Source organism: Sulfitobacter sp. F26169L (assembly GCF_026410285.1).
In the GTDB taxonomy this organism is placed as follows: Bacteria; Pseudomonadota; Alphaproteobacteria; order Rhodobacterales; family Rhodobacteraceae; genus Sulfitobacter.
In genome coordinates, this window is the sequence record NZ_JAPMLP010000001.1 from 170,842 (window position 1) to 227,819 (window position 56,978).

At 58.0% G+C, this 56,978-nt stretch carries 55 protein-coding genes and 1 riboswitch (2 of these 56 only partly in view); of the genes, 32 read left to right on the plus strand and 23 right to left on the minus strand.

The genetic code is table 11. From position 1 onward, the window contains the following. The 9 genes from OS189_RS00815 to OS189_RS00855 all read right to left on the minus strand — a co-directional run. Positions 1–160 carry the start of a glutamine synthetase family protein gene (locus tag OS189_RS00815; RefSeq protein WP_267165381.1) on the minus strand. 1,175 nt of this gene lie to the left of the window's left edge, so 160 of the gene's 1,335 nt are visible here — the first part of the coding sequence; its start codon is at positions 158–160; its stop codon lies off the left edge, out of view. Between the two features lie 98 nt (positions 161–258). Next, on the minus strand, positions 259–1,065 hold the full coding sequence (locus OS189_RS00820) for an ABC transporter permease (protein WP_267165382.1): 807 nt from the start codon (positions 1,063–1,065) through the stop codon (positions 259–261). Next, positions 1,062–1,943: an ABC transporter permease gene (locus OS189_RS00825; protein WP_267166039.1), complete on the minus strand. Its 882-nt coding sequence runs from the start codon at positions 1,941–1,943 to the stop codon at positions 1,062–1,064. Before OS189_RS00825 ends, OS189_RS00820 begins: the two co-directional genes overlap by 4 nt. Before the next feature lie 99 nt (positions 1,944–2,042). After that, the gene (locus OS189_RS00830; protein ID WP_267165383.1) at positions 2,043–2,771 is read right to left on the minus strand and encodes a transporter substrate-binding domain-containing protein; all 729 of its coding nucleotides are present in this window, start codon (positions 2,769–2,771) and stop codon (positions 2,043–2,045) included. Between the two features lie 31 nt (positions 2,772–2,802). After that, complete coding sequence (locus OS189_RS00835; RefSeq protein ID WP_267165384.1) at positions 2,803–3,579, minus strand: ABC transporter ATP-binding protein; 777 nt, start codon at positions 3,577–3,579, stop codon at positions 2,803–2,805. Positions 3,580–3,686: 107 nt separating this feature from the next. Further along, positions 3,687–4,121, minus strand: a complete 435-nt coding sequence (locus OS189_RS00840) for a tellurite resistance TerB family protein (protein WP_267165385.1) — start codon at positions 4,119–4,121, stop codon at positions 3,687–3,689. Positions 4,122–4,150: 29 nt separating this feature from the next. Beyond that, positions 4,151–4,588: a tellurite resistance TerB family protein gene (locus tag OS189_RS00845; protein ID WP_267165386.1), complete on the minus strand. Its 438-nt coding sequence runs from the start codon at positions 4,586–4,588 to the stop codon at positions 4,151–4,153. Between the two features lie 42 nt (positions 4,589–4,630). Then, positions 4,631–4,927, minus strand: a complete 297-nt coding sequence (locus tag OS189_RS00850; protein ID WP_267165387.1) for a DUF1330 domain-containing protein — start codon at positions 4,925–4,927, stop codon at positions 4,631–4,633. Between the two features lie 25 nt (positions 4,928–4,952). Further along, the gene (locus OS189_RS00855; protein WP_267165388.1) at positions 4,953–5,732 is read right to left on the minus strand and encodes a 23S rRNA (adenine(2030)-N(6))-methyltransferase RlmJ; all 780 of its coding nucleotides are present in this window, start codon (positions 5,730–5,732) and stop codon (positions 4,953–4,955) included. Positions 5,733–5,929: 197 nt separating this feature from the next. Between OS189_RS00855 and OS189_RS00860 the strand changes: the two genes are divergently transcribed. Then, positions 5,930–6,421 (plus strand): NUDIX hydrolase, encoded by a 492-nt coding sequence (locus tag OS189_RS00860; RefSeq protein WP_267165389.1) that lies wholly within the window; start codon positions 5,930–5,932, stop codon positions 6,419–6,421. 51 nt (positions 6,422–6,472) lie between these two features. Next, entirely contained in the window at positions 6,473–7,957 is a 1,485-nt protein-coding gene (locus OS189_RS00865) for an inorganic phosphate transporter (protein WP_267165390.1), read from the plus strand. Between the two features lie 39 nt (positions 7,958–7,996). Here the strand turns inward: OS189_RS00865 and pyrG are convergent, their stop codons facing one another. The 3 genes from pyrG to OS189_RS00880 form a co-directional block, all read right to left on the minus strand. After that, positions 7,997–9,646 carry a CTP synthase gene (gene pyrG / locus OS189_RS00870; protein WP_267165391.1) on the minus strand — a complete coding sequence of 550 codons (1,650 nt, stop codon included), beginning with the start codon at positions 9,644–9,646 and terminating at the stop codon, positions 7,997–7,999. A gap of 193 nt (positions 9,647–9,839) precedes the next feature. Next, positions 9,840–10,205, minus strand: coding sequence for a preprotein translocase subunit SecG (gene secG / locus OS189_RS00875; protein ID WP_267165392.1), 366 nt, complete (start codon positions 10,203–10,205; stop codon positions 9,840–9,842). 214 nt (positions 10,206–10,419) lie between these two features. Continuing rightward, a complete protein-coding gene (locus OS189_RS00880; protein WP_267165393.1) occupies positions 10,420–10,815 on the minus strand; it encodes a DUF6524 family protein in 396 nt (131 codons plus the stop codon). A 165-nt stretch (positions 10,816–10,980) separates the two neighbouring features. On the opposite strand from OS189_RS00880, the gene OS189_RS00885 reads away from it, so the two are divergent. From OS189_RS00885 to OS189_RS00895, 3 genes are all read left to right on the plus strand, one after another. Next, the gene (locus OS189_RS00885) at positions 10,981–12,273 is read left to right on the plus strand and encodes an adenylosuccinate synthase (RefSeq protein ID WP_267165394.1); all 1,293 of its coding nucleotides are present in this window, start codon (positions 10,981–10,983) and stop codon (positions 12,271–12,273) included. 74 nt (positions 12,274–12,347) lie between these two features. After that, on the plus strand, positions 12,348–12,581 hold the full coding sequence (locus OS189_RS00890; protein ID WP_267165395.1) for a DUF2842 domain-containing protein: 234 nt from the start codon (positions 12,348–12,350) through the stop codon (positions 12,579–12,581). After that, on the plus strand, positions 12,578–12,943 hold the full coding sequence (locus tag OS189_RS00895) for a glyoxalase superfamily protein (protein WP_267165396.1): 366 nt from the start codon (positions 12,578–12,580) through the stop codon (positions 12,941–12,943). The genes OS189_RS00890 and OS189_RS00895 overlap by 4 nt, the downstream gene beginning before the upstream one ends. A 49-nt stretch (positions 12,944–12,992) precedes the next feature. Here OS189_RS00895 and OS189_RS00900 read toward each other — a convergent pair whose 3' ends face one another. Next, positions 12,993–15,284: a hypothetical protein gene (locus tag OS189_RS00900; protein ID WP_267165397.1), complete on the minus strand. Its 2,292-nt coding sequence runs from the start codon at positions 15,282–15,284 to the stop codon at positions 12,993–12,995. A 138-nt stretch (positions 15,285–15,422) separates the two neighbouring features. Between OS189_RS00900 and OS189_RS00905 the strand changes: the two genes are divergently transcribed. Further along, positions 15,423–16,112: a thiamine diphosphokinase gene (locus OS189_RS00905; RefSeq protein WP_267165398.1), complete on the plus strand. Its 690-nt coding sequence runs from the start codon at positions 15,423–15,425 to the stop codon at positions 16,110–16,112. On the opposite strand, the gene OS189_RS00910 is transcribed toward OS189_RS00905, so the two are convergent. Together OS189_RS00910 and OS189_RS00915 are read right to left on the minus strand one after the other, a co-directional pair. Then, on the minus strand, positions 16,051–16,971 hold the full coding sequence (locus OS189_RS00910) for a DMT family transporter (protein WP_267165399.1): 921 nt from the start codon (positions 16,969–16,971) through the stop codon (positions 16,051–16,053). The two genes, OS189_RS00905 and OS189_RS00910, sit on opposite strands and share 62 nt — an antisense overlap. A 108-nt stretch (positions 16,972–17,079) precedes the next feature. Continuing rightward, entirely contained in the window at positions 17,080–18,453 is a 1,374-nt protein-coding gene (locus OS189_RS00915; protein WP_267165400.1) for an L-serine ammonia-lyase, read from the minus strand. 169 nt (positions 18,454–18,622) lie between these two features. On the opposite strand from OS189_RS00915, the gene OS189_RS00920 reads away from it, so the two are divergent. The 6 genes from OS189_RS00920 to OS189_RS00945 all read left to right on the plus strand — a co-directional run bounded on the left by OS189_RS00920 (position 18,623) and on the right by OS189_RS00945 (position 25,703). Next, positions 18,623–19,390: an SDR family NAD(P)-dependent oxidoreductase gene (locus tag OS189_RS00920; protein WP_267165401.1), complete on the plus strand. Its 768-nt coding sequence runs from the start codon at positions 18,623–18,625 to the stop codon at positions 19,388–19,390. Positions 19,391–19,524: 134 nt separating this feature from the next. Next, positions 19,525–20,313: a ribose-5-phosphate isomerase RpiA gene (gene rpiA / locus OS189_RS00925; protein WP_267165402.1), complete on the plus strand. Its 789-nt coding sequence runs from the start codon at positions 19,525–19,527 to the stop codon at positions 20,311–20,313. Positions 20,314–20,324: 11 nt separating this feature from the next. Then, entirely contained in the window at positions 20,325–21,686 is a 1,362-nt protein-coding gene (gene gorA, locus OS189_RS00930) for a glutathione-disulfide reductase (protein WP_267165403.1), read from the plus strand. A 167-nt stretch (positions 21,687–21,853) separates the two neighbouring features. Continuing rightward, positions 21,854–23,068, plus strand: a complete 1,215-nt coding sequence (gene hflK, locus OS189_RS00935) for an FtsH protease activity modulator HflK (RefSeq protein ID WP_267165404.1) — start codon at positions 21,854–21,856, stop codon at positions 23,066–23,068. Further along, on the plus strand, positions 23,068–23,967 hold the full coding sequence (hflC, locus tag OS189_RS00940; protein WP_267165405.1) for a protease modulator HflC: 900 nt from the start codon (positions 23,068–23,070) through the stop codon (positions 23,965–23,967). The genes hflK and hflC overlap by 1 nt, the downstream gene beginning before the upstream one ends. Before the next feature lie 248 nt (positions 23,968–24,215). Then, entirely contained in the window at positions 24,216–25,703 is a 1,488-nt protein-coding gene (locus OS189_RS00945) for a DegQ family serine endoprotease (protein ID WP_267165406.1), read from the plus strand. 65 nt (positions 25,704–25,768) lie between these two features. Here OS189_RS00945 and OS189_RS00950 read toward each other — a convergent pair whose 3' ends face one another. Beyond that, positions 25,769–26,308: a peptidoglycan-binding domain-containing protein gene (locus OS189_RS00950; protein WP_267165407.1), complete on the minus strand. Its 540-nt coding sequence runs from the start codon at positions 26,306–26,308 to the stop codon at positions 25,769–25,771. Between the two features lie 187 nt (positions 26,309–26,495). Here OS189_RS00950 and OS189_RS00955 point away from each other — a divergent pair, with 187 nt between their 5' ends. Genes OS189_RS00955 through OS189_RS00965 form a run of 3 tightly spaced genes read left to right on the plus strand, consistent with a single transcriptional unit; the run spans position 26,496 to position 28,008 of the window. Next, positions 26,496–26,819: a 2Fe-2S iron-sulfur cluster-binding protein gene (locus tag OS189_RS00955; protein WP_267165408.1), complete on the plus strand. Its 324-nt coding sequence runs from the start codon at positions 26,496–26,498 to the stop codon at positions 26,817–26,819. After that, complete coding sequence (locus OS189_RS00960; RefSeq protein WP_267165409.1) at positions 26,819–27,613, plus strand: FG-GAP repeat domain-containing protein; 795 nt, start codon at positions 26,819–26,821, stop codon at positions 27,611–27,613. Before OS189_RS00955 ends, OS189_RS00960 begins: the two co-directional genes overlap by 1 nt. Next, complete coding sequence (locus tag OS189_RS00965; RefSeq protein WP_267165410.1) at positions 27,604–28,008, plus strand: hypothetical protein; 405 nt, start codon at positions 27,604–27,606, stop codon at positions 28,006–28,008. The genes OS189_RS00960 and OS189_RS00965 overlap by 10 nt, the downstream gene beginning before the upstream one ends. A gap of 19 nt (positions 28,009–28,027) precedes the next feature. On the opposite strand, the gene purD is transcribed toward OS189_RS00965, so the two are convergent. Further along, positions 28,028–29,290, minus strand: coding sequence for a phosphoribosylamine--glycine ligase (gene purD, locus OS189_RS00970; protein ID WP_267165411.1), 1,263 nt, complete (start codon positions 29,288–29,290; stop codon positions 28,028–28,030). Positions 29,291–29,361: 71 nt separating this feature from the next. Here purD and xseA point away from each other — a divergent pair, with 71 nt between their 5' ends. Beyond that, a complete protein-coding gene (gene xseA, locus OS189_RS00975) occupies positions 29,362–30,918 on the plus strand; it encodes an exodeoxyribonuclease VII large subunit (RefSeq protein WP_267165412.1) in 1,557 nt (518 codons plus the stop codon). A 94-nt stretch (positions 30,919–31,012) separates the two neighbouring features. Here the strand turns inward: xseA and OS189_RS00980 are convergent, their stop codons facing one another. Beyond that, positions 31,013–31,408: a hypothetical protein gene (locus OS189_RS00980; RefSeq protein WP_267165413.1), complete on the minus strand. Its 396-nt coding sequence runs from the start codon at positions 31,406–31,408 to the stop codon at positions 31,013–31,015. Positions 31,409–31,578: 170 nt separating this feature from the next. Here OS189_RS00980 and OS189_RS00985 point away from each other — a divergent pair, with 170 nt between their 5' ends. Further along, positions 31,579–33,279, plus strand: coding sequence for an NAD(P)H-dependent oxidoreductase subunit E (locus OS189_RS00985; protein ID WP_267165414.1), 1,701 nt, complete (start codon positions 31,579–31,581; stop codon positions 33,277–33,279). Positions 33,280–33,327: 48 nt separating this feature from the next. Here OS189_RS00985 and OS189_RS00990 read toward each other — a convergent pair whose 3' ends face one another. Continuing rightward, positions 33,328–34,218, minus strand: a complete 891-nt coding sequence (locus OS189_RS00990) for a lytic transglycosylase domain-containing protein (RefSeq protein WP_267165415.1) — start codon at positions 34,216–34,218, stop codon at positions 33,328–33,330. Positions 34,219–34,323: 105 nt separating this feature from the next. Between OS189_RS00990 and ftsY the strand changes: the two genes are divergently transcribed. From ftsY to folE2, 5 genes are all read left to right on the plus strand, one after another. Further along, positions 34,324–35,736, plus strand: coding sequence for a signal recognition particle-docking protein FtsY (gene ftsY, locus OS189_RS00995; protein WP_267165416.1), 1,413 nt, complete (start codon positions 34,324–34,326; stop codon positions 35,734–35,736). 11 nt (positions 35,737–35,747) lie between these two features. Continuing rightward, positions 35,748–36,650 carry an EamA family transporter gene (locus OS189_RS01000; RefSeq protein WP_267165417.1) on the plus strand — a complete coding sequence of 301 codons (903 nt, stop codon included), beginning with the start codon at positions 35,748–35,750 and terminating at the stop codon, positions 36,648–36,650. A 2-nt stretch (positions 36,651–36,652) separates the two neighbouring features. Next, a complete protein-coding gene (locus OS189_RS01005; RefSeq protein WP_267165418.1) occupies positions 36,653–37,264 on the plus strand; it encodes an inner membrane-spanning protein YciB in 612 nt (203 codons plus the stop codon). A gap of 62 nt (positions 37,265–37,326) precedes the next feature. Beyond that, positions 37,327–37,403, plus strand: a riboswitch (SAM riboswitch). 99 nt (positions 37,404–37,502) lie between these two features. Beyond that, positions 37,503–38,687, plus strand: coding sequence for an O-succinylhomoserine sulfhydrylase (metZ, locus tag OS189_RS01010; protein ID WP_267165419.1), 1,185 nt, complete (start codon positions 37,503–37,505; stop codon positions 38,685–38,687). A gap of 99 nt (positions 38,688–38,786) precedes the next feature. Further along, entirely contained in the window at positions 38,787–39,881 is a 1,095-nt protein-coding gene (folE2, locus tag OS189_RS01015; protein WP_267165420.1) for a GTP cyclohydrolase FolE2, read from the plus strand. Here folE2 and OS189_RS01020 read toward each other — a convergent pair. Further along, on the minus strand, positions 39,856–40,134 hold the full coding sequence (locus OS189_RS01020) for a hypothetical protein (RefSeq protein WP_267165421.1): 279 nt from the start codon (positions 40,132–40,134) through the stop codon (positions 39,856–39,858). The two genes, folE2 and OS189_RS01020, sit on opposite strands and share 26 nt — an antisense overlap. 486 nt (positions 40,135–40,620) lie before the next feature. Between OS189_RS01020 and OS189_RS01025 the strand changes: the two genes are divergently transcribed. The 3 genes from OS189_RS01025 (at position 40,621) to OS189_RS01035 (ending at position 44,078) form a co-directional block, all read left to right on the plus strand. Then, positions 40,621–40,899 (plus strand): hypothetical protein, encoded by a 279-nt coding sequence (locus OS189_RS01025; protein WP_267165422.1) that lies wholly within the window; start codon positions 40,621–40,623, stop codon positions 40,897–40,899. Between the two features lie 138 nt (positions 40,900–41,037). Continuing rightward, the gene (locus OS189_RS01030) at positions 41,038–42,483 is read left to right on the plus strand and encodes a TrkH family potassium uptake protein (protein WP_267166040.1); all 1,446 of its coding nucleotides are present in this window, start codon (positions 41,038–41,040) and stop codon (positions 42,481–42,483) included. Next, positions 42,483–44,078: a 5-guanidino-2-oxopentanoate decarboxylase gene (locus OS189_RS01035; RefSeq protein WP_267165423.1), complete on the plus strand. Its 1,596-nt coding sequence runs from the start codon at positions 42,483–42,485 to the stop codon at positions 44,076–44,078. The genes OS189_RS01030 and OS189_RS01035 overlap by 1 nt, the downstream gene beginning before the upstream one ends. A 46-nt stretch (positions 44,079–44,124) precedes the next feature. Here the strand turns inward: OS189_RS01035 and OS189_RS01040 are convergent, their stop codons facing one another. Further along, the gene (locus OS189_RS01040) at positions 44,125–45,942 is read right to left on the minus strand and encodes a serine protease (protein ID WP_267165424.1); all 1,818 of its coding nucleotides are present in this window, start codon (positions 45,940–45,942) and stop codon (positions 44,125–44,127) included. Between the two features lie 189 nt (positions 45,943–46,131). Between OS189_RS01040 and OS189_RS01045 the strand changes: the two genes are divergently transcribed. The 7 genes from OS189_RS01045 (at position 46,132) to folP (ending at position 55,293) form a co-directional block, all read left to right on the plus strand. Further along, positions 46,132–47,061, plus strand: a complete 930-nt coding sequence (locus OS189_RS01045) for a glycine--tRNA ligase subunit alpha (RefSeq protein ID WP_267165425.1) — start codon at positions 46,132–46,134, stop codon at positions 47,059–47,061. Then, on the plus strand, positions 47,058–47,588 hold the full coding sequence (locus OS189_RS01050; RefSeq protein WP_267165426.1) for a DUF6446 family protein: 531 nt from the start codon (positions 47,058–47,060) through the stop codon (positions 47,586–47,588). Before OS189_RS01045 ends, OS189_RS01050 begins: the two co-directional genes overlap by 4 nt. A gap of 30 nt (positions 47,589–47,618) precedes the next feature. After that, positions 47,619–49,847 (plus strand): glycine--tRNA ligase subunit beta, encoded by a 2,229-nt coding sequence (glyS, locus tag OS189_RS01055; protein WP_267165427.1) that lies wholly within the window; start codon positions 47,619–47,621, stop codon positions 49,845–49,847. 64 nt (positions 49,848–49,911) lie between these two features. Beyond that, a complete protein-coding gene (locus OS189_RS01060) occupies positions 49,912–52,479 on the plus strand; it encodes a putative PEP-binding protein (protein ID WP_267166041.1) in 2,568 nt (855 codons plus the stop codon). Positions 52,480–52,607: 128 nt separating this feature from the next. After that, positions 52,608–53,261: a cell wall hydrolase gene (locus OS189_RS01065; protein WP_323380208.1), complete on the plus strand. Its 654-nt coding sequence runs from the start codon at positions 52,608–52,610 to the stop codon at positions 53,259–53,261. Positions 53,262–53,352: 91 nt separating this feature from the next. Further along, positions 53,353–54,276, plus strand: coding sequence for a dihydroneopterin aldolase (locus OS189_RS01070; protein WP_267165428.1), 924 nt, complete (start codon positions 53,353–53,355; stop codon positions 54,274–54,276). After that, complete coding sequence (gene folP, locus OS189_RS01075; protein ID WP_267165429.1) at positions 54,277–55,293, plus strand: dihydropteroate synthase; 1,017 nt, start codon at positions 54,277–54,279, stop codon at positions 55,291–55,293. It abuts the gene before it with no gap. On the opposite strand, the gene OS189_RS01080 is transcribed toward folP, so the two are convergent. Both OS189_RS01080 and ilvC read right to left on the minus strand, forming a co-directional pair. Beyond that, the gene (locus OS189_RS01080; RefSeq protein WP_267165430.1) at positions 55,283–56,203 is read right to left on the minus strand and encodes a DMT family transporter; all 921 of its coding nucleotides are present in this window, start codon (positions 56,201–56,203) and stop codon (positions 55,283–55,285) included. The two genes, folP and OS189_RS01080, sit on opposite strands and share 11 nt — an antisense overlap. Positions 56,204–56,354: 151 nt before the next feature. Further along, positions 56,355–56,978, minus strand: partial view of a ketol-acid reductoisomerase gene (gene ilvC, locus OS189_RS01085; protein ID WP_267165431.1) — the 3' portion only. It continues 399 nt past the right edge of the window; the window shows 624 of its 1,023 coding nt (coding positions 400–1,023); its start codon lies beyond the right edge, outside the window; the stop codon is at positions 56,355–56,357.

The window sequence follows — 56,978 nt, forward strand, 5'->3', positions numbered from 1 at the left end:
TGTCCAGATTGAGAACAGAGAACGGAAAGCGCGTACCGTCTTGCGTGATTTTGTCGGCAAAACGTGTGGGGATACGTTTGCCGCGCGGAACACCGTTCAGATCGGCGGCCGCCACTCTGATGGTGCGAACGGAGGGATTTTTACGAAGCCAGTTGTGCATAAGTCACCAATTTGGTGCGCTGGCACATATCGGTTCACACCACGTGTGCCGCCGAAAGCCTGCGGCCAGCGCCGCGGGATTTGATCAAATTATTTCTACTACCGTATGAGATTGAGGCGCAAGCGCATTTTTTGTCTGACCTCTTGTGGCAGGTGGCGGTTCAGCCTGCGATTAACAAGACCGTAGGCCGCAATCACTGCCAATGTCAGCAAAATAAAATACCCCGCAAGGATAGGGTAGGGGATGAAGGGATTGAAAGTCTTGTCTGCAAAGTAGCTGGCGTAATAGAGCGCATCGCCGCGTTGCTGCCATGCTGGAAAACTGGAGATATAAACCAGCGTAGTTGCATGGAACAGAAAGATTGCCTCATTAGTATAGGCGGGCCACGCAAGACGCATCATGGTAGGCCAGATCACCCGTTTGAAACGGCTCCAGCCGCTGAGGCCATAGGCATCCGCCGCCTCTACATCGCCTTTCGGTATGGATTGAAGTGCGCCATAGAAAATCTCGGCGGAGTAGGCCGAGGTGTTGCAGATCAGAACGAGCAATGCACCCAGCCAAGCGGCGGTAAACGGGTTAAAGAAATCAAACTGGGATTTCAGGCTGAGGAAGACGAAGTAGGCAAAGAAGAACTGGATAAACAAAGGTGAGCCGCGGAAGATGAATATGAACCATTCCGAGGGTTTGCGTATCAAAGCACGGCTGCTTGCCTTGCCCATGGCAAGGGCAGTGGCGCAAAAAAAGCCGATGATCAGGGCAGTCAGGCCGAAATAGATATTCCAGATCATTCCTGAACCGATCAGCGTGAATTGCTCGCACAATGTAAAGTTCTCGCGCGGAAGCAGACGTTCGCCAATGCCGATTGCGCGCAAGCCATAGTCCTGAATTGTCTGCAGACAGCTCACGCCATTTTCCTTTGTGCTTCACCGCCGGTTGTGGCCTGACCACGCGTCAGACGCCGCATCATCCGCGCAAGTGCAAGTTCGGAGACATAGGTGAAGCCGAGGTAGAATACCAACAGCGCCATAAAATACCACATCCGCCAGTCGGGGTGGGGGTAATCCGTAAATCGGGGCGTTTTGGATCCGCCCAACTCGCGCGCCCAATAGACAATATCTTCGACGCCGAGCAGGAACAGCAGCGGGGTTGCCTTGATCAGGACCATCCACAGATTGCCCAGTCCCGGAAGGGCATACACCCACATCTGCGGGACCAGTACGCGCCAGAAGGTCTGGCGCTGGGACATGCCGTAGGCTTGGGCTGTTTCGATCTGTGCATGGGGGACGGCGCGCATGGCGCCAAATAAAACATTGGCGGCAAATGCGCCGAATACAATCGCAAAGGTGATAACCGCCAGACCGAAGCCGTATGTTTCATGTACCCATTGCGGAGAGTTTCCGAGTGGCATTTTGGCAGCCTGACAGACGATGAAATCATTGCCCTGACGGATCGGCATATCCCAATCAGGACAGAGGGCCTTGTGGCGTAGGTATTCGATGCCTTGGTCCAGCGCGATGACGAAAAACAGGAAGAATGCGATATCGGGCACGCCGCGCACAAGGGCGATATAGGTCTTGCCGAGCCAGCGCAGCGGAGCGATCCGCGAGCGCGCGGCAGAAGCACCACCAAACCCGAACGCGAGCGCAACAGGCGCTGTAATGGCGAGCAATGTCAAAACAGTAAGCACCGACCAATAGAGGTTCATGTGCTTTCCCGTTGTCAGGTAGCAGCTGAGCCATTTCAGGCCCTCGATCTGTGAGGGGTCGGCGCAATAACTGAAGATGGGATCGCTCGCTTGGGGGAAGGGGGGTGGGTGTTAGATTGTCGGGACGTGTTTACTGCAAAATCGAAGGGAGGCACGGCGCCCCCCTTCGAGTCGTTATTAGAACTTTGCCGCAGTTGGCAGGTACTTTTCGATCATCGCGTTCAGCGAGCCGTCCGCTTTCATGGACTGGATGGCTTTGTTGAATGTTTCGCGCAGATCGCCGTCGCTTTCGCGGATGCCAAGACCGATGCCGCCGCCGAGCAGAATGTCCTCGCCCATCAGAGAAAGGTCGGCTTCGGCTTCTGCGATTGGCTCAAGGAAGGCCTTGTCGGCCAGAACCGCATCGGCTTCGCCGTTTTTGACAGCAGCTACAGTTTCTTCTGGCGTTGCAAATTCAACCAGTGTCGCACCATCCATCGAGGCAACGTGGCTGGCCTGAATTGTGCCGGTCTGTGCGGCGATGATTGCGCCGGACAGATCGACGCCCTCCATGGCGAGGAAGGAGGACGGATCGGGCTGGGTGTAGGGATCGGAGAAATCGATCACTTCGTCACGCTCGTCCGTGATGGACATGCCGGCGATGATCACATCGTAGTTGCCCGACACGAGGTTGGGGATAATGCTATCCCACTCGTTTGTGACCCATTCGCACTTCAGTTCTGCACGCAGGCAGAGCTCGTCACCGACTTCGCGTTCGAAACCGGCGACCTCGCCGTTGTCGTCAAGGAAATTGTAGGGGGGGTAGCCGCCTTCGGTACCCAGACGGATTGTTTTGGCGTGGCTGTCGGCCATCGCCATTCCGGCAGTGAGTGCAAGGGCGCTGACGCCGAGGATTAGGTTTTTCATGTGGTTTCTCCCAAGGTTTACCATTTAAGGTTTATGTGGCGTGGGTTGCAGACAGGAACCCACGCAGTCGTTCCGATTTTGGCGCGCCGAACAGGGTTTCGGGCACGCCTTTTTCTTCGATCAGGCCCTGATGCAGGAATACGACAGTGTCCGACACATCGGCGGCCAGTTTCATATCATGGGTGACGATCATCATCGTGCGCCCTTCGGTGGCAAGATCTTTGATGACCTTGATTACTTCCTGTTCCAGTTCGGGATCAAGCGCCGATGTCGGCTCGTCGAAAAGCAGCGCTTCCGGCTCCATACACAGGGCGCGCGCAATTGCGGCCCGCTGTTGCTGGCCGCCGGACAGCTGCGCAGGGTACACATCACATTTGTCACCAATGCCGACCTTGTCCAGATAGGCGCGCGCAGCGCTTTCCACTTCTGCGCGGTCGCGGCCCAGCACGGTCAGCGGCGCTTCCATTACATTTTGCAGGATGCTCATGTGCGCCCAGAGGTTGAACTGCTGGAACACCATGGACAGGTTGGTGCGGATGCGCAGCACCTGTTTGGCATCCGACGGGCGGCGCGCATGGCCGCTTCCGCGCCAGCTGACCGGTTCACCTTTGAACAAAACCTCGCCCTGTTGACTATTTTCGAGCAGGTTTGCACAGCGCAGCAGCGTCGATTTACCCGAGCCGGACGACCCGATGAGCGAGATCACGTGACCTTTCGGCGCGGCGATGCTGACGCCCTTCAACACTTCCAAAGCGCCGTAAGCTTTGTGCAGGTCGCGGATTTCAATAACAGGGATTTCTGACGTCACGTGTTGGCCATTTTTGCAGTTGCGAAGAACATATGATGCGAGAATCGGATCATATGCAACGTTGAATAGGCAAACAGACGGTTTGCTTCCTTTGCGTTAGCTTGGAGTCAGCCCTCGACGCGCTTGCGGGCTTGTGCGCTGTCCATATCTGTCACGCCCAGCAGATTGGCCACCAAACGCAATAGCGCGTCCTCTTCCTTGGCGCGCGCGCCGTCTGCCAGCACGACTTCCCACAACGCTTCTACCACGGCAAGGCGGTCATCGTAGGCAACAGTATCTTTGATAGAACGGGTGAAACGCACCGTGTCCGGTGCCTCGGCTTCCAGTGTCTCGGCGTCTGCAAGCAGGGCATCACGGGCAGCGTCATCCAGCGCATAGCGGTTGCTGATGATGCTCTGGATACGGCTGCGTTCGGCCGGGCTATACTCGTTATCCGAGCGCGCGACCCGTACCAAAAGGGCGGTGAGGGCCAGACGTGCATCGGTGTCGGGCAGCGGGGCGGGGGCCGGATCGGTCAGCCGTTTTAGAAAATCTGCAAACATGAGGTTCTACCTAGGGGACGGGGGCGCGTTTACAACTTGCCTAATGCGTTTTTTCGTGCGGCGGCGATGTCCGCATCGCTGAGGCCGAGCGCGGTTTCAATGGCAAGCAGCTGCATTTCTTCGTCGGCATCGCGGCGACCATCTGCCATGGCGACTGCCCACATCGCATCTGCCAGCGCTTTGCGTTCGGCGTAATCCACCTCGTCACGCAGAATCTTGGTGAACTCCGGTGTTCCAGGTGCATGACGTTCCAACGCCTCGCATTCAGCGCGCAATTTGGCGGCGTCCAGCGGCTTCAGATCAAATGTCGCTGACAGGACGCGATCGATCTGCGCCACTTCGGCGGCGAGATACTGGCGGTTGGCAAGTGCCACGCGCACCAAAAGCGCGCCAAGCGCAAGCTGCGCATTGGGCTGGGGAAGTGGTTCGGGTGTGCGCACGCGGCGCGGAAAAAGAAGTTCTAGCATAGGTGTAATATTATCCCCGATCAGAGATTTTGCCAACGGGCTTCAGGCGTCGTAGCCTTCGACGATGATCAGGCTACCATCAGCCACTGTCATGCGGATGTCTTTGGCGTTCTGGTATCCGGCGCTCTCGTAGCATGCCACCGCTTCGGCGTAGCTTGGAAATTCGATCACAACCGTTCGAGCGTGGGCTGTGCCTTCGCGCACCTGTTGGGTGCCGCCGCGCACAAGAAATTTTGCACCATATTCCGCAAAGGGTTTGGCATTTGCCGCGCGATATTTTTCATACACTTGCGCATCGCGAACATCCATATTCCCGATCCAGTAACCTTTTTTCGACATTTCCGGTTTCTCCCTTCTGATGTTGTCAGAGCAGCTTGGCATAGCGCGCGCCAAGGCGTCTGGCCTCCTCCGCCAATCCGTAAGGCGGGTTTAACACGAACATGCCGGAGCCTACCATACCGTGTCCCGGGCGGGCAGGCGCAAACCGGACCTCGTGGCGCAGCGCGTCTTTGTGCTGCGCACTCAGCGCCTCCAGCATTGGTCCGTGCGCGCCGCTTTTCAGGATCGGATACCACAGCGCGATAATACCGACATTCCATGCGCGGTGCAGCTTGGCGATGTGGCGAAATATATCATCATAGTCGGATTTGATCTCGTAGCTGGGATCGATCAGTAACAGTCCGCGCCGCGGCGTCGGCGGGCACAGCGCAAAGGCCATCTCGAACCCGTCGCGCAGATGGCATTTCGCCCCTGTCGGTGACATCGCCAACTCAAGCGCGGCATGTTCTGCGGGGTGAAGCTCGGCAAGGTGGATTTTATCTGAGGGGCGCAGCAGATGGGATGCGATTAGCGGTGATCCGGGGTAGGCGTTGGGGCCATCCTCGGCGCTGACGCGCTCCAAAACCTGCGTATAGGGGTGTTCAGGCCCGAACCAGCCGCGCGTACGGGCAATGCCAGCTGCAGCCTCTCCTGTCTTGCGCGCTTCTTCCGCGTCCAGATCATACAGCGCACGGCCTGCATGTGTCTCAAGGTAGGTAAGCGGCTTATCCTTGCGTGTAAGATAGGCGAGCATCCACGACAGCAGGCTGTGCTTGTGAACGTCTGCAAGGTTTCCCGCATGATAGATGTGTTGGTAACTGAGCATAGCAGCGGTGTAGCGGATAGCGCCACATGCGCAATGTCAAATCAGCGCTGTCGCGGTTCAATTGGCAGCTTGAACTATGCGCAATCGACACTTTCACCGGCGCAGCCCTGCCGCTTGAATTAAGGAAATTTGAACTTATCAATAAGATAGGTCATATTAGATAACATAAGAACAAAATAATCGAGTGGTTTTCCAAAATGAATGTCGCACTTCATGCGGTCTGGGACGCGTTCCTGCGCCCGCTGCTACAGCGTCCCAAGAAATTGCAGGTTGCTGCCCTGTGTCGTCGCGGAAGCGGGGCGGAGCGTGAATATCTGCTTATTACAAGCCGCGATACCGGTCGCTGGATCATTCCTAAAGGCTGGCCGATCCGTGGCCTTAATTCGAACGAAACTGCGCTTCAGGAGGCGTGGGAAGAGGCCGGCGTAAAGAACAGTTGTGCCTCCAGCGCACCGGTCGGACGTTATACCTACAACAAGCGGCGCGCCTCCGGACTGGAAGTTCCTGTGGAAACGCTGGTCTATTCTGTCGATGTGCGCGATCTGGCCGCCGAATTTCCCGAAGCGGGAGAGCGTAAACGCAAATGGGTCAAGGCGAGCGATGCTGCCAAAATGGTGAACGAGCCGGAACTAAAGACAATTTTTCACAACTGCGCAAAAAATGCGGGCGGTGCCGATTTGCCAGGTTGATTTCTGGCAAAACACAGCGATAAGTCTTCGCCCAACGGGGGACTGTATCACATGACAGAACAACAAGGCGATCCACGCCATCTAGAAACGCTGGATCGCGATCTAGCGCGTTATTCCACTCTTGAACTCGCTACCAGCTACGTGTCTCGGCCTATGGTCGGGCCGGGGATCGGGCTGGTATTCATCCTGATGGCGGGTCTGGCAGCAATGCTGTTCTTCGGGCAAACCAGCAATTCTTTGATTGTAGTTATCGCGGCCTGTCTGGGTGCGTATATGGCGCTAAATATTGGCGCCAATGATGTAGCCAATAACATGGGGCCTGCGGTCGGTGCGAACGCACTGTCGATGGGGGGGGCCATCGCCATCGCCGTGGTGTTTGAAAGCGCGGGCGCACTGCTTGCGGGGGGGGATGTTGTATCCACCATCGCGAAAGGCATCATCGCGCCCGAAAGTATCGGCACCAGTTCGATCTTTATCTGGGCAATGATGGCGGCCCTGTTGTCGGCAGCGTTATGGGTCAACCTTGCCACGTGGGTGGGCGCACCGGTTTCGACCACACACTCCGTGGTTGGTGGCGTTATGGGCGCGGGAATTGCAGCAGCGGGGTTTGCAGCAGTCAACTGGCCCACAATGGCAGGCATTGCGGCAAGCTGGGTGATTTCGCCGCTGCTGGGCGGTTTGATTGCCGCAATGTTTTTGTGGCTGATCAAGTCCCGTATCATCTACCGCGATGACAAAATTGCAGCCGCACGTGTCTGGGTGCCTATTCTCGTAGGGATTATGGCGGGCACATTCTCGGCCTATCTGGCGCTGAAAGGGCTAAAGAAGGTTATCAAGATTGATATGCCAACGGCATTGTTGATCGGCGCAGCACTGGGGGCGCTGGTCTGGGTCGTGATGATACCTGTGATCCGCAAGCAATCCGAAGGTTTGGAAAACCGAAACAAGTCACTGAAAGTGCTGTTCGGTATTCCGCTTGTTGTCTCAGCGGCATTGCTCAGCTTTGCACACGGCGCAAATGACGTTGCAAATGCGGTTGCACCACTGGCGGCTATTGTTCAGGCGTCGCAGTCTGACAATTTTTCAGACGCGGTTAGCATCCCTTTTTGGGTGATGGTGATCGGTGCGTTCGGGATATCTTTCGGCCTGTTTTTGTTCGGACCAAAACTGATCCGTATGGTGGGCGGCCAGATTACCAAGTTAAATCCGATGCGGGCTTATTGTGTAGCGCTGTCTGCGGCGCTTACCGTTATTATCGCCAGTTGGCTGGGTCTGCCCGTCAGTTCGACACATATCGCGGTGGGTGGCGTGTTTGGTGTGGGGTTCTTCCGTGAATGGGATGCAGAACGCCGGATCAACAAGCAACGCCTCGAAATGCCCGATCGCCCTGTTTACGCCCCGGAGGAGCGGCGCCGACGTAAGCTGGTACGCCGTTCGCATTTCCTGACAATTCTGGCGGCGTGGGTGATCACGGTGCCTGCCGCGGCGCTTTTGTCCGGGACAATCTTTGTGCTGATCAATCTGGCAGTCGGTTAACGATAAACCGGTGCGGCGCCCCTTTTCAGGGGTGCCGCATCATACCAGACGCGACATATCCTTGGCTGCTTTTACGAATCCTTCAAACAGCGGATGCGGTTTGAACGGTTTTGATTTCAATTCGGGATGGAACTGCACCCCGATAAACCACGGATGATCCGCCCACTCGACGATTTCGGGCAGCTTGCCATCGGGTGACATGCCTGAAAACACCAGACCGACTTCTTCCAGCTTATCACGGTAGGCAATATCGACTTCGTAGCGATGGCGATGGCGCTCGTCGATCTTGGTAGTGCCGTAAATCTCGGCAACTTTCGAGCCTTCCTTCAACGTGGCGTTATATGCGCCCAGGCGCATCGTGCCACCCTTGTCGTCGCCAATCTTGCGCTCGACCTTGTGATTGCCCTGCACCCATTCCTTGAGGTGATAAACAACAGGTTCAAACCGCTTCTTTCCGGCGGATTCGTGGTCAAACTCTTCCGATCCGGCAGTGGCAAGTCCGGCCACATTGCGCGCCGCCTCGATCACAGCCATTTGCATGCCCAGACAGATGCCGAGGTACGGGACCTTGTGTTCGCGCGCATATTGCGCTGCCTTGATTTTGCCTTCGGTGCCGCGTTCGCCGAACCCGCCCGGAACAAGTATCGCGTGATAGCCTTCCAATTGCCGAGCTACATCGTCGGATTTGTCAAAAATCTCTGCATCGACCCATTCAACCTTCACGCGCACACGGTTGGCCATGCCGCCATGTGTCAACGCTTCGGCGATGGATTTATAGGCATCGCCCAACTGGGTGTATTTGCCCACAATGGCAACCTTCACTTCGCCTTCGGGGTTATGGATGCGGTCATAAACGTCGTGCCAGACAGTCAGATCGGGGCGCGGCGCGGGGGAGATATCGAACGCATCCAGAACCGCCTGATCCAATCCTTGGGCATGGTACGCCAGAGGTGCCTCGTAAATTGATTTCAGATCATAGGCCGCGACAACCGCTTCTTTACGCACATTACAGAACAGGGCGATCTTTTCCCGCTCTTTTTCGGGGATCGGATGTTCGGAGCGGCAGACAAGGATATCAGGCGCGATGCCGATGCTCTGCAATTCCTTGACCGAGTGTTGTGTGGGCTTTGTTTTCAACTCGCCACTGGCGGCAAGATAGGGCAACAGCGTCAGATGCATAAAGATGCACTGGCCGCGCGGCTTGTCGTGGCTGAACTGACGGATCGCCTCGAAAAACGGCAGGCCTTCGATATCGCCGACAGTACCGCCGATCTCGCACAGCATAAAATCGACTTCGTCTTCGTCAACGGCAAGGAAATCCTTGATCTCGTTTGTGACATGCGGAATCACCTGAATGGTTTTGCCCAGATAATCGCCGCGCCGCTCTTTCTCCAGCACGGTGGAATAGATGCGCCCCGACGAAACGGAATCGGTCTTGCGCGCAGAGACGCCGGTAAAACGTTCGTAATGGCCCAGATCCAGATCGGTTTCGGCGCCGTCATCGGTGACAAACACCTCGCCATGTTCAAACGGGCTCATCGTGCCGGGATCGACGTTGAGATAGGGATCAAGCTTGCGCAGCCGAACAGAGTATCCGCGTGCCTGTAGCAATGCGCCCAAAGCTGCCGATGCAAGCCCCTTGCCCAGAGAAGATACAACACCGCCGGTGATGAAAATATAGCGTGCCATTTGAAGATTCTCCCGTGCGCGTGTCAGCGTTTTTTAATCAATCAGGGCCTGTTTGAAGGCCCCCGAAAGCGGCGCAAAACCTGCACCATCACGGGGTTTCCTTCTAACAGGATTCGGATAGCCAAGGCAAGGCGATGGCCGCAACATGATGTTGCGTAAAGTCACGATGCCTCAACTTGTTGAGTTTCGTAGCTTAATCGACAGTTGGCACCAGTGGCGCGTTGTCACCTTCAGCAGGCGGCAGCAGATCGTTGACGTCAGGTGTGGTGACCCCGTCATTCTGATTCAACGCTGGCGGCGACGCCGACAGACGATCCAGTACCGAAACACCGGCAGATTTTTGCGCCGATACAATTGTAAGAGTGATGGAAGTCACCACAAACGCAGCACCCAATATCCATGTGACCTTGCTCATCGCAGTTGCTGGCGGGCGACCGGAGTTTGCACCACCGCCACCAATGCCAAGACCGCCCCCTTCGGAGCGTTGCAGCAGCACAACGCCGATCAGACCAAGCGCAAGAAGGAGGTGGACGATCAGGATGACGTTTTCATTTATCATGGGGTGCAGACTGCTCTTTTAAGGGTCGGTTTCAGGGTATCTAGGCATATTTGACTATGGGGGCAAGGGAGGATGCGCGCGCCGGTCATGCGCAGGGTCGCAGACAGGCTGATAATTGCAAGGCGGGACCTGTATAACATCCGTCACGTGATCACGTCGGACGGCGTTGTTGAGACCTAAGTGGCCTCAATACACCCCGCCCACCGTCCCGTGTTCAGGCATCGACATCATCCACGTCGGCTTGGCCGGACAGGCTGCGCCGCACGATGCTCCAGCTGAGGCCGATTGCCAGAACAAAACTAAGCACGGCGAGGCCAAGCCAAACATTCATGCTGGGGTCTTTTAGACGTAACACACCGAGATCATAGAGGACCCAGATACCCGCACCAACCACAGCCAGCACCAGAACCATTCCCAGACCGCCGATGCTGCGTAAAGTGGCGCGCAAATAGATGATATAGCCGATCAACAGGAGCAGGCCGGTAAGTACGGCAATAGATACATTCATTCCACCGTAGCTGCGGACCCACTGAACATAATTGTACTCTGTCGGGTTGAACGTGGTAGCGAGCAATAAAAATGCGAAGACCCAACGCAGCAAAAAGCCCATAATGTGTCGTCCTTTGCCTAATCCGGCTGCAATATCGATGGGCTGAAAAGAAAAGTCTATGCCTACAGCGCAGTTTCCGGTTCCCAGCACCCGCGCGGGCAGCTATACGGACGCGGGTTTGGATTGCGCATACGGCGTGTCTGCCACTGCTTTGGAAGGAATATCATGGCCAATGTTGTTGTCGTAGGTGCCCAGTGGGGCGACGAAGGTAAGGGCAAGATCGTAGACTGGTTGTCTGAACGTGCTGATGTGATCGCACGTTTTCAGGGCGGCCATAACGCGGGCCATACACTGGTCATTGATGGCGAGGTGTTTAAACTGTCGCTGTTGCCTTCGGGCATTGTGCGTGGTGGCAAGCTGTCAGTCATCGGCAACGGCGTCGTTCTGGACCCCTGGCACCTGAAGAAAGAAATTGAAGGCCTGCGCGGGCAGGGGGTAACGATCACGCCCGAAACGCTGATGATCGCGGAAAACACGCCGCTGATCCTGCCAATTCATGGCGAGTTGGACCGCGCGCGCGAAGAACAGACATCGGTTGCCAAAATCGGCACCACGGGGCGCGGTATCGGCCCTGCGTACGAGGACAAGGTGGGCCGCCGCTCGGTTCGGGTGGCTGATCTGGCCGATGACGCCACGCTGGAATTGCGTGTTGACCGCGCGCTGGTACACCATGACGCGCTGCGCCGAGGTCTTGGACTGGAACCTGTGGACCGTGCCCGACTGCTGGCCGATCTGCGCGAGATCGCGCCTTCGGTTCTGGAATACGCCGCGCCGGTTTGGAAGATCTTAAACGAAAAGCGCCGCGCGGGGAAGCGTATCCTGTTTGAAGGGGCGCAGGGCGCGTTGCTGGACATCGATTTCGGAACATATCCGTTTGTAACGTCATCCAACGTCATTGCAGGGCAGGCGGCAACGGGTACCGGCATCGGCCCCGGATCAATTGATTTTGTTCTGGGTATCGTCAAGGCCTATACCACCCGCGTTGGCGAAGGGCCGTTTCCGGCCGAGCTGAACGATGCGGACGGCCAGCGTCTGGGTGAGCGGGGCCATGAATTTGGCACTGTCACCGGTCGCAAGCGCCGCTGTGGCTGGTTCGATGCCGTGCTGGTGCGCCAGACATGCGCGACATCGGGTGTGAACGGTATTTCGTTTACCAAGCTTGACGTGCTGGACGGATTCGAGACGCTAAAAATCTGCGTGGCCTATGAATTGGATGGCAAGCGGCTGGACTATTTGCCCACCGCCGCAGACCAGCAAGCGCGCTGTACGCCGATCTACGAAGAGATGCCGGGCTGGTCGCAATCAACCGAAGGGGCGCGGTCTTGGGCTGATCTACCTGCGGAAGCGATCAAATACGTGCGCCGTGTCGAGGAACTGATCGAATGTCCGGTTGCATTGTTGTCTACGTCACCCGAGCGTGAGGACACCATTCTGGTTACCGACCCCTTCGCGGATTAAGTGTCACAGTTGAAAACGCGGCGGCGCGGGCCAGTTTCCAGTCTGCACCGCCCCTGAACCGGAAGGAAACTGTTATGGCAATGAGCTATAAATCCCGCCGCCGCTGGTCGCTGTTTGTGCTGCTTATTGCTCTGCCGGTATATATCGTCGCGATGATCTATGTGATCTCGCTGTTCAACCGACCGCCTTTCTGGCTGGAACTGATCATCTACGTGGGCTCCGGTGTGATTTGGGCGTTTCCGCTGAAGGCTGTATTCAAAGGTGTGGGACAGGCTGATCCCGATGCACCGCAGGACCCGCCTGCATGAAGGCAGCGATTCCAGTCCTGCGCAGTTTTGATGAAGCGGTGACAAAGGCGTTCTATCTGGACTTTTTGGGCTTCGAGGTCGTGTTCGAACATCGATTTTCGCCAGACGCCCCTTTGTATCTGGGTGTGCGTCAAGGCGGGTGTGAAATCCATCTATCCGAACATTTCGGTGATGGGACTCCTGGCACAGTTTTGCGGATCGAGGTTGAGGAGGTGGCAGCGCTGTGCGCATCCTTGATCGGCAAACATTACAAACATGCCAAACCTGATTGGCAACGCCAACCTTGGGGCTGGGACGAAATGTGCATTGCCGATCCGTCAGGTAACAAGCTGATTTTTGCCTCGCCAAATGATGCAAAGTGAAAAGGCGGACTATAAGGCACGCCTTCATTAATCTCACGGTGTTGTGTGTTCAGCCCACGGCGCGTGCGTCCGGTTTGAAACCGATCTGGTCAGACGCCTGAAAACGGCCACCTTTCAGTTTCTCGATCTTGCCTTCACGCAGCAGCTTGCCGAAAGACCGCAGGCCGTCTTCGCGGGTAAAGTTCTCTTTCTCTACCTGACGGACTTTCGTCATCAGTTGCGGGCGCGAAAACTGCTCGTGTCCCTCAACAAACGAAAGATAGGCGGCTGCCGCTTCCAGTAGGTCGGGCAACTTGCTTGCACCTGCATCGGCAGCAAAATCGGCAAAACTGGAGGACTCATCAACAGGCTGGCGGGCAGGCGGAGTCACCACCGCGGCAACGCGACGGGGACGAACGGGGGCGGCGCTGCGAGAGTCAGCCACGTCAATTCGCTGTTCCGCAACCAGCTTTAGCGGTGCTGGGCGCTGCTCTGCCGGACGCTGGGTGCGTGCGGCGCTGGAAACAGGGCGGCGTGGGCGTACAACGCTGGCCAAATCATCGCGATAGGGCTCATCACTTTCTTCCTGATCAACACTTCCGCCAACAGCCTCGTCTGCTTTTTTGGCAGCAACGGCGGCGCGCAGATGGGCAAAGGCATCGCGGCGCGTTGCGCCTTCGGGTTCATCCATCTGGCTGGCGGTTTCTTCCATCAGGCGCGACAGATCCTCGTCCGCATCGCGGCGGATTGTCGGGCGCGGCGCCTCTTCTTCAGCGGTGTCTTCGACATCGGCGTCGTTTTCATCATCGGCAAGCACAGCTTCTTCAAGCGCTTCTGCCGGTTCATCGGTGTTGGCCTTCTCGGCGGCCATATCTGCTTCCAATGCCGCCAACTCACGGGCGAGATCCGCTTCGGCTTCTTCGCTTAGTGTCGAACGGCGCGCCAGTGGCGCTTTGCGCAACGGCTGGGCGGCCGCTTGCTCTTCGGGCGCGTCATCTTCATCGTCTTCGTATTCTTCCAGCTGACCCGACTGGATTGCTGCCTCCAGCGTCGCGCGCTTTACCTTGAGAACGCGGGTACGCGGCGCGGCGGGTTTCGAAGCGGCCTGCGGTTCAGCTGTGGCTTCGGCATGGTCGTCGGCGCCGTCCAGTTCCGCATCAAGCTCTTCTTCTCCCTCAAAGAGGTTCTCATCCTCTACTTCGTCAAGGTCATCGTCATCTTGCGCTGCCACAAGACTGTCCATGGCTGACAGGATGTTGTCGTCCATTTCGTCATCCGCATCGAGGTCGGCGGTGTCGTCATAGGCCACCATTGCATCGGAAAGATCTTCATCGTCCTCCCGCTCAAGTCGGTTGAGGATTGCAGTGATATCATCATCTTCGCTTTCGATACCATCATCCAGATCGTCGTCCTGATCTGCCGCCAGTTCTGTTTCGTCGTCGGCGTCCAGCGCGTCTTCGAGATCGCGTAGGGTGTCTGCAATAATGCCGGTTTTTTCTGCGCCAAATTCGGCTTCGTCGGTATCGGCTTCCGCTTCGATCTTGGCGGCAACTTCGCCTGTGGTGTCCTCTGCTAAAGGTCCAGCGGATGCAGCATCAGCGTGCTGGTCTTCGGAATAATCCGGCGCGGCAGATCCATCGGATTGCTGCGAGACAACTGCGCGAATGCGCTTCAATTTGTCTGCAATGCTGTCTGCTTTCACACGCTCCTGAACAGGATCGGCCTCTGCTTCGATTTCTACAGGCTCGTTTTCGTCATCTGTGCTGTCAACAACGGTCGCTGCGCTTTCAGCAAAGAATGCTTCAACTTCGGCATCAGGCAGGCTGGGAACGATGTCTTGCTCCGGGTCGTCTTCGGTGTGTTCGGCTGCAACGGTGTCCAGCTCATCTTCGTCGGTTACTGTTGCGGATGATTCGAACGCGTCGTCTTGCTGTTCTTTCTCGCTGTTCGTTTGTACAGCTTCAGGCGCGTCATCCTGTGTCGGCTCGGCAGGGGCAATACCTTCGGCTGCGGCGCGCTCTTCGCTTTTGGCTACAGCGGCTTCGGCAACGGCATCTGCCACGTCCTCCACCACATCCGAGGCCACAAGGGCGGCAGACTCTGGTGTGTTTTTGGCTGAAAGGACAATGCGACCATCATCTTCGCGCGCCTCAACATGGCGCGAAATCTCGCGCTGGGCGATTCGCGCCAGCATCTGGGCGTCCGGTTGTACCGGTTCGGCGCCAAAATACCTGTCATCGGCTGAAAGGTCGCGAAAATACTCTGCGATGGCTTTCATTGTGCCAAAAGAATCCTCGAATCCTTCAAGCGTACAAGAGAATGTACCATAGGATACGGTTAGAATTTTGTTATTGTTGATCATCGGATGCTCGTCCTCTGCGTCTTTGTGATGATCTGTTTACCACGATAGACAAGACCAAAGCGGCCCCAAACTGTGCCCATTCCGGTGTCATTTCGTGGCGACATTGTGGTCCTGTCACCGATTTGGCATGAGTGCCGTATGTCAAAAGCCATTATTCACAGTTCCGATCCCATCACACTTCTTGGTGGAGGTCACGCTACTGCACAGGACGTTGCAGAGGCGTTAAACATCGCACCGAAACTTGTTGCTGTGGACGGCGGGGTTGTCACGGCTCTCGCGGCGGGGATTGATCCCGTGGCCGTGATCGGAGACATGGACAGCGCCCCCCCAGAAGCACTCGTGAAAGTGCCGTTGGCGCGACAGCACCATATTAGTGAACAACAATATACCGATTTCGACAAGGCACTTCGTCATGTCGCAGCCCCTGTGGTAGTGGGGGCGGGATTTTGCGGTGGGCGTGTGGATCATCAGTTGGCAGCGTTCCATACGTTATTGGTTCACGCGGACCGCCCCTGTATCTTACAGGCAGAGCGTGAGGTGATCATGCTTGCGCCGCCTTATGTTGCGCTGGATATGCAGCCGGGTGAAACGGTTTCGCTGTTTCCGTTGGTGGCGGTGACAGGGCGCAGTAGCGGACTGGAATGGCCGATTGAGGGTCTGTCATTTGATCCGGCAGCGTTTATCGGAACGTCAAACAAGGCCACCGGCGCGGTCGAACTGTGGATGGATAAGCCCGGAATGCTGCTGATTGTGCCGCGCTGTTATCTCAGGCCGCTGGTGGCGCAGGTTGTGCAGGGCGGCGCGCGTTGGCCTGCTCGCGCACAATAACATAAACACCCGCGGCCACGGTCAGTGTAATGCCAACAGCGGCGAGGGTATCGGGAAATTCGGAAAACAGCCAGAAGCCGATAGCGGTGGCAACCGGAATTTCCAGATATTGCATCGGGGCAAGCGTGGCACTTGGGGCAAACCGCAATGACCATGTCATCAGCAGATGTGCCAACGTGCCCAACACACCAATCGCTGCCAGCAACTGCCACTCCAATGATGTGGGCCGGATCAGCGACAGCGGCTCCAGGCCTGCAAAAGTACCGATCGCGATGAGTGGCACCAGCAGCACCACCGCGATCACACCGCTGACAGCCTGAAGGGCAATCGGATCAACCTCTTTCGCGATCTGGCGTGTGGTCAACATGAACAGCGCAAAAATCAGCGCCACCGCGAGGGGCAGCAGCGCAACCCATCCCACGGCAAGGAAGTTGGGCTGTATCACCAGCATTGTTCCAACAAAGCCGACACCACAAGCAGCCAAACGGTGCGGGCCGACTTCTTCGTTCAGCACAAAGCGCCCCAGCAAAAGCATGATAAACGGCATCACAAATGCAATCGCCACAGCATCTGCCAGCGGTAGAAACATGAGAGAGGTGAACATAAATCCAATGCCGAGAATATGCAGAATGGTGCGCACCACCACCAAACGCCACGCGCGACGTGAAAACCGCCACCGAATTCCTGCGACCATCACCAGTGGCAGCAGCAATGCCGCCTGAACCGCAAACCGGACAAATATCAACTGTCCGAGCGGGACAGTGGGGCCGAGAATCTTTGCAATGGAATCGCCCAAAGGGGCAAGCACGCAAAATCCCAGCATAAGCAGGATACCAAGAACGGGACGATCAGCTGTCATACGTTAGGGGTAGGGGGTGGACATGGCGCTGGCAATACAAGATCTTCGCCGCAGCGGGTGGCAAAAACGGTCAGCGCGTCGCCCTCCTCTTGGCGAGGAGGTGTGCAATCAGCAGTTGGGCACGTTGACCGCCAGGCCGCCCAGCGAGGTTTCCTTGTATTTTTCGCTCATGTCGGCGCCTGTCTGGCGCATGGTTTCGATGCAGGCATCCAGCGGCACCAGATGCGTCCCGTCACCGCGCAGAGCGAGTGAGGCAGCCGATACAGCCTTGATCGCACCCAGCCCGTTCCGCTCGATACAGGGCACCTGCACAAGGCCGCGTACAGGATCGCATGTCATGCCTAGGTGATGCTCCAGCGCAATCTCCGCCGCGTTTTCCACCTGTTCGGGGCTGCCACCCATCACCGCACACAGGGCCCCGGCGGACATTGCAGCGGCCGAGCCGACTTCGGCCTGACATCCCGCTTCCGCACCCGAGATCGACGCGTTGAATTTCACCAGACCGCCAATCGCGGCGGCCGTGAGTAGAAAATCCTCGATATGGCTTTCCGATGCGCCGGGGACGTGATCGAGGTAGTAGCGCAGGGTTGCAGGCATGACGCCTGCCGCGCCGTTGGTCGGGGCGGTCACAACCTGACCACCGGCGGCGTTCTCCTCGTTCACGGCCATGGCATAAACGCTCATCCAGTCGTTGATGGTATGCGGGGCGGATTGGTTTGTGCCGCGTTCGGCCATCAACGCATCATGGATACCCTTGGCGCGGCGTTTTACATTCAGACCGCCGGGCAGAACGCCATCGGTTTCAAGACCGCGATTGATGCAGTCGTTCATCACCTGCCAAAGACGTTTGGTGCCGCGGGCAAGGTTGTCGGCCCCGCCGCGCGATTCCTCGTTGGTGCGCTTCATCGCCGCGATGGTCTTGCCCGACGCTTTCGCCATCTCCAGCATTTCGGCGGCGGATTTGAACGGAAAGGGCACTGGTGCGCCTTCCTCCGTGTCCTTGCCTGCTGCCAGTTCCTGTTCTGTCATCACAAAACCGCCCCCGATGGAATAATACACCTGCCGCAGAGTGATATCCCCTTGGGCGTCGGTGGCCATCAGGGTCATCCCGTTGGCGTGGCCCGACAGTGGAGTGTCATAGTCGAACACCAGATCGGTTTTCGGGTTGAACCGCAGGGGCGCAAGATCGGGCGCGTGGATCAGGTGGGTTTGCGTGATGTCTTTCAGGGCTTGCTCTGCCTGGTCGGCATCATAGCTTTCGGGGGTGAACCCCGCCAAACCCAGAATGGTCGCGCGGTCGGTCGCGTGGCCGATGCCCGTAAACGCGAGGCTGCCATGCAACGAGGCGCGTAAGCCTGCGAAATGAAAAGGCGAAGCGCGCATCTGGTCCAGAAACCGTGCCGCCGCCACCATCGGCCCCATCGTATGCGAGGAGGACGGGCCAATGCCCACTTTGAACATGTCGAAGACGGATAAAAACATCAGGTCGTACTCCCGCCGGGCGGATGGGTTAAACTGGCCCCAGCTATAACACTTGCCTGCTGCAATGACACGACAAACCGGAACAATCGCATCTCTTTCCCGACATCGCGGAACACTCCTCCTACCTCTATCGTTGATCCTTAAAGGCTACGAACAAAGGAGAAACCCAATGTCACGTTTTACAGATAGTAAGGTCGTCATCACCGGTGGGGCCGGTGCAATCGGCGTGCAGACCGCGCGGTCGTTCCTGAAAGAGGGGGCGCAGGTCGCCCTTGTCGATATGTCGGCGGATGATCTCGCGGACGCGGCAAAACAGCTTGAGGATGCCGGCACTGTTGCTACCTTTACGGCAGATGTGACCAAGGAAGCGGACGTGGAAGCCTATATGCGCGATGCCGCTGATAAACTGGGCGGCATCGACATCTTCATCAACAACGCGGGGATCGAGGGGAAAGTGGCCCCGATCATGGAACAAGCGGTCGAGAACTTCGACAATGTCATGGCTGTAAACGCGCGCGGTGTGTTCCTCGGACTGAAACACGCGATGCGCCAGATGAAGGACAAGGGCGGCGCGATCGTCAACATGTCGTCGGTGGCGGGGTTACAGGGCTCACCCGGTCTGGTGCCTTACATCACTTCCAAACATGCAGTGATCGGGCTGACAAAAACGGCAGCATTGGAGGGGGCAAAGTTCGGAATCCGTGTGAATTCGGTGCATCCGGCGCCGGTCGATTCCCGCATGATGCGTTCTATCGAGAGCGGTGTTGATCCGGATAATGCAGACGAGGTGCAAAAGCAGTATGCAGCAACCATTCCCCTAGGACGTTATGCCGAGACCGAGGATGTGGCGCATATGATCCTCTTCCTTGCCTCTAAAGAGGCATCTTATGTTACCGGTGCGCAGTACCTTGTGGATGGTGGCATGCTGGCGGGTTAGGCCGCCAGACCCGCGGCGCGGCAGACGCCGCAAACTGTTTTTGGGGCAACTGTCCGGATTTCGGGCGGTTGCCCCTCGCGTGTTGTGGCAAAAGCTTCTATGTCTCTTCCGAGAAATTGCATCGGAGTCGCCTCATGTCCTCAGATCTGTCGCCCATCGACAAAGCGAAATTTGTTGCCGCCAAACGCGCAGCCGAATTTGTAGAGGACGGCATGCGTGTCGGTCTTGGCACTGGCTCGACAGCTGCATGGCTCGTGCGCTGTCTGGGAGAGATGGTGCGCGACGAGGGGCTGAAAATTCGCGGTGTGCCTACCTCGACCCGCACTGCGCAACTGGCGCGCGAAGTGGGAATCGAAGTGATCTCGCTCGACGAGGCCAAATGGCTGGACCTTACAATTGACGGCGCCGACGAATTTGATGGGGAGCTGAACCTGATCAAAGGCGGCGGTGGCGCGCTGTTGCAGGAAAAGATCGTGGCGACAGCCAGCGACCAGATGATTGTCATCGCCGACATCGGCAAAGAGGTTGAACATCTCGGCACATTTCCTTTACCGATCGAGGTGATCCCCTTTGGTTGGCAAACCACGCAGGCGCTGGTGGAAGAAACGTTGATCTCGATGGATGTGTTGGGCCGCACCAGCACCTTACGCATGAACGGCGACCATCCGTTTGTGACCGACGAGGGAAACCATATCCTGGATCTTCATTTGGGCCGCATCGGCAACCCGCGCCAGTTGGCGCTGGTGATCAACCAGATGCCGGGCGTTGTGGAAAACGGCCTGTTCATCGATATCTGTGACGTTGTTGTGATCGGTCACGGGGATGGCAAAGTAACCGTGCGCGACATAAATCAGGGCACAACCGCCACCGAGCGGATTGATTTCGTCGAGAGTGACAACCTCTTTTCCGACCTGAGTGATTGAAAGGCCCGTCCATGAGCGATTTTGACTATGACCTGTTTGTAATTGGCGGTGGATCGGGCGGCGTGCGGGCCGCGCGTGTGGCGGCTGGCGAATACGGCGTGCGTGTCGCGCTGGCCGAAGAAGACCGCTATGGCGGTACATGTGTGATCCGTGGTTGCGTGCCCAAAAAGCTGATGGTCTTTGCCTCCGGGTATCGCGATACATTCGAAGACGCCCGCCAGTATGGCTGGGATTTGAACGATGGCCCTTTTGACTGGCACATATTCTCGGGCAAGATGCGCGCGGAACTTGACCGTCTTGAAGGGGTGTATCGCAACCTGCTGGATGGCTCTGGAGTGGATAAATTCGATGCCCGTGCAACGCTAAAGGATGCGCACACAGTTACGTTGTCCACGGGCGAAGAGAAGACGGCAAAGCATATTCTGATTGCAACTGGCGGTCGTCCTGTCCGGCCTGAAATGGATAATGCCGAACTGGGCATTGTGTCCGATGATATCTTCCACCTCGACAAATTACCGCGTTCGATGCTGATCGTCGGGGGCGGGTATATCGCCTGTGAATTTGCCTGCATCCTGCACGGTCTGGGCGTTGATGTGACGATGTATTATCGCGGCGGCCAAATCCTAAACGGCTTTGACGACGAAGCACGCGGGCTCATAGCAGAGCAGATGCGCGCGCGTGGCATCAGTATGCATTCCGGCGCAAGTGTGCTGGAGATGGAAGAACGCGAAGGCGGCATCTGGGTCAAATCCACGATGGGACAGGACAAGATTTTCGACAAGGTGTTCTTTGCAACCGGGCGGCGACCCAATTCCGATGACATGGGGCTTGGGGATATCGGCATCGAACTGGGGCGCAACGGCGCCATTCAGGTGAATGAATACAGCCAGACCGGCGTGCCGTCAGTTTATGCCATCGGGGATGTTACAGACCGCGTAAACCTGACGCCTGTTGCAATCCGTGAAGGCATGGCATTTGTCAAAACCGTCTTCGGCGGCGAGCCGACACCGGTTGATCATGAAATCATCGCATCAGCCGTGTTCACCCAGCCGGAAATGGGTACAGTCGGGATGAGCGAGGAGGAGGCGATGGCGCAAGAACCGATCGAAGTTTACGCGACTTCGTTCAAGGCGATGCAGACTGCGTTTGCAGGCCGTGATGATCGAGTGATGATGAAGCTGGTTGTTTCCAAGGAAAACCGCACTGTTCTGGGCTGTCATATCGTCGCACCTCAGGCGGGTGAAATGATCCAGCTTGCAGGTATTGCGGTGAAAATGGGCGCCACAAAAGAGCAATTTGACCAGACCTGCGCAGTGCATCCTACCATGGCCGAAGAACTGGTTACCATGCGCAAACCTGTGCGAACCTCCTGAGGATCGCGTGGCATGGCAAAACGCAAGCACGCGCGGCTTTGCGCAACTTGAAATATCCGCGCAAAGCCTTGAGTTTCGCGCATCTTGAAATAAACGTGTGAACACACAGTTTACATACCATACGACAAGCCTGCTCCGAAGGGGGCGACTTACAGAGGGAAATACATATGGCTGGCAATACGGGCGGTCCTTGGGGCGGCGGCGGCGGCAATCAAGGCGGCGGCAATGACGGCGGCAATCAGGGCGGCGGTAACCGTGGCAATCAGGGTGGCGGCAAAGGTGGCGGCGAAAAGCCCCCGATCCCCGAAATCGACGAGCTGGTCAAGAAAGGGCAGGAACAACTGCGCGTATTGATGGGCGGCGGTGGCCGCTCTAACGGGACTGGTGGCGGCACCGGTGGCAGCGGCGGCGGTGGTCCCGCACTGACACGCGGCACTGTTGGGATTGGCGTGCTGGTCGCGGCGGCCGCGTGGTTGTTTGCCTCCACCTACACGGTGCGTCCCGAACAACAATCGATCGAGCTGTTTCTCGGCAAGTTTTCCGGTATCGGCACCGAAGGTTTGAACTTTGCGCCTTGGCCGGTTGTGACCGCCGAAGTGTTCGACGTGACGACCAACCGCACCGAAACGCTGGGTGTTAGCCGTACACCGGGTGACAATGACGGCCTTATGCTGACGACCGATGAAAACATCGTCGACATTGATTTTCAGGTCGTCTGGAACATCAAGGACGCCCAGCAATTCAAATTCTCGTTGCGTGATCCCGAGGCCTCTGTTCGGGCCATCTCTGAATCGGCTATGCGTGAAATTATTGCACAGTCCGAACTTGCCCCGATCCTCAACCGTGACCGTGGTCTGGTGGAAGAGCAGGTCAAAGGCCTGATCCAGACAACTCTCGACAACCGCGAAACCGGCATCAACGTGCTGCGTGTCAACGTCAACAAGGTTGACCCGCCAAGCCGCACAGTGGTTGTGACCGATGCGTCCGGCGCCAGCGCGCAGGTATCTGTTGTGGATGCCTTCCGTGACGTTCAGGCCGCCGAGCAGGAGCGTGACCGTTTGGAGCGTCAGGCCGATGCTTATGCCAACCAGAAAACCGCCGAAGCGCGTGGTGAAAGCGCCAAGCTGCTGGAAGCGGCCGAAGGGTATCGCGCCCGTGAGGTAAACGGCGCAATCGGTGAAGCATCGCGTTTCGAAGCGGTTCTGACCGAGTATGCGGCAGCGCCCGAAGTTACGCGCAAACGCCTGTACATTGAAACGATGGAAAAAGTGTTCGGTCAGGTCGACAAGATAATCCTTGAAAACGGACAGGGTGAAGGCGCGCAAGGCGTGGTTCCCTATCTGCCACTGAACGAACTGCGCCGCAGCGGAGGGAACAACTGATGAACAAGACCAGCTTTCTGATCCCGATCGTCGCGATCCTTGGTGCGGCATTCCTGTCTACGATCTTTGTGGTGGACGAGCGTGAAAAAGCGCTGGTGCTGCGCTTTGGCCAAATCAAACAGGTCATTGTCGAGCCGGGTCTGGGGTTCAAGGTGCCGCTGATTGACGAGGTGGTCCGGTTCGAAGACCGCATCCTCTCGCTTGAAACACCCTTGATCGAAGTTACCCCCGCCGATGACCGCCGTCTGGAGATTGACGCATTCGTTCTCTACCGCATCGACGATGTTGTGCAGTTCCGCCAAGCGGTCGGGGCCGGCGGTCAGACCCGCGCTGCAAGCGACCTGAGCGGTATTCTGGAATCACAGATTCGCGCCGTATTGGGTTCGCAGGGTGTGACCTCTAACACGATCCTTTCGCCCGAACGCTCCGCACTGATGGATCAGATCCGCGTCCGCTCTGATGCGCGTGCAAATGCGCTGGGCCTCAAGGTTGTAGATGTGCGCCTGCGCCAGACAAACCTGCCTGAGCAGAACTTTGACGCGACCCTACAGCGTATGATCGCCGAGCGTGAGCGCGAAGCGACAGACGAGCGGGCGCGTGGCCGTGAAGCCGCCCAGCGTGTGACCGCCCTTGCGGATCGTACATTCGAAGAGATCATCTCCGAGGCCCGCCGCGATGCGCGGATCATCGAAGGTGAGGCAGATGCGGAGCGGAACCGTATCTTTGCAGAAGCCTACTCAAAAGATCCCGAATTCTTCGAATTTTACCGCTCTCTGGCCGCATACGAAGAATCCCTGAAGGGCAGCAATTCGACCATGGTTCTGTCGCCGGATAGTGAATTCTTCAACTATCTGCGCTCGGATCAGGGCTCACGCTCTGCGGAGGGCGAAAGGCCCTAAGGCTGTTTGCAAATAATCATTCAAAGGGGCCGCACATTTGTGTCGGCCCCTTTTTTGTGAACTATTAGAACTTGGTGTAGGTGCCACAACCCAAAAGCGGAAAGGTTCTATAGGTGATATCGCGCTGGAGTGTTGAAAACAGGCGCCTCAAACCCATGTTTCATATTGCGGTTGGTACAGTCACCATGCACTCTACCGGAAATGAAAGTCGCCCAGACGCGGGTATGATTTCGATCAGGAGACGATATATGCAGCCCAAAGCGGTCGCCAGAACACAAACACCTTCCTTTTCCCCAGTCTTGCGCGCAGCCCTGATCGGGCTGATGGCGCTGACGTTGGTGGTCCTGCAAACGGTAATGGCCCACGCCAAACCGGAAAGCCTCGCGCCACTTGCGGAAAAAATCAGCCCGTCTGTGGTGAATATTACGACCTCCACACTTGTTGAAGGGCGTACCGGCCCGCGCGGGATCGTGCCCGAAGGCTCACCGTTTGAGGATTTTTTCCGCGAGTTTCAGGACCGTAACAGAGGAGAAGACGACACACCCGCACCGCGGCGCTCTTCCGCGCTTGGGTCGGGGTTTGTGATTTCCGAAGACGGCTATGTTGTCACCAACAACCACGTGATTGAAGGCGCCGATGAAATCACAATCGAGTTTTTCTCGGGTAAGGAGCTGGTCGCCAAGGTGATCGGGACCGACCCGAACACCGACATTGCCCTTTTGAAAGTCGAAGCGGATGCGCCGCTGCCGTTTGTCAGCTTTGGTGACAGTGACAAGGCGCGCGTGGGCGATTGGGTGATCGCGATGGGCAACCCGCTAGGGCAGGGATTCTCCGTGTCGGCAGGTATCGTTAGCGCGCGCAATCGCGCGCTGTCGGGCACCTATGACGACTACATCCAGACTGACGCGGCGATCAACCGCGGCAACTCTGGCGGGCCGCTGTTCAATATGGATGGCGCGGTGATCGGCGTTAACACAGCAATCCTGTCGCCAAACGGCGGATCGATCGGCATCGGGTTTTCCATGGCGGCAAACGTGGTGACACGGGTTGTGGACCAATTGAAGGAATTCGGTGAAACACGCCGTGGTTGGCTGGGCGTGCGCATTCAGGACGTCACAGAAGACGTTGCGGATGCCATGGGGCTGGCCAAAGCGGCAGGCGCGCTGATCACGGATGTGCCCGATGGCCCTGCCAAAGAGGCTGGGTTGAAAACCGGTGACGTGATCCTGTCGTTTGACGGTGTTGATGTGGCAGACACCCGCGGTCTGGTCCGTCAGGTCGGGAACAGTGCTGTTGGTGCAACCGTGCGGGTTAAGGTGCTGCGCGAAGGCAAGAGCCAGACCATCGCGGTGGTGCTGGGACGGCGGGAGGATTCAACCTCGGCCAGCGCATCGGATGAGGAAAGCCAGCCGGATACACCGCAGTCACCGGAAGTGTCATCTTTGCTGGGGCTGACGGTAACGCCGCTGGATGATGACATGCGTCAGGAGCTCGGTGCGTCAAACGACATACAGGGCCTTGCGGTCACGAATGTCGAAGAAGGATCGGAAGCCTTTGAAAAAGGACTGCGTGCAGGTGATATCATCACCGAAGCAGGGCAGCAGAAAATCGCCACGATTGCCGAGCTGAACGCCCGTGTGGATGCAGCGCGTAAGGCGGGGCGGAAATCGCTGTTGCTGTTGGTGCGCCGCGCCGGTGATCCGCGCTTTGTAGCGCTGACACTCGACAGCGAATAAACCGCGTTTGTTGACGATCCAGACAAGGCGCTCCCTTAGCGGGGGCGCCTTTTACGTTGTTGTCATTACGGCGTGCGCGGAATAGCGACGATGCCCAAATCGCGCGCTGTCTCGATGGACAGGACATCGCTGGGCAGACCAGCGGCTGTTTGCACTTGTAATACCGCGCGGCGGGTCGCTTGGTCCATGTTGCCGTTGACCTCGCCTTCATAAAGGCCGCGCACCTGCAATGCGCGCTGCAAGGTGGATACAAATTCAACCGTAAAGTCGGGGGGGCAGGGGATTTCAAACCAGCGATCTGTGCGCGGCGTGACGATCTGCTGGCGGCTTTCTTCGCGATAAACGGGCAGGGTGGCAATTGTGCCATCCGGATTGATCTTGGCCGGGGTCACAAGAACCTGTTCGGTCACCGTTTCGATAACTGCGGGAGTGGGGATTTTGCCCCAGCATGTGCCCGGTGGTGCCCCCGGCGGGGCAAGACCATTGCCCATGACCACACCACTGTCGGAAACGGTTTGATCCTGTAGGCACGCAGCCAGTAGGGCAGCCGCCGCCAAAGCAGTGCCAAAGCGCAATGCAAAGCGCGGTGAATATGCCTGTGTCATAGCCCAACGCCTTTGGGTCTGTTTGATGTTGCTGCACCCTAACGCGTTTTCAAAGCGGTGCCTAGAAGCCAGATGGTAACAGGCACAATGCGGCGTATGAGATACGCACAGCAGGCGCAAAAGAGGGGTGGCGCGCAAGCAAGCGCTTGCGTAGAAACAACTGAAACATCTGGAAGGGGCAGCTTTGATGGCCAAGATCACTTACGTAGAACACAATGGCACTGAACATGTTGTCGAGGTCGCCACCGGCCTGACAGTTATGGAAGGTGCCCGTGACAATAACATTCCGGGCATTGAGGCCGATTGCGGCGGTGCGTGCGCGTGTTCGACCTGCCACGTTTATGTTGACGACGCGTGGGTTGATAAGCTGCCGGCCAAGGACGACATGGAAGAGGACATGCTGGATTTCGCCTATGAGCCTGATCCGGAAAAATCGCGCCTGACCTGTCAGTTGAAAGTGACAGATGAACTGGACGGGTTGCGCGTGAAGATGCCAGAAAAGCAGATCTAATGCCCATGGGGGCGCGGCGTCTGCGGTTGCGCAAGGGGCAACGCCCCATCCGCCGCGCGCTGCTGACCTTGTGCGCGGGGCTGGCGCTGCTGGCGCCCGCTGCAGCACAAGCGGAAACGATTACAGCGGCGCGCTATGCAGAGCCGACTTCCCGCTACGCCCACGGTATCTTTGGTGATGCCGAAGAATGGGGCGCGCTGGAAATCGACGTAGAAGGATCACCCGAAACCGCTTTGAAAACCGGGCCCGTTGTCCGCAGAACGATCCGTCTTTTCCGGCTGCCGATCACCTCGGTATTCGAGGATATCGCGCCCCGGCTTGCCGATGTCGACGGCGACGGCCACCCCGAAGTGATTGTTGTGGAAACCGATGTGAACCGCGGTGCTTCCCTGGCGATCTACTCCGCAAGCGGCAAGATGGCCGCAACGCCCTATATCGGCCAGCGCAACCGCTGGCTTGCCCCTGTTACTGTCGCTGATCTGGATGGCGACGGATTGGTCGAGATTGCATATATCGACCGTCCGCATTTGGCCAAAACCCTGCGCATCTGGCGGTTTGAGAGCGGCACTCTCAGCCCCGTCGCGAATGCAAAAGGGCTTACAAACCACCGCATCGGAGATCGTGACATTGCCGGCGGCCTGCGCACCTGCGGCGCAACCCCCGAAATGATTGTGGCCAATGCCGACTGGACCCGCCTGATCGCCGTGACCTTCGATGGCACAACCCTTCACAAGCGCGACATCGGGCCGCACAAGGGCCGGAGCAGTTTCAGGGACGCGTTATCATGCAAATGAAGGCAGCACTCATCGCAACCCTCTGCGCTGTCTGTGCGGCTCCGCTCTGCGCACAAGAGCAAATGACACCAGAGGGTTTTCTGGAACTCGCGGTTGGCCGCACGCTGAGCTTTTCGAGTATGAGTTCGGGCGTTTTGGTCGGGGTCGAGCAGTTCTTGCGCCCTGATCTGTCCGTGTGGGCGGATGAAACGGGCCGGTGCACCTATGGACTTATCGAAGTGCGCGGCCCGACGCTGTGCTTTCTTTATGAGGATGCACCAGACCCCGGCAATTGCTGGATACCTTTTATGGACGACGGAACCCTTTTGGTGTTGTCGCAAGGCACCCGCGAAGTGCAACGTATCAGCGATATCAGCGAGCAGGCCGTCACCTGCGAAGGCGCGCCTGTTTCCTGACTGAAGCCATGACGCGTGTTTACAGCGCGCGCCAGCCGATATCACGGCGACAAAACCCTTCGGGCCAGTCAATGGCATCTACCATCGCATAGGCCCGCTGTTGAGCCTGCGCCAATGTCTCGCCGCGCGCGGTGACATTCAAAACCCGCCCCCCTACGGCGACAATCCCGCCGTTTTCTTCTTTGGTCCCGGCGTGGAAAACCATGTTGCTGTTGTTTTCGGGTAGCGTGTCTAGGCCCCGGATAAGCGAGCCTTTTTCATACGTGGCCGGATAGCCTTTTGCGGCGAGCACCACGGTCAATGCGTGATCGTCGGCCCAGTTTACTTGCGCTTCGGCCAGTCGCCCTTCGGCTGCGGCATGCATCAGGTCAAACGCCTGCGCGCCAAGACGCATCATCAGCACCTGACACTCGGGATCGCCAAAGCGTACATTGTATTCAACCAGCCGAGGTGCGCCGTTTTCGATCATCAGACCGGCATATAGGACGCCCTGATAAGGCATGCCGCGCCTAGCCATTTCGGCCATGGTCGGGCGAATGATTTCTGCGAGCGCGCGCTCTGCAATCTCGTCCGTCAGCACCGGTGCAGGTGAATACGCCCCCATCCCGCCGGTATTGAGGCCGGTGTCGCCTTCCCCGACGCGCTTGTGATCCTGCGCCGATCCAATGGGCAACACGTTTTCACCGTCACACAGAATAAAGAATGATGCCTCCTCACCGTGCATGAACTCCTCGATCACGACTTCGGCGCCAGCATCGCCAAAGCCGCCACCGAACATGTCGTCGATTGCTGCTTCGGCCTCTGCAAGCGTTTCGGCAATAATCACACCCTTGCCTGCGGCCAAACCATCCGCCTTGACCACAATCGGCAGACTTTGGCCGCGTAAATATGCCTTCGCAGCCGCCGGATCGGCAAAATGCCCGTAGGCTGCCGTTGGCGCGCCACAGGCATCGCAAATCTCTTTGGTGAATGCTTTTGAAGCCTCCAGCGCTGCGGCGGCTTTGGACGGGCCGAAAACAGGTATCCCGGCTTCGCGCAGTCTGTCGGCAACACCGGCAGCCAAAGGCGCTTCCGGTCCGATGATCACGAAATCAATGTTGTTTCGCTCGGCAAATTCGACAACGGCGCCGCCGTCATTGATATCGATGGTCGCACAATCGGCAATCTGTGCAATGCCTGCATTTCCCGGCGCAACAACCAGTTTGTCACATTTGGGATTCTGTAAAACGGCCCAAGCCAGGCTATGCTCGCGCCCGCCACTACCCAATATCAGAATATTCATCGCACGCGCTCCCTTGGCCTTCGTTGCGGGGCGTTTTATGCTGGCGCGGTGGTATGCACAAGGATGCACTGATGGATCTGTTCGATGATGAAGGCGATGCAAAGGGCAACAGCCCCGAATATACCGTTGGCGAACTGTCAGGCGCGATCAAACGGGTCATCGAAAACGAATTCGGCCATGTGCGTGTGCGCGCCGAAGTCGGGCGTGTCAGCCTGCCCCGTTCGGGCCATGTTTATCTGGACCTGAAAGACGACAAAGCCGTGATGGCGGGGATCATCTGGAAAGGTGTTGCTGGCAAACTCGACACGATGCCCGAAGAGGGCATGGAAGTGATCGCCACAGGCCGGATCACCACCTTCCCCGGGCAATCGAAATACCAGATCATCATCGAAGATATCAAACCCGCCGGAATGGGGGCGCTGATGGCCGTGCTGGAGAAGCGCAAGGCGGCATTGGCGGCGGGGGGCCTGTTTGACCCCGCCCGCAAGCGGCCCTTGCCTTATCTGCCCGAAATCATCGGCGTTGTCACATCCCCCTCTGGCGCCGTGATCCGCGATATCCTGCACCGGCTGCGTGACCGGTTCCCGCGCAAGGTATTGATCTGGCCCGTTGCGGTGCAAGGGGCGAAATGCGGTCCAGAAGTTACTCGCGCCATTGAGGGCTTTAATCGCCTTACCCCCGGGGGGGCGTTGCCGCGACCGGATCTGCTGATCGTCGCGCGGGGCGGCGGCTCTGTCGAAGACCTCTGGGGCTTTAACGAAGAATCGGTGGTACGTGCCGCCGCCGCATCCGGCATCCCGCTGATCTCTGCCGTTGGACATGAGACAGACACGACCCTGATAGATTACGCATCAGACAAGCGCGCCCCAACTCCGACGGCAGCTGCCGAACTTGCAGTCCCCGTACGCCATGAACTGATCGCCTATCTCGACCAGCAACACGCGAGGATGAGCCGCGCGTTGAGTCAGGGGTTGGTACAGCGCGCCCAGCGTTTGCGTGATATGGCACGCGCACTGCCCCGTCCCGACAGCCTGCTGGACTCACCGCGCCAGCGCCTCGACCGTGCCGGTGATCGCCTGATGCGTGCAAAATCCCTGACCGAGCAGCCCGGACTGCGCCTCGAACGCGCAGCCGCCCGCCTCGATCCCGCCCTGATCGCAGGTGTCCAAAAGCGCAAACTCCGGCTTTATGAACTCGGCGGCGGTCTCAATCCGCGCTTGCTGCAATCGCGCTTCAACGATGACAGGCGCCGCCTGAACGATACCGGCGCGCGCCTCGCGCCTGCATTGGGTCGCATCGTCACCGCCAAACGCAGCGCCGCGAACGCCCATCGCCTGCGCCCCGATCTGCTCGCTCGCGATATTTCGGACAAAAGAAGCCAACTCTCCCGGACAACCGGTTCACTGGCAAAAGCTGCAAACCGTCAGATATCCCAGTGGCACCAAAAAATCACCGCTGCCGAGCGCCTGCGCCTTACCTTGGGATACGAGGCAACGCTGGAACGCGGCTTTGCTGTTGTGCGCAGCCGCGAACGCGTGATCACATCCAGCACCGCTGCAAGCGCCCAGCCGGAACTGGAAATCCAGTTTCCGGATGGCAAGCTCACAGTTCACCCCGACAAAACCTGAACCAACCCGTTATTTCTTTTGGCCAAAAATATCCCGGGGGCCTTTGCCCGTCAGGGCACAGGCGGGGCAGCGCCCTTGGTACGGTGCAAAAAACCTAAACGCCTATCTTCGGACCCAGACACAGCATTTCCTGCGTGCTTTCATTCGCTTCATACAGCGGCGTAATGGCGGGGTCGTTCTCGAACCGCGCGATCAATCCGCGCGACCCGCGTTCAAAGCTCCAGCATTGTGGATCGGGCCTGTCATCATAGGTAAAACAAATCAGACCGTTTGCCTCGTACCATTGCCCTTCTTTGCATTCCCCATCCAAAAATGACCAGCGAACACGCCGGTTCGGTAAATAGATCTCCGCACCATAAGCTTCGCCGTTATTTCCGTAGTAAAGCGTTTTCCCACGGGTGTAGGCGTCAAATTCCTCGGCATCCATCAGGGTCTGCGCGTTCGCGACAGGGGCGGCAAGCGCCAAAAGTATCGGCAAATATTTCCACATGCTGCCACACTGCCAGATGTATCAGGCGGACACCAGAGCCGCAGATCACACCAGATCGCCTCTGGCGCAGATGCGCGCACCGCGCAAAGGGCCGCCAAATTGTCGCTTTTTGCCTCAACCCGATCCCGCAGGTTTGCTAGAACAACGCAGCAGCAAGGGGGACTTTGGCAATGGCGCTGGATGACAACAAAAACGAAGCGGACAAGGGCGTCTGGAAATCCGGCAAAGGCAAGGGGCGCCGCCACACGAAGGGCCGCCAGCTGGATGATGCCGCATGGGCACAGGTGCGTGATCTCCTCGGTGCAGAGCCGCGCGACCGCGACCTGCTGATCGAACATCTGCATCTTATTCAGGACAAATACGGGCACCTCTCTGCCGCCCATCTGCGCGCGCTGGCCGAGGAAATGCGGCTCAGCATGGCCGAAGTCTACGAAGTCGCCACGTTCTACGCCCATTTCGACGTTGTGAAAGAAGGCGAAGCACCGCCTCCCGCGCTGACCATCCGTGTCTGCGACTCGCTCAGTTGCGAACTGGCCGGGGCACAGGCGCTGAAGTCGGCCCTTGAGGATGGGCTGGACCCGTCAGAAGTGCGCGTGCTGCGTGCGCCGTGTATGGGCCGCTGTGATATGGCACCGGTTCTGGAACTGGGTCATGCCCATATCGATAACGCGACTGTTGAAAAGGTACATGCCGCGATCGCGGCTGACGACACACACGCCGATATCCCCGATTACGAAACCTATGAAGCCTACACCGCCGCTGGCGGCTATGCGACCCTCGAGCAGCTTCGCACAAGCGGAGACTGGGAGCAGGTGCAGGACACAGTTCTGGCGTCCGGTCTGCGCGGTCTCGGCGGCGCGGGTTTTCCTTCCGGCAAGAAATGGGGTTTTGTGCGCGCTAATGCCGGTCCGCGTTATATCGCCGTCAACGGCGACGAGGGCGAACCGGGGACATTCAAAGACCGCTACTATCTTGAACGCACGCCACATCTTTTTCTCGAAGGTATGCTGATCGCCGCCTGGGCGGTAGAGGCAGAGCGCGCGTATATCTACATGCGTGATGAATACCCAGCGGTGCTGGAAATCCTTGCGCGTGAAATCGCGGCGCTGGAAGATGCCGGTGTCGTCGAGGTGGGCTACATTGATCTTCGCCGCGGTGCGGGAGCCTATATCTGCGGTGAAGAATCCGCGATGATCGAAAGTATCGAGGGCAAGCGCGGTATCCCGCGCCACCGTCCGCCATTTGTTGCACAGGTCGGCATTTTTGGCCGCCCGACACTGGTGCACAACGTAGAAACGCTGCATTGGGTTGCGCGCATCTGCCGCGAAGGTCCTGAAATACTGTCTTCTGTTGAACATAACGGCCGCAAGGGGTTGCGCAGCTATTCCGTGTCGGGCCGTGTGGCCAATGCAGGGGTTTATCTGTTGCCTGCGGGCTCGACCATCACCGACGTGATTGCCGCCGCTGGCGGTATGGCGCATGGCCATACATTCAAAGCCTATCAGCCGGGGGGGCCGTCTTCGGGTCTGTTGCCGGCCACGATGGATGATATTCCGCTGGATTTCGACACATTGCAGCCTCATGGCAGCTTCATCGGTTCCGCAGCTGTGGTGGTCCTGTCACAAGCCGACCGCGCCCGTGATGCGGCGCTTAACATGCTGCGCTTTTTCGAGGATGAAAGCTGTGGCCAATGTACGCCCTGCCGTGTCGGCTGTGGCAAGGCGGTCAAGCTGATGCAGGCAGAGCGGTGGGACCAGTCGTTGCTCGAGGAGCTTTCGACGGCGATGGTCGATGCCTCTATCTGCGGTCTGGGCCAGGCCGCCCCAAACCCGATCCGAATGACGATCAAGCATTTTCCTGACGAGATATAGACGCACTGCCACACCTTGCGGGGGGGGGGCGCGCGATGATCGAAGCAGCTATTTGTTTTGTACGGTCAGGCAGGAGCAACGCTGCCGTTTCAGGCTGTCACACAGCTTTTGCGCTTCTTGCCTGCTGTTGCGGCCGATGCGGGCAAAGTAATAGCCTTTCTTGCGGGACACACGGTTTTTCACGAATATAAGATCCAGTTTTTCACGCGCGACCTGTCCCTGACATCTGGCCGTCAGGCTGCGCACTTTTGCGGTTGCCGATTTCTTGGATGTCCCGAAACCCAGTTGCACACCCCATGGTTTTATTGGCGGTGGCGGTGGTTTGACCCGCTTCATCGGCGTCAGCTTGCGCTTGCGCGCCATCTCGGAGCAGGCAGCGTAAAAGCTGTTGTTCTTGTCCAGTCGAAAATCGTGATCCTTCGGGGGCGTGTCGCGCCATTGCTCGGCGTTCAATCCGGTGATGATGGGCACGTAATTCACTGTTTCCTGCGCCAGTCCTTTACCCTCCAGAAACCCCTCTGCACGCCGTTCTCCACCGTTGTAGCCGATAGCGGCCATACCTTCGTTGCCATAGCGGCGCACCATTTCAGCAAGGTATTGGGCGGAATGTTCCAGCGCATCGGCGGGATTATAGGGGTTCTTCAACCCCCGCAGCCGCGCTGTCGAAGGGATGAACTGCGCAATACCGCGCGCGTTCGCATGGCTCAGCGCGTTGGGGTCGAAACGGCTTTCCTGCCAGATAAGGCGTGCGAAAAAACCCGTGTCCAGCCCGTGCCGCTTGGAAAATATTTCGATGGCGTTGCAGGTGTCATAGACAAAATGCGCGGGCCGGATGCATTGAATATGACCCCACTTACCTGTGCTGCATAAACCGGTGCGCGGGTCGGCCACTGCTGCGCTGGCCCAGATAAGTGATAGAAAGAGTGCAAGTACGCGCATAGGACTTTGGTGACCCGCTTGCAGGGGCTTGTCAATCGCACACCCTTCCATCCTCTGCGCCGAGGGGTTAGATCAGGGATGCAATCCAAACCGGAGTCTTCCTGCGTGGCGTTTTTCAAGAAACTAAAAGACCGCATGTTCAAATCGTCGTCCAAGATTGACGAGGGGCTTGAGGCCATTGTCAGTGATGGTGGGCAGGCAGATGATGCGGCCGCGCAGGCGGCAGCAGAACAGGAGGCTGAACAGGCCCGATTACGTGAACAGGAAGAAGCGGCGGCAAAGGCCAAAGCGGCGGAGCAGGAGGCGCAGGCCGCCGAAGCCGCGCGCGCGGTAAAAGAGGCCGAAGATGCCCACGCCAGAGCGGAAATTGCCAGAGCCGAAGCTGCCCGTAAAGCAGAGCAGGTTGCACAGGAAGACGAAAAACGTCAGGCCGAACTGGCCGCAATAGAAGCGCAGGCTGCCGCGAAAGCCGCCGAGGCCGCGCAAAAGCAGCAGGCCGAAGAGGCAGCTGAAGCCGAACGCGCACGCAGAGCAGCACAGGAGATGGAGACAGCGCCGGAACCATTGCGCACCGCCATCACACCCGTTGCGCCGATGCTAGACACCGGTACGGCAGAAGACCCTGAGCCAAAACGCGGTATTCTGGGCCGCCTGATGGGGCGCGGTGGCGCGGTGCCGGTAACGCGCCGCGTGCTGGATGACGCCATGCTTGAGCAACTCGAAGAGCTGCTGATTGCCGCAGACATGGGTGTGGATACAGCCCTGCGCGTGACGGCCAATATGGCCGAAGGGCGGTTGGGCAGGAAACTGTCGGTGCAGGAAATCAAAACCCTGATGAGCGACGAAATCGCACGCATCATGGAGCCGGTGGCGAAACCGCTGCCGCTATACGCGAAGAAACCGCAGGTTGTGTTGGTTGTCGGTGTGAACGGATCGGGCAAAACAACGACCATTGGCAAACTGGCCAGCCAGTTCCGTGCGGCGGGTAAAAACGTGGTAATCGCGGCGGGCGACACCTTTCGCGCCGCTGCGGTTGAGCAGTTGCAAGTCTGGGGCGAACGGGCGGGTGTGCCGGTGCTGACCGCGCCGCAAGGCAGCGATCCGGCCAGCCTTGCATTCGATGCCATGGTGCGCGCCGAGGCCGATGGTGCCGATCTGTTGATGATCGACACCGCAGGACGCCTGCAAAACCGTGGCGACCTGATGGAGGAGCTGGCAAAGATTGTCCGTGTGATCCGCAAGAAAGACCCCGATGCGCCGCATAACACGCTGCTGGTGCTGGATGCGACCACGGGCCAGAATGCGCTTAATCAGGTGAAAGTGTTTCAGGATATCTCCGATGTATCCGGCCTTGTGATGACCAAGCTGGACGGCACCGCCAAGGGCGGTGTGCTGGTGGCGCTGGCCGACAAGTTCGGGTTGCCGATCCATGCAATTGGTGTGGGCGAGCAGATTGACGACCTGCAACCGTTTGATCCGCAGGAATTTGCAGACGCGTTGACCGGATTGGACCGCTAGATGCGCACGACATGACCGATTGGCTCGTCTCGATCGAGGGCACCGAAGCCGGGCACACGGCGGCGCTGTTTCTGGCTTTGCTGGCGGCGTTCCTGCATGCGGTGTTCGGCGCGCTGCAAAAGGGGCGCCATGACCCATGGCTGACGCGCGGTGCGATTGACGGATCATACGGGTTGATGGCCGCGCCCTTTGCGCTGTTTGTGGTGCCATGGCCGGAGCCGCATATGTGGCTGATTTTCTTTATCGCCTGGGTGATCCACTGCGTTTACAAATGCCTCATGGCTGCCGCGTATACCAAAGGGGCATACACAGTTGTCTACCCTGTAGTACGAGGAACAGGGCCGCTGATTACGGTCGTTGCGGCCTATCTGATCTTTGATGAGGCGTTTAGCGGAACGCAGTGGCTGGGCGTGGCGGTTCTGATGGCGGGTATTTTCGGTCTGGCTGCCTATAACATGGTCTATCTTGTGGCAGAGCGGGACACGCTGAATGCCGCCTTGAGCCTTGCGGTGCTGACAGGAGTTTTTGTCGCGCTGTACACCACTTATGACGCCTACGGCATCCGCGCCACGGCCAATCCGTTCACCTTTCTGGCGTGGTTTTTCATGATTGACGGTTTTCTCTTTCCCATCATCGCCTATCGCCGCTGGCACCGGATGGAAAATGCCCCCGATGTCGCACCGCTGTTGCGGCGCGGGGTTCTGGGCGGTTTCATCGCCTTTTTCAGCTTTGGTTCGATAATGTTGGCCACCCGCCTTGATAAAGTGGGCGAGGCCGCAATATTGAGAGAAACGTCAACGGTGTTTGCGGCTTTGATCGGCTGGCTGGTGCTTAAGGAAACGGTTGGACCCCGCCGGATCGTGCTGATGTCGCTGATCGCCATCGGGGCCATTATTGTAGAATTCGGAGGCTAGCCATGGCAGACGCGCGTGAGATTAACCCGATCCTGAAACAGGTGCTGGAACTGGGCCCGACACTGGCGTTTTTCGTCCTGTATCTGCGGATCAAAAACGATGTATTCACCATTGGCGGCACTGAATACACCGGATTTATCGTAGCCGCAGTGGTGTTTGTGCCGATTCTGCTCGTGGCAATGGGCATTCTCTGGGCCATGACCGGAAAGCTGAGCCGGATGCAGGTGTTCACGGCCTTTATGGTCATTTTCTTCGGTGGCCTGACCGCATGGTTCAACGACGAGCGGTTTTTCAAGATGAAAACCACCATCGTCTACGGCTTTCTGGCGCTGCTGTTGGGCATCGGCCTGATGCGCGGGCGCTCGTGGCTGGAATTTGTGATGTCTGATATGATGCCGATGCAGCACGAAGGCTGGATGATACTGACCAAACGTCTGACGCTGGCGTTCATTGTGCTGGCGGTTGCGAATGAATTCATCTGGCGCACGATGAGCACGGATGCATGGGTCAAAATCGAGACATTCGGTTTTCCCATCGCCTTGATGGTGTTTCTTTTCTGGCAGTTTGCGCAGCTTCAACCCTATGTGATCGAAGAGGGGGAGGACGCGGGCTAGCGCGGTCCGTTTCCGACTAATCCCGCACCGCGCCTGCTTGACGCGCTGGCAGTGATGTTTTACGAAAATTGTGTGGCGATTTGTTACCGGATTGCGGGCCACGTAAAATATTCCGCTAAAAGGTCAGGATGAAAGCCCCCTTTCGCTTGACCGCGTTTGGGGTTTTTTTGTGCCCTCCCGCACGGTGCGGGGAAACATGTGGAAGGCCCACGCCAGCGGGCGCACAAAGGAAAAAGAGATGAGCGATACTTGGAAACAGGGCACCAAAGCAGTGCATGCAGGGACACGGCGCAGCCAGTACGGAGAAGTGTCCGAAGCTATATTTCTGACGCAGGGATTTGTCTATGACAGTGCCGAACATGCCGAACAGCGCTTTATCAGTTCCGGTGATGATGAGTTTATCTATGCCCGTTATGGAAACCCCACCGTCAAGATGTTCGAAGAACGTATTGCCGCGCTGGAAGGGGCCGAGGATGCGTTTGCGACCGCCTCCGGTATGGCGGCTGTGTCCGGCGCGCTGACGTCGATGCTGAAGGCGGGGGATCACGTGGTTTCATCGCGCGCGCTGTTCGGATCGTGCCTTTATGTGCTCGAAGATATCCTGACGCGCTTTGGCGTTGAGGTGACATTTGTAGACGGCACCGATCTGGCCCAGTGGGAGGCCGCGATCCGCGACGATACCAAGGCGGTGTTCTTTGAGTCTATTTCCAACCCGACGCTGGAAGTAATTGATATTAAATCGGTTGCAGCACTTGCCCATGCCAGGGGTGCACTGGTGTTGATCGACAATGTTTTCGCAACACCTGTGTTTTCCCGTGCGTTTGAACAGGGTGCGGATGTTGTCATCTACTCGGCCACCAAACACATCGACGGGCAGGGCCGCGCATTGGGCGGGGTGATCCTTGGCAGTCGTGATTTTATTCGCAAAACTGTTGAACCCTACATGAAACATACCGGCGGTTCGATGTCGCCGTTTACCGCGTGGATCATGCTGAAAGGGCTGGAAACGATGGGCCTGCGGGTGCGTGCGCAGGCGGCATCGGCACTTGCCATTGCAAAGGCGCTGCACGGCCACAAAGCGATCGCGCAGACGATCTATCCCGGGCTTGAAAGCCATCCGCAGGCCGAATTGGTGCAAAAGCAGATGGGTGCAGGCGGTACAGTCCTTTCGCTGGATATCAAAGGCGGGAAGGACGCGGCATTCAAGTTTCTGAACGCGCTGCAAATCGGGGTGATTTCCAACAATCTTGGCGATGCGAAAACCATTCTGACCCACCCTGCCACCACCACACATCAGCGCCTGCCCGATGACCAGAAAGCAAGCCTTGGCATCACAGCGGGTCTGGTGCGTATCAGCATCGGTCTGGAAGACGAAACAGACCTGATCAACGACTGCCTACAGGCGCTTGAGGCCGTAAATTAGCAGGTGCATGGCGGTATTTCCCCGTTGTGGTGCCTGAAAATTTGGCAATATGGCGGGGGATGCCTACATTAGGTTCCTGACAGACGAAGGGGCTCTGCGATGAATGTTGCGACACCGATCACACCGAAACCCGACCGCACCGCAGTCGAGGACGCATTACAGACTTTGCGCGCTTGGGCCGCTACCGCCGATCCTGCGGAGGTTGCCGTGCTCGACCCTGCGGTCGCGCAGCTTCTTACAGGCGGCAAGTCCTATCCGCTTTTCGCGCGCGAATATCCCGCTGATTTCGAGATCGAGCCGGAGTACAAAGCCAGCCTGCCGGACCTGCAAAACGGCCCCTCCAGCCTGATCAAAGGCGCAAACCAGCAAATCCAGCACGTGGGTATTTCGAATTTCCGCCTGCCTGTGCGGTTTGAAACACGCGCTGGTGATCCGGTAACGCTGGAAACATCCGTGACTGGCACAGTCAGCCTTGAGGCGGATAAGAAGGGCATCAACATGTCCCGCATCATGCGCAGCTTTTACAAACACGCGGAAAGCACGTTCAGCTTCAAGGTAATCGAAGCCGCACTGGACGATTACATCACCGATCTGGACAGCTTTGATGCGCGTATCCAGATGCGTCTGTCGTTCCCGATGAAGATTACAAGCCTGCGTTCGGGGCTTGAGGGGTATCAATATTACGATGTCGCCCTTGAACTGGTCGAAAGCGGCGGTGTGCGCCAGCAGATCATCCACCTTGATTACGTCTATTCCAGCACATGCCCGTGCTCGCTTGAGCTGTCCGAACATGCGCGGGCCACGCGCAACCAGCTTGCCACGCCACATTCACAACGTTCTGTCGCGCGGATATCTGTGTTGGTGGCGCAAGGTGCCGATTGTTTATGGTTCGAGGATTTAATCGATGCCTGCCGGCGGGCAGTGCCGACGGAGACTCAGGTAATGGTCAAGCGTGAGGACGAACAGGCATTTGCCGAACTGAACGCGGCCAACCCGATCTTTGTCGAAGATGCGGCACGGCTGTTTTGTGAACAGCTGCTGGCAGATGCACGGATTTCCGATTTTCGCGTGGTGGCCAGCCATCAGGAAAGCCTGCACAGCCATGATGCTGTCAGCGTATTGACCGAAGGGGCGACATTTGCGCAAGCCAGCTTTGATCCAAAGCTGTTCAATACCCTGTTTCACGTCGGATAAACGCACTCAGCCGGCAAATCCGCGCCCCAGCGCGCGCCACCCTGCCAGCCCCAGAACCAACGCGCCAGCGGCGGCGGCCCAGAATGGCACCGCCAGCGCAACATCGCGCGGCCCCCATGCGCGATATGATCCACGCGCCGGACCAGCCGCCGGCGATCCCGCCCAATGCGCCCGCCGCAGGGATCAGCCCATAGGCGCGCGGCCCGAGATCCAGATTCCCTTGTACATGCAGAACCAGCGCTCTTGCTGCCATTTCATAGAGAAGGTTCCAGAATCCTGTGATTCAGGCAAGATGGCGCAATAGGCGATGTTGAGCCAAGAATGCAAACCCCGCGTGCAACTCGGCCCGCCAGTTACGTGGCGGCGCGGCGCGTGCAGGATATGAAACAGCCACAGCGCCACAAAACAGGCCAGTGCATTCAACGCAAATGGCGCGACAAGGGCGGAAGCGATCAAAAACACTCCGAGGGTAGGACAGAGCAGCTCATCCCGCGTCAACAGTGAAGCCAGCCATGCCCAAGTCACAGCCGAAATGCCATCCGCCAGATTGTTGAGACCTGCGGAGGCTACGAATCTATTGAAAACACTTATATATACGGGTTTAGGTTTTGATGGTGTCGAATGCACCAACCGGTTGGCAGCTATGCGTTTATGGTGGTGGTGCTGCGGCGCAGCATTGCCTATCTGGAGGGTACGGGAATGATCCCGTGCTGAATAAGAAAAGATGAAGGCATATCCGATGACCTATCAATCCACGATCGAACAGTTTTCCGCCCGCATGCCAGCCGCAGGGCAGGTTAACTCCACCACTCCATTCCTGACAGCGCGCAACGGCTTTGCGCAGCTTGTAAGCGTAATCTCCGCCATTGGCGACCGTATGATCAAAGCAGGCGAAGGCAATGCCCGTGTGCTCCGCGTCAATGCACTTGAAGCGAAAACAGATGCGCAACTTGCCGCGATGGGCATTAAGCGTGATGAGATCGTACACCACGTTTTCAAAGACCTCTACTATATGTAAGTCAGAGGTTTCGCAATTCTGCGATGCAGGCCCGCCGTTATTGCCGATTGGTAATAATGGCGGGCCTTTTGCATTTTGAGCGTACCCGATGCGCAGGTTTACTTGACTCCGGCGCCCCCGCAAGCCAACCCTGCGCGGATGGATCTGCGCCCTGTGGGATATGTAATTGGCCTGTTGGTGGCTGTGCTGGGCGCGGCCATGCTGGTGCCGTTGCTGGTTGATGTGGCCGAAGGCCGCGGGCAATGGCCGGTTTTTCTGCAAAGCTCCATGATGACGCTGCTTGGTGGCAGTGCTATCGCGTTGGCCTGCGCCAGCGGGGTGCGTGAGGGGCTGACAATCCAGCAGACCTTTTTGCTGACCACGACAGTCTGGGTGGCATTGCCGTTGTTCGGGGCGATTCCTTTTGTTCTGGGGCAAACAGACGCACGCGCGGTTGACGCTGTGTTCGAAGCGATGTCGGGCCTGACAACAACAGGCGCTACGGTTTTGAATGGTCTTGATACCCTGCCGAAGGGCCTGCTGATATGGCGCGCCATCCTGCAGTGGCTGGGGGGGATCGGTATCATTGTGGTTGCAATGGTTTTCCTGCCAGAACTTCGTGTCGGCGGGATGCAGATTTTCAAATCCGAGAGCTTTGACACCTTTGGCAAAATTTTACCCCGTGCAGGTCAGATCGCCACGCAAATTTCGGGCCTTTACGTCGCATTCACGCTGATCTGTGCGATGTTCTATATCTATTTCGGGATGAATGTTTTTGACGCGACCGCCCACGCAATGACCACAATTTCAACGGGTGGGTTTGCCAACTATGACGCTTCGTTTGGCACATTTTCAGGACCGTTGGAGTATGTTGCCGCCATATTCATGGTCCTCGCGGCACTTCCTTTTGTCCGCTACGTCCAGTTAATTAACGGCAATCCCACTGCACTGCACCGTGATCCGCAGGTGCGCGGATTTGTGATGACGATTGCGGTGCTGATCCTGCTGCTGGTTGTGCTGCTGGAAGACGGTGTGCATCTGAGCAATGAACAGGCTGTGCGCGAAGCGTTTTTTAACGTGACGTCGATCATTTCCGGGACAGGGTATGCTTCTGTTGATTATATGCAATGGGGCAGCTTTGCGGTGGCGCTGTTCTTTTTCATCGGCTTGATCGGCGGGTGTGCGGGATCGACCGCCTGTTCGATCAAGGTGTTCCGCTATCAGTTGTTGTTTGCTTCCATCCGCGCGCAGTTGCAGCGCATTCGCTCGCCTCACGGCATTTTCACGCCGCGCTACGATGGCCGGCCCGTGGGCGAGGATATTCTGGCGTCGGTTATGTCGTTCTTTATGTTCTTCATTGTGACGCTGGGTCTTGTCTCGGTGGCGCTGTCGATGACGGGGCTGGACTTTGTGACATCGGTTTCAGGCGCGTCAGCGGCGCTAGCGAATATCGGGCCCGGGCTGGGGGATATCATCGGCCCTGCGGGCAATTTCGCGACGCTGAATGATACGGCCAAATGGATACTGGTGGCGGCGATGCTGGTGGGCCGGTTGGAGCTGATGGCAGTTTACGTAATCTTTACTGTGAAGTTCTGGAGAGCGTGATGCCCGATACTGTGACGCGTCCTTTGGGCGCTCAAATCTCCCACATGCTTAAGGCGCGCGGCGTTGATGTGGTTTTCGGCATTCCAGGGGTGCATAATCAGGAGATGTACCGTGGCATCGAAGAGGCGGGCATCACCCATGTGCTGGCCCGTCACGAGCAGGGCGCCGGATTTATGGCGGACGGATACGCGCGCGCATCGGGCAGGCCGGGCGTGGCCTATGTGATCACCGGTCCGGGATTGTGCAATGTGATGACCCCGATGGGGCAGGCCTATAGTGATAGTGTTCCAGTGCTGGTCATTTCGTCCTGTCTGGATGAAACAGCCGCACAGCGCGGCCAACTGCACCAGATGAAAGATCAGGAAATTGCCGCAAGTACGGTGACAGACTGGTCGCACACTGCCCGATCTACACAGGCGGCCTACGCGCTGGTTGATCGCGCCTTACACGAGTTCGCCACCGCGCGTCCGCGCAGTAAACACATTCAGGTGACAATTGCGCAGTTGCAGGCTTTGGCACCTCCTGCGTCCGCGCCGATGGCCGGTGCAGGGCAGACGGGGGCGCTAAAGGCCGATCTGTCGGGCCTGATTGATCAGATCAAAGCGGCACAGAAGCCACTATTCATATTTGGCGGTGGCGCGGCCCACGCAAGCGCCGCTGCGCGCAGTGTGGTTGCTGCGCTCAGCGCTGCCAGTTTTGTGAGTTATGCAGGCCGTGGCATTATCGCCCCGGACGAGCCGCTGTTTTTCGGCGCATCACTGGCACGCCCCGACAGCGCCGGTATCATCGGTAAGGCCGATCTGGTGATCGCGGTGGGAACCGAACTGGCCGAGGTCGACCTTTGGCGCGCGCATCTGGGGCATACGGCACCGATGATCCGCGTTGATATTGATCCCGAAGTTCTCAGTGACAGGCAGCGCGCCGAAATTCCGGTGCACTTGGATGCTGCGCTGTTTCTGGCAGCGCTGGCCGACGGGTTGGCGGATCACACGGCAAGCACCGGATGGGATGCAAGCGAAGTCGCCAAAGCCCGTGCGCATTGGCGCAGCGAAGTTGATGCAGAGCGCCCCGGCATTGTGCCGGTGTGTGACGCCCTGCGCGCGGCTTTGCCCGATGACACGATGATCTACTCCGACATGACCCAACTCGCCTATGTTGCCAAAGAGGTGTGGGATATGGAGCAGCCGCGCCACTGGCACCACCCGTACGGGTTTGGCACCTTGGGGTATGCCACGCCTGCCGCCATTGGCGGTGCCATTGCGCGGCAAGGCAAACCCACGCTAGCAATCATCGGGGACTACGGGTTTCATTATACGGTGCAGGAACTTGGCGTTGCGGTTGAACTGGGGCTAAGCCTGCCGATCATCCTGTGGGACAACGGCAAACTGGGCGAGATCGAAGACAGCATGGTGCGCGCCCAGATAGCACCCAACGCGGTGATTGCGCGCAATCCAGACTTTTGCAAACTGGCAGAGGCGTTCGGCGCAAATGCCGTGCAGCCGCAAACGATAGAAGAGTTTCAGAAGGCGGTGCGCGCGGCGTTTGATGCGGACGCGCCGACGTTAATCCACGCCACCCCCGCTTTGACGGCCTGATCTGTGTGAAAACGTTCGGGGCTGGCGTACTGCCTTCCCGAACGTTTTATTCCCAGCAGCTGACCAGCACGGTCATGCCGCTTGCCTTTTCGGACAATTGGAACGCAGTCAGGCTTGCGCCGCCTTCAACTGCCGCTTGGGGCAGCTTTATGCCTGCGTCATTGCTTGCCGCGACGATAGTCGCCGTATCCACAGAAAAGCTGACATCGTCAGGCAATTGCGGTCCGCCTTCCGGGGCGGCGGTTAGCATCCCGATCACAGCGCCTGTGCGGTCCAGCACCGGACCGCCCGCATCGCCAGCACGGGCGCGCATCGACAGGCGGCTGATGTTTTGCTCTCCGTCAAGCCCGCGCACATCGGCAAGCGTGCCAAAGCTCATTGAGGGGGCGCTCAGCACTCCCTCAAAAGAATATCCGGCAAGGGCGACTTCGCTTTGCAGGCGCGGAGGCTGCGCAGCAAAGCTTGCCACTGCCAGGGGGGCCAGCGCCGCCTGCGGCTTCAACAATGCGATCCCGCGCGCGGTGTCGTCGGCGATGATTTCTGCATCCGTGTCCCCGTCCAGCGTGATGCGCGAGCAGCTTTGCACGGCAGCCGAGGTGGTCACAACATCACCGGACTGGGTCACAAAAAAACCTGACCGCGAAATTTTCGGTTTGCGGATTTGCAGCCCCGAGATCAGATCGATCGACTGCTGCGATGCATCCCCCGCAGAGGCGCTGAGTACACCGGGCATACGGGTAAAGCTGTTGCGCATTTCCGCCAGCAGGCGGCGCCGGCGCTCTTCGTCACCGGCGGGCCAAATCAGGGTGAAGCCCTTGATCTCGCCGTTTTCCAGAGCAACTTCGGTATAGCTGATCATGTGGCCGTTTTCGCCAACAAGGGTGAAATCGGATTTGTTGCGCTCGCGCGGACCATCGAGCGGCACAATTTCAAGCGTCTGCATGATTTCGTAAAGACCATAGAGCGTATCCTGATCACCAGGCTGGCTGATCAGCAAAACACGGGCATCTACATCGCCGGTCGGCGTATATTGTGCAAACGGCGGCTCGTAACGGTCAAAGGCAACAACGCCCATAGGCAGCGTCAGCTCGATTCCAGCTTGGGCGTCGCGTACCGTTTGCAGGTCCAGCCCTTCAAGTACAGCATTGTACTGCTTTTTCAGAGCTGCACGTTGCCTGGTGGTCAGGATACCTGTCTTTTCAAAGTTGTTGGCTTCCTGCCATGCCGCCATGGAGTTTCGTGTGCCACGCCCGAACGCACCGTCAATCGCAGCCGTGTAAAAACCGGCCCACTGCAGCATAATCTGAAGCTGCTTCCTTTCATCACGGTTCAGGTCGCGCTCTGTGCGTTGCGCTTCGGCTGGGGTCTCGTCGGCAGGTTCCGGCTGCGGTTCGGGCTCCGGTGTTGGCGTGACTTCGGTAACTTCTGGCGCTTCTTGCGTTTGTGTCGGGGCAGGGGTGTCTTCGGTTTGCGATGACACTGTGCCATCCGGCGCATCCAGCGCACCATTGCCCAGAACATTTGCCCCAACCGGCCAGTACTGCTGGCGCAGGCGGTCTGATGTCTGGATGAAACTGTCCCGCGGGATGAGACCGTCACGGCGGTACTGGCTCAGCACCAGTTCCGCATCCGCACGGCGGTACGGACCGACGACAATCGCATACCAGCCCCCGCCCACTGCAAACCCGTTCACATCCTGTAGCAAGGTTGTATAGGCTTTGGCGCGATCTGTCGCCCGCGCAAGGGATTGCTGTGCTTCGATCTGCACCCAAACCACTTCATCCGCGTCGTTTGACTGTGCTTGCGCAAGGCTGGCAAAACTCAGTGACAGGGCGGAAAGACAGATCAATAAAAATCGCAGCATCGGCGTATCAGCTCTCAAAAAGTTACTTCGCGGCACGTAAACAGCATTTTCACGCTGATTCCTATATGTGAAGTGCCTGTCACCCTGACATTATGGTTACCTTGGGTCCAATAACACCTCGCAGCACCACTGATTGACCCGCGCCGCGCCGCGCCCTAGTAAGAGCGCAAATTGGCAGAGGACTTTGACATGGCCGACACGCCCCGTTCGTTTCAGGAAATCATTCTACGGTTACAGAGCTATTGGGCACGTCACGGGTGCGCGATTCTGCAACCCTATGACATGGAAGTAGGCGCAGGCACCTTCCACCCCGCAACGACACTGCGCAGTCTTGGCAGCCAGCCGTGGGCGGCTGCCTATGTGCAGCCTTCGCGCCGTCCCACCGACGGGCGCTATGGCGAAAACCCCAACCGTTTGCAGCATTATTACCAGTATCAGGTGCTGATCAAACCCAGCCCGCCAAACCTGCAAGAGCTGTACCTCGGATCACTTGCCGCAATTGGTGTGGATATGGGTCTGCACGACATCCGCTTTGTCGAGGATGACTGGGAAAGCCCGACGCTGGGCGCGTGGGGTTTGGGCTGGGAAGTGTGGTGCGATGGCATGGAAGTCAGCCAGTTCACCTATTTCCAGCAGGTCGGCGGCCATGATTGCCGCCCCGTCTCGGGGGAGTTGACGTACGGTCTGGAACGGTTGGCAATGTATATCCTTGGTGTCGACCATGTGATGGACATGCCGTTCAACGACCCCGACGCGCCGATCCCGCTGTCCTACGGCGACATTTTCAAACAGACCGAGGAAGAATACGCGCGCTGGAATTTTGACGTGGCCAACACCGATGTGCTGCTGCGCCATTTCGAAGAGGCAGAAGCCGAGTGCAAGGCGATCATCGCGCAAGAGCATATGGACCCTAAGACAGGTAAGCGGATCATCATGGCGCATCCAGCCTATGATCAGGCCATCAAGGCAAGCCATATGTTCAACCTGCTGGACGCGCGCGGCGTGATTTCGGTAACCGAACGTCAGGCCTATATCGGGCGTGTGCGCGCGCTGACCAAAATGTGCGCCGATGCCTTTGTGCAGACCCGCGCTGGCGGCTGGTCGGGTGATGCGGCATGAGCGGCAAAATCATAGGGATTTTTATTGTGGTCAGTTCTCTCATCGTTGGTGCGGCGCTGTATTATCTGCAGGTCTACGGGTTTTATCAGGAAGTGGACGCACCGGCAGAGGGCATCATGCTAATCCCGCTGGCCACCAACGAGGCCGAAGTGATCCCGATGGAGGGATTTAAGGCCATTGACGCGGACAGCTCTCCGATCCGCTACCGCGCGTGTTTCACCACGCCCTACAGCCTTGCGCTGCTGACAGAGACTTTCAGAATGGTCGAAGACGTCACACCCCGCAACGCGCCAGGCTGGTTTGACTGTTTCGACGCCGAGGCGATTGGAGGCGAGTTGGAAGCAGGCACCGCGCTAACTTTCCTGAGCCAGAAAAACATTCATTACGGGGTGGATCGCATCGTCGCCATCACCAACGACGGGCGCGGCTACGTCTGGCACGAGCTGAACGATTGCGGCGAAAAAGCCTATGACGGCACGGTTGTGGGGGAGGAATGTCCGCCCCCACCCGCAGCGCCCCTACAATAACGCCGTTTGCGGCAAACACGAGGTATCCCAGTGGCTGATCTGCTGATTGAACTGTTCTCCGAAGAAATCCCCGCGCGCATGCAGGCGCGCGCCGCAGACGATCTGAAAAAACTGATGACGGACGGCATGGTCGAGGCGGGGCTCACTTATGCCTCCGCCGCTGCATTTGTCACACCGCGCCGCCTGTGCCTGACGGTGGAAGGGCTGCTGGATGCCAGCCCGCGCACGGTTGAAGAACGCAAAGGCCCCAAGGCGGATGCGCCCGAAAAAGCGATTGAGGGCTTTCTGCGCGGCGCAAACCTGACCCGTGATGATCTGGAGGAACGCGACACGCCGAAAGGTAAAATCCTGTTCGCCAAGATCACCAAGGAAGGACGGCCAGCGGCGGACATCATCGCCGAGGTGCTGGAGCAGACGATCCGTAATTTCCCCTGGCCAAAATCTATGCGCTGGGGCAGTGGATCACTGAAATGGGTACGCCCGTTGCATTCGATCCTGTGCATCCTCAGCCGCGAAGACGGTGCCGAAGTGGTGCCGCTGGACGTGGATGGCATCGTGTCGGGCAACGCCACCCGCGGCCACCGCTTTCTTGCGCCGGACCAGATCACCGTCAGCGGGTTTGACGACTACACCGCCAAGCTGAAACGCGCGTTTGTCATGCTTGACGCGAACGAGCGGCGCGAAACGATCTGGAACGATGCCACCAACATGGCCTTTGCCAGCGGTCTTGAGATCGTCGAAGACGCGGGCCTGCTGGCCGAGGTGGCTGGGCTGGTCGAATGGCCTGTTGTCCTGATGGGGCGCATCGGTGATGATTTCCTGGATCTGCCGCCAGAGGTTTTGCAAACCTCAATGAAAGAGCATCAGAAGTTCTTTTCCGTGCGCAACCCCAAGACGGGGCGGATCGAGCGGTTTATCACCGTCGCCAACCGCACCACCTCCGATGATGGCGCCACGATCCTTGCAGGCAACGAAAAAGTGCTGAGCGCCCGGCTTGCCGATGCAAAGTTCTTCTGGGACAATGACTTGCGCGTTGTGAAATCGGATGCAGGCATGGCCGCGTGGGTTGAAAACCTTAAAAACGTGACCTTTCATAACAAGCTGGGCACACAGGCGGAGCTGATCGAGCGTATGGCCGTACTGGCGCGTGAGCTTGCCCCCATGGTGGGGGCAGACCCAGACGCGGCAGAGAAGGCGGCGCGCATTGCCAAGGCCGATCTGTCGTCAGAAATGGTCTATGAATTTCCCGAGTTGCAAGGCCTCATGGGCCGCTACTACGCCGCCGCCGCAGGCTTCAGCGACGAAATCGCCGCCGCCGCACAGGAACACTACGCCCCGCTAGGTCCGTCAGACGATGTGCCCACCGCCCCTGTATCCGTGGCCGTGGCACTGGCCGAGAAGATCGACAAGCTGACCGGCTTCTGGGCGATTGATGAGAAGCCAACGGGGAGCAAAGACCCGTTTGCGCTGCGGCGTGCGGCGCTGGGGGTTATTCGGATTTTGGTTGAGAATGACCTATCAGTCGGCTTGAAGCACGCTTGTCGGTCGGGGATTTGTCAGAGCATTGAGGTTATTCGAGCTCTCATGCAGCATCTTGCGTCACGAACCGATTTAGCTGAGTCTTTCGGTGACCACATTTCGAAAACTATGGTCGAGATATATAACCTAAGCCTCGACGAGAAAGGGGTCTCGCTAGAGATCGGTTCGCCAAATCTAGTTGAGGAGGAAAAGATTAATGACCTGCTGTCCTTCCTCCACGACCGCCTCAAAGTCTACCTCAAAGACCAGGGCATCCGTCACGACGTCATTGACGCCTGCATTGCCATGCCGCAGAACGATGATCTGACCCTGCTGGTCAAACGTGCGCGCGCTCTGTCCGATACGCTGAAAACCGATGATGGTGAAAACCTGATCCAGGCGTTCAAACGGGCTAATAATATTCTGTCACAGGCAGAAGAGGCGGACGGGGTCGAGTATTCTTATGGCGCGGATATCAAGTTTGCCGAAGAAGACGCCGAGCGCGCATTGTTCAAAGCGCTTGATCAGGCGGAAAGCGTGATCAAACCCGCGATGGAAAAGCAGGATTTCACAACAGCCATGTCGGCCATGGCGTCCCTGCGCCCCGCGCTTGATGCGTTTTTCGAGGCAGTGCAGATCAACACCGACAACGCCACAGTGCGGCGCAACCGTCTGAACCTGCTCAGCCGTATCCGCACGCTGGGTACATCCGTGGCTGATCTGACCCGCATCGAGGGCTAGGCGCGCCAGCTTGACTAACGGCGCAGGGGGGCAGCAAATGCTTGCCCTGCGCTTCATTCCGCCTATGCTGCACCTGAAACCAGAGGATGCCGCAGTGCAGAACAACCCCAATACCACCCTCGTCACACAAGACGCCCCCATCGCCAACAACACCCACGGCGGGCGGGCGAAATGTTTGCAACGTCTGGTGCGAATGGATTTGCCTGTGCCGCGCACGGTGGCGCTGTCTTTTGAAACGATCGAAAAAATCGCCAACGGCGAGATGCCCGATGTCGATCTGGTGGTTGACCAGTTCCCCAAAGAGGCGCTGCTGTGTGTGCGCCCGTCCAGCGAAGACCCCGATTGGGGCGGGCCGGGGGCGGTGCTGAACATCGGGATGAACGATAAGCGGTTCGAGAAGTATTCCAGAACCATGGGTGAAGACGCGGCAGCGGCCCTTTATACACGGTTTATTCAGTCTTACGCGATAAATGTCGCACGGCTTGACCCTGATATGTTCGACGATGTCGAGGGGGAGGGCCGCGCGGCACTGGCTGAAACCATCGCCGCGTATGAGCATGAAACAGAAGAGAAATTTCCGCAATCGCGGCGCACTCAGCTTGCGGCGGTACTGCGGTCCATGGCGCGCGCGTGGAGCGGGACTTCGGCGCGCTTGCTGCGCCAGGCCAAAGGCGCGCCAACGGATGCGGGGTTGGGCCTTGTGGTGCAGCAGATGATATTCGGCCTTGGCGCTGGGCAGTGCGGATCGGGTGTTTTGCAGCTGGTGGACAGCGGCACAGGCGCAGAGCAGGTTACAGGCCGTTACCTGAGCCAGAGTCAGGGCCGCGATGCGCTGGATGACGATAACGATGCGCTCTACCTCACCCGTGATCCGCGCGGCCCGTCGCTGGAGGAAAAGCTGCCGGAGGCGTTCGAGACGCTGAAAACCTACGCCAGCCTGATGCGCACCCGTCTGCGTGAGGAAATGCAGGTAGAATTCGCCATCGACGATGGTGTTGTTCATATTCTGGACGGTGTGCGGGTTGCGCGGTCTTCGCGCGGTGCAGTGCGGATTGCGGTGACCCTTGCGCAGGATGGTGTGATCAGCCGTGAAGAAGCGCTGATGCGGGTGCCGCCACGCCTGTTGACGGAACTGCTGCACCGCCAGATTGACCCGTCCGCGCGGCGCGACATTGTGGGCAGGGGTATCGCTGCCAGCCCCGGTGCCGCCACGGGGCGTCTGGTGTTTGATTCCGCCGGTGCGCAGGCAAGCGCCGCGCGCGGAGAGCCGTGTATACTGGTCCGCCGCGAGACGACATCGGAAGATGTGCGCGGAATGCACGCAGCCAGCGCGGTTTTGACAGAGCGGGGCGGTATCACCAGCCATGCCGCCGTGATCGGGCGGGGCATCGGACTGCCCTGCGTTGTGGGGGCCTCAAGCCTTATTTTCAACCAGCGCGACAAAACCATCACGACCCGCGAGGGGCGGGTGTTTCACGCCGGTGACCAGATGACCGTTGATGGTTCCACAGGGCAGATTCTGGCCGGTGCCGCCGCCATGCAAGAGGCGGCGCTGGATGATTATTTTCAGCAGTTGATGGCGTGGGCCACCGACACCGCCGATATAAAGGTGCGCGCCAACGCCGATACCCCTGCCGATGCGCAAACCGCGCGCAATTTCAACGCCGAAGGCATCGGGCTGTGCCGTACGGAACACATGTTTTTTGACAGCTGGCGCCTGACAGTCATGCGCGAGATGATTTTTGCCGATACATCCGACGGTCGCCGCGCTGTGCTGGAGCGGCTGTTGCCGATGCAACGCGATGATTTTACACAGCTTTTTCGCATCATGCAGGGCCAGCCAGTGTGCATCCGCCTGTTTGATCCGCCACTCCACGAATTTCTGCCCATGGATGCAAGCGGGCAGCGAGAACTGGCCGAAGCGCTTGGCCTTCCGCGGTCCGATGTGACCCGGCGGATTGAAGCGATGCGCGAGTACAACCCGATGCTGGGTCTGCGCGGTGTCCGTCTGGGGATTACGGTGCCGGAAATCTATGAAATGCAGGCGCGCGCGATTTTCGAGGCTATTCTGGACGCCAGTGATGATGGCGCGCCGGTGATGGCGGAAATCATGATCCCGCTGGTATCTGCGCGCCGTGAAGTCGAACTAGTCAAAAATGCAATCGACGCAGTAGCACAAGCGGTACGGCAGGAACGCGACGTGCCATTCGAATACCGCCTGGGTGTTATGGTGGAAACCCCGCGCGCCTGCCTGCGCGCAGCCGAGATCGCGCCTTATTGCGCCTTCCTTAGTTTCGGCACGAACGATTTGACGCAGATGACCTATGGACTGTCGCGCGACGATGCGGGACGGTTTATGTCGGACTATGTCCAGCAGGGTGTTTTTGACGAAGACCCGTTTCACACGCTGGATATCGACGGTGTAGGGGAGCTGTTGACGCTGGGCGCGCAACGTGGCCGACAGGCGAAACCAGATATCACGGTATCGGTCTGCGGAGAGCATGGCGGCAACCCCGAATCGATAGCATTTTGCCGTGCGGCAGGATTTGACTATGTTTCGTGCTCGCCATTTCGCGTTCCGGTTGCAAGGCTTGCTGCCGCGCAGCTTGCGATTTCAGACAAGATAAGGTGATATTCCCATAATCTGAACACAATATGTGGTGTTGATCGGCGGTAGCTTGCCAGTTTTGTCCGTGCGGGTTGCCTGAACCGGTTTAGCGGTCTAGCGCATCGGTTGAACGAAGCTGCCGGAGATAATCGATGATCCTGTCTGTAAATTTCATGCGTGTGGCGCGCTTTTGCATATCTGCCGCTGTAATCGCAGTCCTGCCATTGAGTGCAATTGCCAATACCACCGCTGAAAAGCTGGCCCGGACCGAAGCGCGCGGCATCGCCAGCGTGTCGGCTGACCGGATGAAACTGCTAGGCAAATTGCCTGTGAGCGCCGGGGTCGGGGATGTCGTTTTCTCGCGCGCGTGGCTTGCAAGGCAGCCCAAAGCGAAAGGCTCCGCCGAATTTCGCTGTCTGGCCGAGGCGCTGTACTTCGAGGCACGCGGCGAGACGGTGAAGGGGCAGTTTGCAGTTGCCGAAGTGATCCGCAATCGCGTCAAATCGGGCCGTTTCCCGAATTCTTACTGCGGTGTGATCAATCAGGGAACAGGCAAAAAGTACCAGTGTCAGTTCACCTACACCTGCGATGGTCGTCCCGAAGTCGTTTCTGAACCCGCCGCGTTTGCTCAGGTCGCCAAGGTTGCGCGCGCAACCATTGATGGCAAATCGCCCGACATCACACATGGCGCCACTTTCTACCACACCACAGCCGTTCGCCCCAGTTGGGCACGTAAATTCACGAATACTGCGCGCTTTGGTGTGCATCTGTTTTACCGTCGCGGCGTTCGCACAGCCAGCAACTGACGCAAAGTGGCCCGCAGATGGCGTTTGTCGCCCTGTACGATCGGCGGGGTTCGCTATAAACCCGCCAAAACAGCCTGCGGGAGCATTATTTATGTCGTCTGAGACGCGCCTTGCCTTTGCCCATCCGTCCGAGCGTTCCGCCGCGACATCCACCGATGACGTGCTAGACCGCATTTCGGTGCGCGATCATATCGTAGAAGTCGAGATCGGCGCGTTTCAGGCTGAGCGGGGGGTAACGCAGCGCGTCTGCTTCAACATCGTCGTCGAGGTACAACCGCTGGTTGGCGAGATCGACGATGATGTGGATCGCATCTTGTCGTATGATCGCGTGACAGAGGCCATTCAGGCGGAACTGGCAGTAGAGCGTTTGGCCCTGCTGGAAACCCTCGCGGCGCGTATCGCAGAGCGGATTTTGCTGGAGCCGCAGGCGATGCGGGTATTTGTGCGCATCGAAAAGCTGGATCGGGGTCCGGGAGCGTTGGGTGTGGAGATTGTGCGCGCGCGCGATGGTGCGCCCCCTGCCGAAATCGCGCCGGAGCCTGCCCCCCATCCCGAACTGGTTTTTCTAAGCAATGACGCCATTGCATCGCCACATCTAAAAAACTGGCTGGACCAGTTGCACGGGCAGGGGCAGCCCCTGATCCTGTGTGTAGGCGCGTCCGATCTTCCCCCGCCGAGTGTTGCGCATAAGATGGCCCAGCGCCGGATTGATCTGCTGGCGATTGAACAAAATGCGTGGGTGCTGGCGGCACGAGATGAGCGCTGCGTGGTGGTTGAGACACGTACCGAATTGGACTGGGCGATGAAGAATGGCCAGACCAGCGTTTGGGCCCCGTCCAAGATTGTGCTTGATAGCGTTGATCCCGCAGGTGCAAGCCCGCGTGATGCGGTTGCCCTTGCGGCGTGGTTTGCATCGACATTCGAGGCGCGTGAAATGCTGGTGATCGGGGCGCAGCTGCCCGAGACAACCGCAGTTCCCCTGCGCGCGGTGTCTGCAGACCAAGAGACGCTGTAGATGACGCGATCCTATTACCGTCCGATTGTACAGTCCGATGATGCCAGTCCGGCCTCTGCCCTTTTGCTTGCAGGCGGCTGGGGGTGGTTCACTCACGTAGAGGTGTTGCGCCGCGGCTCTGCCTCAAAGGTGATCAACGCGGAGCGAATACCCGATCAGGTAAAGGCGGCATTGCTGGACGAGCGGGCGAACATTGCGTTGCGTCCGCAAATCATGGGCATCGTAAATGCCACACCTGACAGCTTTTCCGATGGAGGGCTGCACGCGGTGGCAAGTGATGCCATTGCTGGCGGGCTGGCGATGGCGCAGGCAGGCGCGGATATTCTTGATATTGGTGGTGAATCAACCCGCCCCGGCGCAAAGACTGTAGGCGCGGACGAGGAGATTGCGCGCATTGTACCTGTGATCGCAGGACTGCGTGCCCAAGGCTTCGACAGAGTGATTTCTGTTGATACGCGCAAGGCCGATGTCGCGCGGGCGGCACTGGCGGCAGGAGCCACCCTCATCAATGATGTGTCCGGTTTCACTTTTGACCCAGAACTGGCGGCAGTTGCGGCGGCGGCGCAGGTGCCAGTCTGCGTTATGCATGGCCCCGTTGACCCCGAGATCATGGACAATGATCCGCGTTACGATGACGTTCTGCTTGAGGTTTATGATTTCCTTGAAGGCCGGATTGCCGCGTTGGAAAACAAGGGCATTGCGCGACACAATATAATCGCTGATCCCGGGATCGGGTTTGCAAAAACGCTCGATCACAATCTGGCGTTGCTGGCGCGGCTCAGCCTGTTTCACAGTCTGGGTGTGACGCTGTTGCTGGGAGCATCCCGCAAGCGGTTTATCGGAACAATTGGCGGTGGCGTTGATGCTGGTGACCGCGCAGCGGGATCAATTGCGGTAGCATTGGCGGGGATTGCACAGGGTGTGCAGATTGTGCGTGTGCATGATGTTGCGCAGACTGCGCAGGCGGTTGCGCTCTGGCAGGCGAGTGTTCGGGGAGCGTGGGCGGCTAGCGGTTAAACAGCCGTTTTATTGCGCCATACTGGCTCAAGCCGACGCCCAGCAAGATCAACGCCATGGCCAGCAACAGGGATCGCGGCAATGGTTCTCCGAGTATCAGCGCCCCTAGTATCACCGACCAGACAGGAACCTGATAATTTACGAGGGACATAAATACCGGCCCCGCACTGCGTACAACCAGAACGCGCAGAAAATTGGCGCCAGCGGTAGGAACCAGCCCCAGAAAAGCAAGAACCAAAAAAAGTGTGGGTGTTGGTAGGGGCGGTGGCCCTTCGATTGTCCACGCCAGTGGTATGGTCATCACTGCGCCGATGATCAATAAGACGGTGGCAAGGCCGATCGGATGCGCAGCGGGCAGGCGGCGCAGCATGATGGAGCCGACCGCATAGCAACTGGCAGCAAGAACGCAGGCAATCCGCCCAGCTGTTTCCAGGCTCGCGCCTGTTGACACGAAGGCTTGCGTACCGATCAGGATAACCACCCCGATAAATCCGATCAAAAAACCGATGGTTTTGCGCGGCGTCATCTTTTCACCTTGAATGGTGAAATGGGCAATTGGCAAGACTATCAGGGCAACTGCGGCCATGGACACGCCAGCAAATCCCGAGGTCACGTGTTGCTGGCCCCAAGCCAGCAGGGAAAACGGCACCGTCGAACTGAGGCCACCGATAATCAGCATATCCCGCTTGGCGGCGGGTGTCGTTTTTTCGGTGAATAACGGCCGTCCCATTATCGTCCAGATTACGCCCATCAGAACGGCTGCGATGGTCACGCGGGAAGCCGCCAGCCAAAAGGGCGGCATGCCTTCGCCCAGCGCAATTTCAGTCACCATAAATGTGCCGCCCCACGTGAAGCCGAGGATTGCTACCATGAGCCAGCTGAGCGGGGTGATCCGTGGGGGAGTGTCCATCAGCACAGATAGGAGTAAACGGAGCCGCAGGGCAAGGGCGCCTTTACAAGTGACGTCGCTTTCACAACATACGCAAAGCTTGTTGCCCCATCACAAAGCAAAAAAAAGGCCCGAGGTGATCCCGGGCCTTTTCAAAATCTGAATTCCAGATTTAGTTTTTGGTTTTATCAACCATCTTGCCAGCTGAAATCCACGGCATCATGTCGCGCAGCTTGCCGCCGACGATCTCGATCTGGTGTTCATCATTAGCGCGGCGTGAAGCTTTCAGTGTTGGCTGGCCGACAGAATTTTCCAACATGAAATCACGAACAAATTTACCGGATTGGATGTCGCTGAGAACATCTTTCATGCGGGCCTTTGTCTCTTCGTAGGGCAGGATGCGCGGGCCGGATACGTACTGGCCATACTCGGCTGTGTTGGAGATCGAGTAATCCATGTTGGCAATGCCGCCTTCATAGATCAGGTCCACGATCAGTTTTGTTTCGTGCAGGCATTCGAAATAGGCCATCTCAGGCTCGTAGCCTGCCTCGACCAGTGTTTCAAAGCCCATGCGGATCAGTTCGACAATACCACCACACAGAACGGCCTGTTCGCCGAACAGGTCTGTTTCACATTCTTCGCGGAAGTCTGTTTCGATGATGCCGGAACGTCCGCCACCGATGGCGGAGCAGTAGGATAGGCCGATTTCCAACGCTTTGCCGGAAGCGTTCTGGTTTACCGCAACGAGGCAAGGTACGCCGCCGCCTTTGACATATTCACCGCGCACTGTGTGACC

Bases quoted from the DNA above. Each gene is read 5' to 3' on its own strand.
- OS189_RS00830 (WP_267165383.1), bottom strand. From the start codon at position 2,771: ATGAAAAACCTAATCCTCGGCGTCAGCGCCCTTGCACTCACTGCCGGA.
- OS189_RS00840 (WP_267165385.1), bottom strand. From the start codon at position 4,121: ATGTTTGCAGATTTTCTAAAACGGCTGACCGATCCGGCCCCCGCCCCG.
- OS189_RS00845 (WP_267165386.1), bottom strand. From the start codon at position 4,588: ATGCTAGAACTTCTTTTTCCGCGCCGCGTGCGCACACCCGAACCACTT.
- OS189_RS00850 (WP_267165387.1), bottom strand. From the start codon at position 4,927: ATGTCGAAAAAAGGTTACTGGATCGGGAATATGGATGTTCGCGATGCG.
- OS189_RS00855 (WP_267165388.1), bottom strand. From the start codon at position 5,732: ATGCTCAGTTACCAACACATCTATCATGCGGGAAACCTTGCAGACGTT.
- OS189_RS00860 (WP_267165389.1), top strand. From the start codon at position 5,930: ATGAATGTCGCACTTCATGCGGTCTGGGACGCGTTCCTGCGCCCGCTG.
- OS189_RS00865 (WP_267165390.1), top strand. From the start codon at position 6,473: ATGACAGAACAACAAGGCGATCCACGCCATCTAGAAACGCTGGATCGC.
- pyrG (WP_267165391.1), bottom strand. From the start codon at position 9,646: ATGGCACGCTATATTTTCATCACCGGCGGTGTTGTATCTTCTCTGGGC.
- secG (WP_267165392.1), bottom strand. From the start codon at position 10,205: ATGATAAATGAAAACGTCATCCTGATCGTCCACCTCCTTCTTGCGCTT.
- OS189_RS00880 (WP_267165393.1), bottom strand. From the start codon at position 10,815: ATGGGCTTTTTGCTGCGTTGGGTCTTCGCATTTTTATTGCTCGCTACC.
- OS189_RS00885 (WP_267165394.1), top strand. From the start codon at position 10,981: ATGGCCAATGTTGTTGTCGTAGGTGCCCAGTGGGGCGACGAAGGTAAG.
- OS189_RS00890 (WP_267165395.1), top strand. From the start codon at position 12,348: ATGGCAATGAGCTATAAATCCCGCCGCCGCTGGTCGCTGTTTGTGCTG.
- OS189_RS00895 (WP_267165396.1), top strand. From the start codon at position 12,578: ATGAAGGCAGCGATTCCAGTCCTGCGCAGTTTTGATGAAGCGGTGACA.
- OS189_RS00900 (WP_267165397.1), bottom strand. From the start codon at position 15,284: ATGATCAACAATAACAAAATTCTAACCGTATCCTATGGTACATTCTCT.
- OS189_RS00905 (WP_267165398.1), top strand. From the start codon at position 15,423: ATGTCAAAAGCCATTATTCACAGTTCCGATCCCATCACACTTCTTGGT.
- OS189_RS00910 (WP_267165399.1), bottom strand. From the start codon at position 16,971: ATGACAGCTGATCGTCCCGTTCTTGGTATCCTGCTTATGCTGGGATTT.
- OS189_RS00915 (WP_267165400.1), bottom strand. From the start codon at position 18,453: ATGTTTTTATCCGTCTTCGACATGTTCAAAGTGGGCATTGGCCCGTCC.
- OS189_RS00920 (WP_267165401.1), top strand. From the start codon at position 18,623: ATGTCACGTTTTACAGATAGTAAGGTCGTCATCACCGGTGGGGCCGGT.
- rpiA (WP_267165402.1), top strand. From the start codon at position 19,525: ATGTCCTCAGATCTGTCGCCCATCGACAAAGCGAAATTTGTTGCCGCC.
- gorA (WP_267165403.1), top strand. From the start codon at position 20,325: ATGAGCGATTTTGACTATGACCTGTTTGTAATTGGCGGTGGATCGGGC.
- hflK (WP_267165404.1), top strand. From the start codon at position 21,854: ATGGCTGGCAATACGGGCGGTCCTTGGGGCGGCGGCGGCGGCAATCAA.
- hflC (WP_267165405.1), top strand. From the start codon at position 23,068: ATGAACAAGACCAGCTTTCTGATCCCGATCGTCGCGATCCTTGGTGCG.
- OS189_RS00945 (WP_267165406.1), top strand. From the start codon at position 24,216: ATGCAGCCCAAAGCGGTCGCCAGAACACAAACACCTTCCTTTTCCCCA.
- OS189_RS00950 (WP_267165407.1), bottom strand. From the start codon at position 26,308: ATGACACAGGCATATTCACCGCGCTTTGCATTGCGCTTTGGCACTGCT.
- OS189_RS00955 (WP_267165408.1), top strand. From the start codon at position 26,496: ATGGCCAAGATCACTTACGTAGAACACAATGGCACTGAACATGTTGTC.
- OS189_RS00960 (WP_267165409.1), top strand. From the start codon at position 26,819: ATGCCCATGGGGGCGCGGCGTCTGCGGTTGCGCAAGGGGCAACGCCCC.
- OS189_RS00965 (WP_267165410.1), top strand. From the start codon at position 27,604: ATGCAAATGAAGGCAGCACTCATCGCAACCCTCTGCGCTGTCTGTGCG.
- purD (WP_267165411.1), bottom strand. From the start codon at position 29,290: ATGAATATTCTGATATTGGGTAGTGGCGGGCGCGAGCATAGCCTGGCT.
- xseA (WP_267165412.1), top strand. From the start codon at position 29,362: ATGGATCTGTTCGATGATGAAGGCGATGCAAAGGGCAACAGCCCCGAA.
- OS189_RS00980 (WP_267165413.1), bottom strand. From the start codon at position 31,408: ATGTGGAAATATTTGCCGATACTTTTGGCGCTTGCCGCCCCTGTCGCG.
- OS189_RS00985 (WP_267165414.1), top strand. From the start codon at position 31,579: ATGGCGCTGGATGACAACAAAAACGAAGCGGACAAGGGCGTCTGGAAA.
- OS189_RS00990 (WP_267165415.1), bottom strand. From the start codon at position 34,218: ATGCGCGTACTTGCACTCTTTCTATCACTTATCTGGGCCAGCGCAGCA.
- OS189_RS01000 (WP_267165417.1), top strand. From the start codon at position 35,748: ATGACCGATTGGCTCGTCTCGATCGAGGGCACCGAAGCCGGGCACACG.
- OS189_RS01005 (WP_267165418.1), top strand. From the start codon at position 36,653: ATGGCAGACGCGCGTGAGATTAACCCGATCCTGAAACAGGTGCTGGAA.
- metZ (WP_267165419.1), top strand. From the start codon at position 37,503: ATGAGCGATACTTGGAAACAGGGCACCAAAGCAGTGCATGCAGGGACA.
- folE2 (WP_267165420.1), top strand. From the start codon at position 38,787: ATGAATGTTGCGACACCGATCACACCGAAACCCGACCGCACCGCAGTC.
- OS189_RS01020 (WP_267165421.1), bottom strand. From the start codon at position 40,134: ATGGCAGCAAGAGCGCTGGTTCTGCATGTACAAGGGAATCTGGATCTC.
- OS189_RS01025 (WP_267165422.1), top strand. From the start codon at position 40,621: ATGACCTATCAATCCACGATCGAACAGTTTTCCGCCCGCATGCCAGCC.
- OS189_RS01030 (WP_267166040.1), top strand. From the start codon at position 41,038: ATGGATCTGCGCCCTGTGGGATATGTAATTGGCCTGTTGGTGGCTGTG.
- OS189_RS01035 (WP_267165423.1), top strand. From the start codon at position 42,483: ATGCCCGATACTGTGACGCGTCCTTTGGGCGCTCAAATCTCCCACATG.
- OS189_RS01040 (WP_267165424.1), bottom strand. From the start codon at position 45,942: ATGCTGCGATTTTTATTGATCTGTCTTTCCGCCCTGTCACTGAGTTTT.
- OS189_RS01045 (WP_267165425.1), top strand. From the start codon at position 46,132: ATGGCCGACACGCCCCGTTCGTTTCAGGAAATCATTCTACGGTTACAG.
- OS189_RS01050 (WP_267165426.1), top strand. From the start codon at position 47,058: ATGAGCGGCAAAATCATAGGGATTTTTATTGTGGTCAGTTCTCTCATC.
- OS189_RS01060 (WP_267166041.1), top strand. From the start codon at position 49,912: ATGCTGCACCTGAAACCAGAGGATGCCGCAGTGCAGAACAACCCCAAT.
- OS189_RS01065 (WP_323380208.1), top strand. From the start codon at position 52,608: ATGATCCTGTCTGTAAATTTCATGCGTGTGGCGCGCTTTTGCATATCT.
- OS189_RS01070 (WP_267165428.1), top strand. From the start codon at position 53,353: ATGTCGTCTGAGACGCGCCTTGCCTTTGCCCATCCGTCCGAGCGTTCC.
- folP (WP_267165429.1), top strand. From the start codon at position 54,277: ATGACGCGATCCTATTACCGTCCGATTGTACAGTCCGATGATGCCAGT.
- OS189_RS01080 (WP_267165430.1), bottom strand. From the start codon at position 56,203: ATGGACACTCCCCCACGGATCACCCCGCTCAGCTGGCTCATGGTAGCA.